The organism is Gordonia sihwensis (genome assembly GCF_029632925.1).
GTDB lineage: Bacteria > Actinomycetota > Actinomycetes > Mycobacteriales > Mycobacteriaceae > Gordonia > Gordonia sihwensis.
Genome location: NZ_CP121248.1, coordinates 3,131,944 through 3,189,614, shown reverse-complemented (window position 1 = coordinate 3,189,614; position 57,671 = coordinate 3,131,944). Strand labels below are relative to the sequence as shown.

The 57,671-nt window shown below is 69.7% G+C and carries 25 protein-coding genes (2 of these 25 only partly in view); 18 read left to right on the top strand and 7 right to left on the bottom strand.

The genetic code is table 11. The annotated features are described in order from the left end of the window. The 3 genes from mftF to P5P27_RS15245 form a co-directional block, all read left to right on the top strand. Positions 1–419: the end of a mycofactocin biosynthesis glycosyltransferase MftF gene (gene mftF / locus P5P27_RS15255; RefSeq protein ID WP_278124821.1), read on the top strand. The gene continues 997 nt to the left of window position 1, outside the view; 419 of the gene's 1,416 nt are visible here — the last part of the coding sequence; the start codon falls outside the window, past its left edge; its stop codon occupies positions 417–419. Between the two features lie 18 nt (positions 420–437). After that, entirely contained in the window at positions 438–1,748 is a 1,311-nt protein-coding gene (mftG, locus tag P5P27_RS15250) for a mycofactocin system GMC family oxidoreductase MftG (protein WP_062365902.1), read from the top strand. A 200-nt stretch (positions 1,749–1,948) separates the two neighbouring features. Further along, positions 1,949–2,788 (top strand): PIG-L deacetylase family protein, encoded by an 840-nt coding sequence (locus tag P5P27_RS15245; protein WP_006895660.1) that lies wholly within the window; start codon positions 1,949–1,951, stop codon positions 2,786–2,788. On the opposite strand, the gene P5P27_RS15240 is transcribed toward P5P27_RS15245, so the two are convergent. The 7 genes from P5P27_RS15240 to P5P27_RS15210 form a co-directional block, all read right to left on the bottom strand. Continuing rightward, on the bottom strand, positions 2,767–3,432 hold the full coding sequence (locus P5P27_RS15240) for a vitamin K epoxide reductase family protein (protein ID WP_006895659.1): 666 nt from the start codon (positions 3,430–3,432) through the stop codon (positions 2,767–2,769). The genes P5P27_RS15245 and P5P27_RS15240 overlap by 22 nt on opposite strands. 6 nt (positions 3,433–3,438) lie before the next feature. After that, entirely contained in the window at positions 3,439–4,188 is a 750-nt protein-coding gene (locus P5P27_RS15235; protein ID WP_006895658.1) for a DsbA family protein, read from the bottom strand. Between the two features lie 138 nt (positions 4,189–4,326). Continuing rightward, positions 4,327–4,818 carry a hotdog fold domain-containing protein gene (locus P5P27_RS15230; protein ID WP_278124815.1) on the bottom strand — a complete coding sequence of 164 codons (492 nt, stop codon included), beginning with the start codon at positions 4,816–4,818 and terminating at the stop codon, positions 4,327–4,329. Between the two features lie 11 nt (positions 4,819–4,829). Then, positions 4,830–6,263 carry a wax ester/triacylglycerol synthase domain-containing protein gene (locus P5P27_RS15225; protein ID WP_006895656.1) on the bottom strand — a complete coding sequence of 478 codons (1,434 nt, stop codon included), beginning with the start codon at positions 6,261–6,263 and terminating at the stop codon, positions 4,830–4,832. Between the two features lie 96 nt (positions 6,264–6,359). After that, positions 6,360–7,790, bottom strand: a complete 1,431-nt coding sequence (locus P5P27_RS15220; protein WP_278124812.1) for a wax ester/triacylglycerol synthase domain-containing protein — start codon at positions 7,788–7,790, stop codon at positions 6,360–6,362. Between the two features lie 14 nt (positions 7,791–7,804). Beyond that, positions 7,805–8,968 (bottom strand): lipid II:glycine glycyltransferase FemX, encoded by a 1,164-nt coding sequence (locus P5P27_RS15215; RefSeq protein ID WP_231875644.1) that lies wholly within the window; start codon positions 8,966–8,968, stop codon positions 7,805–7,807. 150 nt (positions 8,969–9,118) lie between these two features. After that, positions 9,119–10,486, bottom strand: a complete 1,368-nt coding sequence (locus P5P27_RS15210; RefSeq protein WP_278124808.1) for a wax ester/triacylglycerol synthase domain-containing protein — start codon at positions 10,484–10,486, stop codon at positions 9,119–9,121. Between the two features lie 452 nt (positions 10,487–10,938). Here P5P27_RS15210 and rpsJ point away from each other — a divergent pair, with 452 nt between their 5' ends. From rpsJ to P5P27_RS15135, 15 genes are all read left to right on the top strand, one after another. Continuing rightward, complete coding sequence (gene rpsJ / locus P5P27_RS15205) at positions 10,939–11,244, top strand: 30S ribosomal protein S10 (RefSeq protein WP_003938093.1); 306 nt, start codon at positions 10,939–10,941, stop codon at positions 11,242–11,244. A 16-nt stretch (positions 11,245–11,260) separates the two neighbouring features. Then, positions 11,261–11,917 carry a 50S ribosomal protein L3 gene (rplC, locus tag P5P27_RS15200; protein ID WP_006895652.1) on the top strand — a complete coding sequence of 219 codons (657 nt, stop codon included), beginning with the start codon at positions 11,261–11,263 and terminating at the stop codon, positions 11,915–11,917. Next, positions 11,914–12,573, top strand: a complete 660-nt coding sequence (gene rplD / locus P5P27_RS15195) for a 50S ribosomal protein L4 (RefSeq protein ID WP_006895650.1) — start codon at positions 11,914–11,916, stop codon at positions 12,571–12,573. The genes rplC and rplD overlap by 4 nt, the downstream gene beginning before the upstream one ends. A 2-nt stretch (positions 12,574–12,575) precedes the next feature. Beyond that, positions 12,576–12,881, top strand: coding sequence for a 50S ribosomal protein L23 (gene rplW, locus P5P27_RS15190; protein WP_006895649.1), 306 nt, complete (start codon positions 12,576–12,578; stop codon positions 12,879–12,881). A gap of 32 nt (positions 12,882–12,913) precedes the next feature. Next, on the top strand, positions 12,914–13,750 hold the full coding sequence (gene rplB, locus P5P27_RS15185; RefSeq protein WP_006895648.1) for a 50S ribosomal protein L2: 837 nt from the start codon (positions 12,914–12,916) through the stop codon (positions 13,748–13,750). A 17-nt stretch (positions 13,751–13,767) separates the two neighbouring features. Continuing rightward, a complete protein-coding gene (gene rpsS, locus P5P27_RS15180; protein WP_006895647.1) occupies positions 13,768–14,049 on the top strand; it encodes a 30S ribosomal protein S19 in 282 nt (93 codons plus the stop codon). A 2-nt stretch (positions 14,050–14,051) separates the two neighbouring features. Next, positions 14,052–14,459, top strand: a complete 408-nt coding sequence (rplV, locus tag P5P27_RS15175) for a 50S ribosomal protein L22 (protein WP_006895646.1) — start codon at positions 14,052–14,054, stop codon at positions 14,457–14,459. Between the two features lie 3 nt (positions 14,460–14,462). Further along, entirely contained in the window at positions 14,463–15,269 is an 807-nt protein-coding gene (gene rpsC, locus P5P27_RS15170; RefSeq protein WP_006895645.1) for a 30S ribosomal protein S3, read from the top strand. 4 nt (positions 15,270–15,273) lie between these two features. Then, entirely contained in the window at positions 15,274–15,690 is a 417-nt protein-coding gene (rplP, locus tag P5P27_RS15165) for a 50S ribosomal protein L16 (RefSeq protein ID WP_006895643.1), read from the top strand. Beyond that, a complete protein-coding gene (rpmC, locus tag P5P27_RS15160; protein WP_006895641.1) occupies positions 15,690–15,923 on the top strand; it encodes a 50S ribosomal protein L29 in 234 nt (77 codons plus the stop codon). The genes rplP and rpmC overlap by 1 nt, the downstream gene beginning before the upstream one ends. After that, positions 15,920–16,201 (top strand): 30S ribosomal protein S17, encoded by a 282-nt coding sequence (gene rpsQ / locus P5P27_RS15155; protein WP_006895639.1) that lies wholly within the window; start codon positions 15,920–15,922, stop codon positions 16,199–16,201. Before rpmC ends, rpsQ begins: the two co-directional genes overlap by 4 nt. Positions 16,202–16,409: 208 nt before the next feature. Beyond that, positions 16,410–17,900 (top strand): ATP-binding cassette domain-containing protein, encoded by a 1,491-nt coding sequence (locus tag P5P27_RS15150; RefSeq protein WP_045536400.1) that lies wholly within the window; start codon positions 16,410–16,412, stop codon positions 17,898–17,900. After that, the gene (locus tag P5P27_RS15145; RefSeq protein WP_006895637.1) at positions 17,900–18,718 is read left to right on the top strand and encodes an ABC transporter permease; all 819 of its coding nucleotides are present in this window, start codon (positions 17,900–17,902) and stop codon (positions 18,716–18,718) included. The genes P5P27_RS15150 and P5P27_RS15145 overlap by 1 nt, the downstream gene beginning before the upstream one ends. Next, entirely contained in the window at positions 18,715–19,575 is an 861-nt protein-coding gene (locus P5P27_RS15140; RefSeq protein ID WP_006895635.1) for an ABC transporter permease, read from the top strand. The genes P5P27_RS15145 and P5P27_RS15140 overlap by 4 nt, the downstream gene beginning before the upstream one ends. 202 nt (positions 19,576–19,777) lie before the next feature. Then, positions 19,778–57,671, top strand: partial view of a non-ribosomal peptide synthase/polyketide synthase gene (locus P5P27_RS15135; protein ID WP_278124798.1) — the 5' portion only. The gene runs 5,390 nt beyond the window's last position; the window shows 37,894 of its 43,284 coding nt (coding positions 1–37,894); it begins with the start codon at positions 19,778–19,780; the stop codon falls past the right edge of the window.

Below are 57,671 nucleotides of genomic sequence, written 5' to 3'. Positions count from 1 at the left end.
GGACCAGGATCGGCCTGGGAGTGGCGATGCTGGTCTCCGGCTGGATCTTCGGTCGCATCCGGAAGCCGCTCGCAGGCGTGCCGGCGCGTGACCTCATCGCAGCGCGCAACGTCGGCCGAGCGCTGGGCTACGGTGTCCTGCAGATCTGGTCGGCGGCCCTGCGTCACTACTGGCCGCTGTCGCTGCTCGGTCTGGTGGTCTCGTCGCGATTCCGACGGTGGTTCCTTGAGGCCGCGGTGGCCGAGGCTGCGGTGATGTGGTTGCGATCCCGGATCGCCGAGCCGTCGTCGCCGATGGTGGAACCGGTGGGGTACTCGGTGATCCGGCGGCTCGACGACTTCGCCTACGGACTCGGCCTGTGGCAGGGTGCGGTGACCAATCGCGACTGGTCGGCGCTGCGGCCTGTCGTCACCCGCTGACACGGACCGCGTGAGGCGATGAGCGGCCACCGGGCGCGTGCCGTCGAGACCGCCGACGTGGTCGTCGTGGGAGCGGGCAGCGCCGGGTGCGTGGTGGCCGATCGGCTGTCGCGCGATGCTGGCAGGAAGACCCTGCTTCTCGAGGCGGGGCATGCCCTACCTCCGCGTACGGCGGTGACCGCGATGAGCCGGCTGCCGATCGCGCCGGGAAGCGAGCGCGTGCGGCGAGTGCGGGAGCGGCGCGGACGCGATGTGGTGCGCGGCTATGGCGCCGGCGGGTCGTCCGCGGTCAACGGCGGCTATTTCCTGCGCGGACACCGCGACGACTATGCGGCGTGGCCGTGGCCGGCGAGCCGGATCGACGACGCCTTCGACGTGCTCGACGGCGGTGCCGCCGGGGGCGGGGTGATGCGCGTGCGGGAGGTTCTCGACGGCGAACTCGGTCCGGCGGGGTCGGCCTTCGAGACTTATTGGCGAACCCGCGTGGCCGCGGGACCCGAGGGCGCTTGGCCGGTGGTCGGCGTGAATCGGGTCCGCAGCAACAGCATCCGCGACGGGGGAGTGTTACGGCGGTGGACGGCGATGGATGCCTTCGCCCCCGCGGTCCGAGGCGGGAGCGAGGTGATATCGCTGGCCTCTGCGGGTGGACGGGTGACGGGAGTGCACACCGCCGCCGGGCGCATCGACGCCGCCACCGTGGTGCTCACCGCGGGCACGCTGGGCACGGCAGAGCTGGTGTTGCCGCTGCTGGGCGGGGAACTGTCGGTGTACGAGCATCCCGAATCGCTGGTGCGCTTCGCCGCTCGGCGCCCCCTCCGGACGCAGGTGCTGCTGCCGACCGTGGTGCACACCGCAGACGGCCTCGAAATCCGCTGCTACAGCGATGATTTCGCGTCGTTCATCGATGGGATTCCAGCCGGGGGCGTCCCGATCGGAGTCGCGGACATGACTCACGGCACCACCGGGCGCATCGGCATCGAGGGCGATGAGGTGGTGATCGATCTCGGTGTGCCCGACGCCGGCGGTCTCGAGCGGTTGTCGGAGGGAGTTGACGAGGTGCTGGAGATGCTGCACTCGCCGGCGTTCGACGGCCTCGTCGAGCCGGGATCGGTGACGGTGGATCCGGTGGTCGGGCTGTCGTCACATGCCTGGGGGACGCTCCCGCTGGGGGCGACCGTGGCACCGGACGGTTCCGTTCACGGCGTTCCCGGGCTCCACGTCGCCGACGGGTCGGTGCTGCCCGCGCCGCTGCGTTCGGGGCCGCACGCGAGTGTGATGGCGACGGCGGCGCTGATCGCCGAGGAACTGGTGGCGGGCGAGTCGGTCTGATCTGCCCGCGCCGAGTCGGGCGATCAGATGAAGTTCGTCGCGCCGCTTCCGGAAGGTCGGAGAAGGTCGGCACCGGATCGGCCGGAAACCGCAGTTCACGGGGGTTCTCTGCTGTAAAATCCGTTGGCCTGCCTGGTCAGCGCATTATCCGGCTGAACGACCGATTCTGATGGTCCACACCGGCCATTAGCGTCGGCGCGATGATGAGTGAGCGCGATTACCAAGAGCGGTCGCTGGCGGCGGTGATGAGCGGTGAGGCGAGGTGTGCCTTCCTCTTCGCACACTACGACGACAGCGTCTTCGACGCCTTTCACGCCATGGCGCATGCGAGCGGCGGAGCCATCGACATAGTCCTGTGCACCGAGTGCCCACGGGGTCGATGGGGCGAGTTCCGTCGACGATCGCTGCCGCCGGCGCTTCGCAACTCATTGCCGGTGAAGGTCGCGGCCAGATTCGTGGGCCGTCCGGTATTCGCCGAGTGGGACTACTACTGCGGACTCGCACTGACACCGGCCGAAGTGATCGACGTGCGCAGAGCCGAGCACGCCGCGGCGTGTGCAGCGGCGGGCGTACCGACGTTCGCCCTGGGCGATTACGAGGTGCAGTACTCGCGGTCGAGCCGCACGCGCTATCGACACGCGGTCGACGCGGCGACGGCACTGCTTCGGGATCACGATGTTCAGACGATCGTCACGCACCCCGCCTCCGCTCGTCATCCGGATCACCGACGCACGCATCGGTTGGCGCAGGAATGCCGCGAGCGCACCGGCGTCGATCTGGTGACGGTGTGCGAGCGGCCGTACACGGTGTGTTCGGAGGCCGACGGGTGCCGGGAGGTCGAGACCGACTCGGCGCTCGTCGCCTCACTGCTCCCGCTGGCGGATGAGGAGTGGGCGGGAAAGCTGGCCGCGACCAACGAGTACCGTACCCAGATCGGCGGACTCGAGAAGACCTTCGGATCGGCGTGGATGGACCGTGACCGACTCGGCGTCGAGTGCTATCACAGCCTCTGCGGCTCTCAGATCAGCGTGCGCCAGTAGTCCCAGAACTGGACGGTGATCATGGCGATCACGACCACGTAGTAGACGGGCAGCGCGATCCACAGCCACTCGCGGGCCGACCGGCCGCCGCGCGAGTCGGGCAGCACGCGCGAGATGCTGAGGATCAGCACCACCGGCATCAGCGTCCACACCACCATGCAGTACGGGCACAGCGCGTGAATGCGGTAGAGGCTCTGGAAGATCAAGTAGCCGACGAAGACCTGGCCGAGTGCCGAGACGACGGCCTGTCCGGCCCAGTACCAGCGTGGCAGTCGGACTCGTGCGATCGACAGCACGGCGGTCACCAGGATCACCGCGAAGGCGGGCAGGCCGAGCAGCGGATTCGGGAATCCGAAGAACTTGCCCTGATCGGTCACCATCACCGATCCGCACGAGATGATCGGATTGATGCTGCACGCGGGCGTGAACGACGGATCGATGAGCAGTTGGATGCGGTCGAGCGTCAGTGCGACCGCGGCAGCCATCCCGAGAACACCGCACACCAGCAGCACCCAGGCGGCCACCACGGGCACCGGGCGACGCTCTCGCCAGAAGCCCCGGGGGGCGGGCGGTGCGGTCTCAACGTCGCTCGCCGTGACTACGGGCGAACCGTCCTCGATCTCGGCCGGCGTCTCATCCGTCATGGCGGGCTACTTCGCGAGGGCCGCGTTGACGGCGTCGGTCAGGCCCTGCGGTCCCGCCTGCGGGTCGAACTGCTGTCCGTTGATGCGGATCCACGGAGTGCCCTGGAACTCGGGATTGCTTGTCGTGTCGGCGGTCTGCTTGGCCACCCACTGACCGAACTGGTTGTTCTCGATGCAGTCGGTGATGCCTTCCGCGCCGGCCTGCTTGGCGAGCGAGATCAGTTCGCTGTCCGGGAGTCCGGCGCCGCCCTCCTCGGGCTGGTTGGTGAAGAGGAGATTGTGGAACTTGAGCCAGATGCTCCAGTCGCCGTTCTTGGCGGTCGATTCGGCGACGCACGTGGACGCGTTCATGGCGCGGCTGGAGTAATTCGTGGTCGACATCCGGTCGAGGAATGCGATCGGGTGGTAGTCGACAGCGACCTGCGGGTTCTTCTCGAGTTCGGCGAGGGTGCCGCCGAAGCTCTGCTCGAAGGCACGGCACCCGGGGCACTGGAAGTCCTCGACGGTGGTGATGACGACCTTGGGCTCCGTGCCCGCCGGCGCACTGGTGATCCGGATGGAGCCGTCCGGCCGCATCACGGTGGGCGTGTCGGAACCGCCGGTGGTCGAGGCGCTGTCCTTGTTGTGGTTGATCGCCCAGAACGTGACGCCGACTGCGATGACGATCAGCACCACCGCCGCACCGATTTTGTAGATGAGGGAACGGCGGCGCTCGGCCTGCCGAGGATCGATGACGGTCCGGTTCTTCTGGGCCACGATTCTCTTCCTCCGCTATTGCTCAGCGAGTCTCCGGCCACCCTGTGTGTCCGGCGGTTACGAGTGCAACCCTACTGGCAGTCGACTGAGAAACTCATTACAGACCTGCGGAAAGGACCAAGGGCGTGCCTGATTCGGTCACTTCGGCGTCACCCAGGTGGTGATGTCGCAGTGGACCACCTCGGTTCCCGCAGTATCGAGGATCCGGATCGTGACCATCACTTCACGACCCTCGGTGATGGTCGAGAAGTCCACCGGTTCGGCCAACTCCGCGTGGGCGGTCAGTCGCGTGGTGGCCTTGGCGAGGTACTGCGTGCTCATCGCCTTGGGGATCCAGCGGTGCCCCGTCGGCACGGTGGCCTCCATCAACATCCCCATCGCGGTCTCGGCGAGATTGCAGGCCGCGATGGCGTGAAAGGTTCCGAGGTGGTTGTGAACGCCGAACCAGTTGGGCGCCGAGACACGGCAGTATCCGGGTTCCATCTCCTCGACGAGCGGGAGAATGGTGCCGAAGTACGGCACGCGCGCGACCATGCCGAGCGAGAACAGTGCGTTGCCGAGCCGACCACCGGGCAGACGCTTGCGGAGGGAGTACGTCGCACTGTTGGTGTTACCGGGAGTTGCAGTCATGAGTCCCGATGCTATCGGGCAGTCGCGCCGAGCGCGGCGTCGCGCAGTCCCTCATACGAGCTCCGCAACGCGGCTGCATACCGCTCGGGGTCGGGAATCAGATCGCGGTCGCAGAGAGCGGTGATCCCCATCCATTCACCTGCCACATTGTGGGCGTGTGAGAGGCCTGTGCCGTTGAGCGGACCGAAGACGACGCTGCACGCGCGGGAACGGCCGAAGAACTGCGGGTCGAAGGGCAGCCGAAAGCTGGTCATGACGGAGGTGTTGAACGGTTTGCCGTCGGGTTCCGTGCGCCTCGGATACCCGCGAGCGTCTTCCCTCAGTCTGCGCAACGCGCGGGCGACGAACCCCGGCGGCACATATCTCGCGGTGATGTCGTCGGCCGTGGCCTCGATCGGGTGACTCAGCCGCTCGCGTTCCCCGAGCACGGCGTCATGGACCGCTCGAAGCCGTTCGAGCGGGTCGACAACCGTGCTGTGCAGGTCCACCGTCATCATGACGAACCGGTTGTTGCCTTCGGTCGTGTCGTCTGACGCGAGCGAGCCGTCCGCGGTCTTCGGTCGCACGGTCATTGGAACCGAAGCGACCAGAGATCCCGCAGGTGTTGAACCGATCGCGTCGAGGTAGTCGTGCATCGCCCCACCGATCACGGTGAGGGCGATGTCATTGATCGTCGCCGAGCCGGCAGCACTGCGAATGTCGCGTACCTGCTGCCAGGGAAGGTGCGTGGCCACTACTGCCCGGCGCGGTCCGACGGGCCCATCGATCGGCGTAGGCGTCGGTTCCGAAGGAGGCAATGGATAGTCGGCGTCGCCGCGCGCCGACTCCAACTCGGCGAGAGTTCGGCGGTGTTCATCCGCCGCGCTGATGAAGTCGCCGACCGAGCGGCGGATCCGGCGGAGTATCGCGTGGCCGCGGTCGCCGGGGACGGAGATCGGGGCGAACGGTCCATTCGCGCCGGGGAGTTCGGAGCCGAACAGCGCGGCGTAGATGGTCTGCATCTCGATTCCGTCGGCCGCGGCGTGGTGCACGCGCAGCGTGATCGCGACGCCCGATCGCCTGACCGGGCCGAACCCGTCTGGGCAGGGAATGACGTGGACCTCCCACAGCGGTCGCGTCAGGTCCATCGGGGTCTCGGCCAATTCCCCGAGCAACCCGAGCACGCCGCTTTCAGAGACGGCAGGGTGAAGGAACACGTGGTGCTCGAATCGGAAGTCGTCGTCTTCGATCCACACGGGATAGTCGAGGTCGAGAAATGACCGCTTGAGACATCTGCGGAAGATCATCCCGGTGGTTCGAGCGCGGAACCAGTCCGTCACGGCCTCGGCGGGCAATTCCGTGGCAGGGTCGTCGACGACGAAGAATTGGGTGGCGACGTTCATTTGGCGCGACCGCGGTCCGTCCGTGTATACGAACAGGGCGTCTTTGGGTTGCAGACGTGCCATCGAGGACTCTTCCGATCGTGACGGTGGGGAGTCTGCGGACGTGGGCCCGGGGCGGAGAGCAGGCACGGCCGGTGGACTTGGGGCGATCGCCCGATGTTATCCGGCAGTGGTGCCGAGGATGGCGTTCCGGAGATCTGCGTATGCCGCATCGAGCGCTGACGCGTACTCGGACGGGTCCGGTACGAGATCGGTGTCGCACAGCGCCGTGACCCCGCACCAGTCGTCGCCGGCACCGTGCGCGTGGGAGATGCCCGTGCCGTTGATCGGCCCGAATCCCAGCCCGCAGGCCTGCCGACAGTCCAGGAGGCGGAGTTCGAACGGCAGCCGGTAAGCAGTCATCACCGACGTATTGAAAGGTCGGTCGTCGGGCTCGTCACGCCGTGGATAGCCGCGGGAGTCTTCTGTTCGTCGTCGCAGTGCCCGGATCAGGAAGCCGGGCGGTACGTAACTGACGGTCGCATCCGCGGATGCCTCGGCCCGGTGGCTGAGCCTGAGGCGCTCGCCCAGCACTGCGTCGTGGACCGCTCGCAGCCGGGCGATCGGGTCCGGTTGGGTGCTGTGGAGGTCGACCGTCATCATGACGAACCGGTTGTTGCCCTCACCATCGTCGTCGGTCACGGTGCCGTCGGCCTCCCGTGGCCGTACCGTCATGGGAACCGACGCCACCAGTGAGCCTTCCGGCGGGCTCCCGACAGCGCAGAGGTAGTCGTGCATCGCCCGGCCGATCACGGTGAGAACAAGGTCGTTGACGGTGGCCTCGCCGGCACTGCGGCGGATCTGTCTGACCTCCGTCCACGGCCAGTAGACGACGGCCACGCCACGCTTGGGGCCGACCGGACCGTCGATCGGGGTGACGGTCCGGTCTGTCGGCGGCACCGGGTAGTTTTCGGCGGCGCGCACCGTTGTTCTCTCATCGAGCGCGGCGCGATAGTCGCGAACGGCCCGACGGAAGTCAGTGATCGATCGAACCACCTGCGTGAGCGCTCCCGCCGCGGTGTGGCAGTCGGACCCCGGTAACAGCTCCCGTTCGGAGTTTCCGGCCGACGATTCCTGCCCGAAGAGACTGGCGAGGATCGCCTGGACGGCGATCCCGTCCGCAGCGGCGTGGTGGATGCGGACGGCCACGGCGAAGCCCTGGTCCGCTATCGGGCCGAATCCGTCGGGGCACCGGCTCACATGGATCTCCCACAGTGGACGGGACAAATCCATAGCGGATTCGGCCAGTTCTCCGAGGAACTCGAGGAAGCCGTCCGAGGTCATCGGGTCGTGCATGAACAAATGGCGATCGAGACGGAAGTCGTCGTCGTGCACCCAGACGGGGTACTCGAGGTCGAGCATCGACCGTCGGAGCCTGCGACGAAAGAGTGGCCCGCGCGTGCGTGCGGCGAACCACTCGTGCACGGCGGACTCCAGCGGCAGGTCGTGATCAGCGGCGCTCACGAAGAAACCACAGCACACGGTGATCTGACGAGATCGCGGTCCGTCGGTGTAGACGAACATCGCGTCCTTGGGCTGTAGGCGTTCCATCGTGGGACCTCGGTTCAGTGGCGCAGCAGTGCGCGGACGGAGTTCGCCGGAGCCCACCGAAACCAGTCCAGGTCGGGGTTGGCGATGACAGGACGGCGGCGCAATGCCGCTATGCCAGGCGACCGGGCCATCGTCATGAGGACGTGGTCGGCGGTGTCGAGCAGCACGGTGCGGAGCCTGCTGACGGGACGTTGGTAGCAGCCGACGTAGTCGACGACGTTCTTGCTGAAGCTGAGCTTGAATTGACCCACCCCGTGGAGTGGGTGCTCGGGTGTGTCGAGATGAGCGCGAGAGGGCGACCCGTACAAGTCGTACTCGGTGCAGCCGTTCTCGCGCGCCCACCTCATGATCTCCCATTGGACGGCGTGCCCGGCGCCGGTGGTCCCGAGGCCGCTCGAGGAACTGTCGTCCGATGCACTGCGCACGGAGGCGCCGGTCAGGTAGAGGGCGCGATGACCGAATCTGAGTGCGAAAGCCGTGGCGACCACCTCTCCTCGCCGGCGGGCGAAGAACAACTGACCGGCGCCGGACTTCTGCAGGTGCTGGTACGTCGTCGTCGCAGTGTGGAGATCGGGTATCCCGAATCGTCCGTTCGCGGTGGATCGGAGGAGATCGAAATTGATTCGGCAGTTCGCATCGGTCGCCTCGACCCGCTCCACCACCACATCCTCACGGGTCGCACGCTTGATCCATCGCCGGGCCCGCGTGCTGAATCTGGCCAGGACATCCTCGTCCGTGCCACTCAGATCGACCAGGATGGTGTGCTCGATGGTCCAGGTCATCGTCCGACTCAGACCGTGTGCGATCAGGGTAGCCTCAGCCTGCTCGGAGGCGGGAATATACGGATCGACGCGAATCGTCATCACGCCGAGTTCAGCAGCCAGCGGGGTGAGTGAATCGACGACGAGAACGAGGTCCTCGACCGAGGTGACACCCGGACCGGGGATCTGCCAGTAGTCGCCGAGCGTCGGGACAGTCGCGACCACAGCCAACACAGCCAGGTCGCCGACCATCAGATATTCGACGTGATGCCCTGCGAGCTGCTGGGTGTGTGCGAACGCGCGAGACCGGAAGACCGAACCTCCATCGGGGTTGGCGCGGATCAGGTCGTCCCATCGCTCGATCTCGCCGGCTGTCGCCTGTCTGGCCTCGCCGAGGGCGAACGTCGCGTTCTTCACATCTGTATCCGACTTACACATCCCGCGCTTCTCGGTGCTGCTCCTCTTTCTGAAAACGCATGAGAATGCAGCCTATCGCCGCCCTGGGTACGCGGTCAGTCGCACGTTCGGCCCAATTCCGTCCGCGGAGACGGGGCGGGCGCCCGGAGTTCAGTGGATGGTGTTCACGCAGGCGTCGGTGAGAACGGCAGCGTGATGACGGAGCTTGCCGAGGTAGTCGTCCAAGTCGCGCAACGCGCTGAGGTCTGCCGTCACGTTGATCGTCAGCCGGTCGCCGAGCGAGGTGACCACATGCTGCAACGTCATCCGATCGCCGATGTTGAGCCACATCAACTGGTCGATCACCGGATCACCGAGGAAGGTGGCGTCGACGAGATCGCTGCGGACGTTGGAGATCAGCGTGGCGGCGGTGCTCGCGGCCGGGGAATCGACGCCTGCTTCGGCGACGCCGGATCGCTGAGCCCGTTTCCTGGACAGACCGAGGACAGTCGGTGCGAGCCGAGTCTGCAAGGCGCGGAAGGCGATCGCATCCTCACTGCGGACCCGCGCCTTGGCAGCCGCGGTCGAGGCGTGTACTCGCCGGAGCCGCTCGATCGGGTCGGATTCGTCGCCGTGCAGTTCCACGATCTCCTCGGAGAACGAGTTGGCGTCAGCGGTCAGATCGTCGGCCTGGAAGGGCGACGCGGCGTACAGCGGCACCGCCGGCTCGCCGCCGTCGAGCTCCGTCAAGGTCTCGAACAGCGCCCGGCCGATGATCGCGGTGACCGCATCGTTGACGGTGGCTCCCGGAACAACGTCGCGGACCGCGCGGACCTCGCGCAGACTCAACGGCACCGAACCGATGTGAATCGGTCCGCGCAGGGCGTGGTTGAAGCGCGTTCCCCGGGGGAGTTCGACCGACTTCAGGTTGGCCGCGTGCCGTGACAGACCCGGCAGCGCCGCGAGATGACGCACCAGTGCGGCCGGGATCGACAGCGCCGATCTCAGGTTCCCGGGCGGTCGGTGGCCGGGGACGGCCGGAGCGGGCACCGGCTCGTCGCGCATCGCGCGGCGCATGACCGCGGCGATCTTGGTTCCGTCGCCGGCCGCGTGATGGGTGCGCAGCACCACCAACGTGACAGGTTCGGAGTAGTCGAGACCCATGCCGGTCACGCCGGTGATCACCGTCAGATCCCACGGCGGCCGCGACAGATCGACCGGCGAGGACACCAGTTCCGCCACGATCCGCTCCGCGCCCGCCGGCTCGCCGCCGTCGACGACCCGGATGTGCGCGGCGACGTCGACCGACGGATCCGTGACCCAGTGCGGCAGGGCGGCGTAGCCCCATGAGTGCCGCAACGTGCGGGTGAACATCGGCCAGCAGTCGAGTCGCTCTCTCATCCAGGCGGCGACACGGGAGACGTCGAGTGACTCCCCGGTGGTGGCGACGACGTCGCAGTGAATGACGGACGTGACGGCGGGGGTCAGAGCGACGGTGTCGCGGACGCTCAGCGGGACGGCATCATGAATGTCGGTCATGCAGACGACAATAGTGTCGTCTGTTCGGACTATGTCGAGAAGTGCGAGACGTCAGTCGCGAGTCACGCACGGGATCGGGCGCGTCGGCGGATTTGAGCTCATCGGCGGGGTGGTGCATACTATTCAGGTTGCCTCGCGTAGGGGCGAACAAACTTCCAGGACCGCAAAGCGCGGATCCGGGCGTGTAACGCGGGACCCACAGTGTGGGCTCGGATGAATTCTCATCCGGGGAACCGGACCGACACGCCCGACCGCGGGTGCCGGAGGCGAAGCCGACGAGAGTCGGCAGCCGGACGAGAGTCCGGCACCGTACAACGACAGTAGAACAGCGTCGATCCGCCAAATGTCAAGGCGTGGTCATGTGGCATCAGTTGCCGCCCGTGAGTGATCTCGGGTGTGGAGTCACGCGGTGTTGTGCTGTCGAGAGATGAACAGACGGAAGAGGACACAGCGTGGCGGGACAGAAGATCCGCATCAGGCTCAAGGCCTACGACCACGAGGCGATCGACGCTTCTGCGCGCAAGATCGTGGAGACCGTGACCCGCACGGGTGCGCGCGTGGTCGGCCCGGTGCCGTTGCCCACCGAAAAGAACGTGTACTGCGTCATCCGTTCGCCGCATAAGTACAAGGACAGCCGCGAACACTTCGAGATGCGCACGCACAAGCGACTCATCGACATCCTCGACCCGACGCCGAAGACGGTCGACGCGCTGATGCGCATCGATCTCCCGGCGAGTGTCGACGTCAACATTCAGTGACGGGGGATTGGATCAAATGAGCAATCAGAATGCAACCAAGGGCATCCTGGGCACCAAGCTCGGCATGACCCAGGTTTTCGACGAGAACAACCGGGTCGTCCCGGTGACCGTCATCGCGACCGGCTCCAACGTCGTCACCCAGCTGCGCACCGCAGACCGTGACGGCTACACCGCCGTTCAGCTCGCGTACGGCGCCGTCGACCCCCGCAAGGTGAGCAAGCCGGTCGCCGGCCAGTTCGCCAAGGCCGGCGTCACCCCGCGCCGCCACCTCACCGAGATCCGTGTCAACGACATCTCGGAGTTCGAGGTCGGCCAGGAGCTGGGTGCCGACATCTTCGCCGAAGGCGTGAAGGTGGACGTGACCGGTACTTCCAAGGGCAAGGGCTTCGCCGGTGTCATGAAGCGTCACGGCTTCGCCGGTCTGGGTGCCAGCCACGGTGCGCACCGCGTGCACCGTTCGCCGGGCTCCATCGGTGGCTGCGCCACGCCGGGTCGTGTCTTCAAGGGCACCCGCATGGCAGGCCGCATGGGCTCCGACAAGGTGACCACGCAGAACCTGACCGTCCACAAGGTGGACGCCGAAGCCGGTCTGCTGTTGATCAAGGGCGCGATCCCCGGCCGCAAGGGCGGCATCGTGGTGGTCCGCGACGCAGTGAAGGGTGGCGCCAAGTGAGCACCGAAACCGCAACCAAGCTGACGCTCGACGTCCGCAACGCCGACGGCACCACCAATGGCACCGTCGACCTGCCGGCCGAGCTCTTCGACCAGACCGCGAACATCGCGCTCATGCACCAGGTGGTCGTGGCCCAGCAGGCCGCCGCCCGCCAGGGCACGCATTCGACCAAGACGCGTGGCGAGGTCTCCGGCGGCGGCGCCAAGCCGTACCGCCAGAAGGGCACCGGCCGCGCTCGTCAGGGCTCGATTCGCGCTCCGCAGTTCACCGGCGGCGGCACCGTTCACGGTCCGCAGCCGCGTGACTACACGCAGAAGGTCAACAAGAAGGTCAAGGCCGCTGCGCTGCGCGGCGCCCTGTCGGACCGTGCTCGCAACGAGCGCATCCACGTGGTGACCGAGCTCGTCGCCGGCCAGACCCCGTCGACCAAGGCTGCTCGCGAGTTCCTGGCGAAGCTGAGCGAGCGTCGCAAGTTCCTGGTGGTGCTGTCCCGTGAGGACGTCACCGCGTGGAAGAGCGTCGCCAACCTGGGCAACGTCCTGCCGATCGCGCCGGATCAGCTCAACACCTACGACGTCCTCGACTCGGATGAGGTCGTGTTCAGCGTTGAGACCCTGAACGCCTTCATCGAGCAGAACCAGAAGAAGGAGGCCTAGGAATGGCTACGCAGGCAGACCCGCGTGACATCATCCTGGCGCCGGTGATCTCGGAGAAGGCTTACGGGCTGATCGAAGACAACGTGTACACGTTCCTGGTGCACCCGGATTCGAACAAGACTCAGATCAAGATCGCCATCGAGCAGATCTTCGATGTGAAGGTCTCCAGCGTCAACACCGCCAATCGTCAGGGCAAGCGCAAGCGCACCCGTTACGGCTACGGCAAGCGCAAGAACACCAAGCGCGCCATCGTGACGCTGTCCGCTGACAGCAAGCCCATCGAGATCTTCGGGGGAGCGGTCTCCTGACCGCCCGCGAAGAAGAGTAGGGACTAAGACTCATGGCAATTCGTAAGTACAAGCCGACGACGCCGGGCCGTCGCGGATCGAGCGGTGCCGACTTCTCCGAGGTCACCCGTTCGCATCCGGAGAAGTCGCTGGTTCGTCCGCTGCACAGCACCGGCGGCCGCAACGCTCACGGCCGGATCACCACCCGCCACAAGGGTGGCGGCCACAAGCGCGCCTACCGTCTGATCGACTTCCGTCGTAACGACAAGGACGGCATCAACGCCAAGGTCGCGCACATCGAGTACGACCCCAACCGCACCGCGCGCATCGCGCTGCTGCACTACGTGGACGGTGAGAAGCGCTACATCCTGGCGCCGAAGAACCTGAAGCAGGGCGACGTCGTCGAATCCGGCCCCAACGCCGACATCAAGCCGGGCAACAACCTGCCGCTGCGCAACATCCCGACCGGTACCCAGATCCACAACGTGGAGCTGCGTCCGGGCGGCGGCGCCAAGATGGCTCGTTCGGCCGGCGCCTCGATCCAGCTGCTGGGCAAGGAGGGTCCGTACGCGACCCTGCGCATGCCCTCCGGTGAGATCCGCCGCGTCGACGTGCGCTGCCGCGCCACCGTCGGCGAGGTCGGCAACGCCGAGCAGAGCAACATCAACTGGGGCAAGGCCGGCCGTATGCGCTGGAAGGGCAAGCGCCCGACCGTCCGCGGTGTCGTCATGAACCCGGTCGACCACCCGCACGGCGGTGGTGAGGGCAAGACCTCGGGTGGTCGCCACCCGGTGAGCCCGTGGGGACAGCCTGAGGGCCGCACCCGCAAGAACAAGGCCAGCGACAAGATGATCGTCCGTCGCCGTCGTACCGGCAAGAACAAGCGATAACTAGGAGGAGGTAAAAAATGCCACGCAGCCTGAAGAAGGGCCCGTTCGTCGACGACCACCTCCTGAAGAAGGTGGATGCACAGAACGAGAAGGGCACCAAGCAGGTCATCAAGACCTGGTCGCGCCGCTCGACCATCATCCCCGACTTCATCGGTCACACCTTTGCGGTCCACGACGGTCGCAAGCACGTGCCCGTGTTCGTGTCCGACTCGATGGTGGGTCACAAGCTGGGCGAGTTCGCTCCCACCCGTACCTTCAAGGGTCACATCAAGGATGACCGGAAAGCGAAGCGCCGGTAACCATGACTACTGAGACTGAAAACGCAGTGCAGAGTGCACGGGCGACCGCGAAGTTCGTTCGCGTGACCCCGATGAAGGCACGCCGCGTCATCGACCTGGTTCGCGGAAAGAACGTGGACGAGGCTCTCGACATCCTGCGGTTCGCGCCGCAGGCGGCCAGTGAGCCGGTCTACAAGGTGCTCGCCAGCGCGGTCGCGAACGCTGAGAACAACGTGGGCCTGGACCGCCGGACGCTCGTCGTCTCGGAGGCCTTCGCCGATGAGGGCCCGACCCTGAAGCGGTTCCAGCCGCGTGCACAGGGCCGCGCCTTCCGCATCCGCAAGCGCACCAGCCACATCACCGTGGTCGTCGCCGCTGCGGAGAACGGCGGACGTGCTCGTTCGCGCCAGCAGAAGAAGAAGGGAGCCTAAACAGTGGGCCAGAAGATCAACCCGCACGGCTTCCGGCTGGGCATCACCACGGACTGGAACTCACGTTGGTACGCCGACAAGCAGTACGCGGAGTACGTCAAGGAAGACGTCGCGATCCGCAAGCTGCTGAGCACCGGCCTCGAGCGCGCCGGCATCTCCAAGGTGGAGATCGAGCGCACCCGTGACCGCGTCCGCGTCGACATCCACACCGCTCGTCCGGGCATCGTCATCGGCCGCCGCGGCGCCGAGGCCGATCGCATCCGCGGCGACCTGGAGAAGCTGACCGGCAAGCAGGTGCAGCTGAACATCCTCGAGGTCAAGAACCCCGAGGCCGACGCACAGCTCGTCGCGCAGGGCGTCGCCGAGCAGCTCAGCAACCGTGTGGCGTTCCGCCGCGCGATGCGCAAGGCCATCCAGTCGGCCATGCGTCAGCCGGGCGTCAAGGGTATCCGAGTCCAGTGCTCGGGTCGTCTGGGCGGTGCCGAGATGAGCCGCAAGGAGTTCTACCGCGAGGGACGCGTGCCGCTGCACACGCTGCGCGCCGACATCGACTACGGGCTCTACGAGGCACGTACCACCTTCGGCCGCATCGGCGTGAAGGTGTGGATCTACAAGGGCGATATCGTCGGCGGCCGTCGTGAGCTGGCCGCAGCCGCGCCCGCCGAGGATCGTCGCGGACCGCGTCGTCCGAGCCGTCCGCGCCGCGACGCGCGTGGTGGCCAGGGCGGTCGCAGCAGCGACGCTGCGCAGGCTCCGGCCGCCGACGCCACCGCGTCCGCTCCGGCGTCTGCAGAGAACCAGGAGGGCTGAGGCCATGTTGATCCCTCGCAGGGTCAAGCACCGCAAGCAGCACCACCCCAGCCTGAAGGGCCGGGCCAAGGGCGGAACCAAGGTCACCTTCGGTGACTACGGCATCCAGGCTCTGGAAGGTGCGTACATCACCAACCGTCAGATCGAGTCTGCTCGTATCGCGATCAACCGCCACATCAAGCGTGGCGGCAAGGTCTGGATCAACATCTTCCCGGACCGCCCGATCACGAAGAAGCCCGCCGAGACCCGCATGGGTTCCGGTAAGGGCTCGCCCGAGTGGTGGGTGGCCCCGGTGAAGCCGGGCCGCGTGCTGTTCGAGATGAGCTACCCCAATGAGGAGACCGCTCGCGAGGCACTGCGCCGCGCACAGCACAAGCTCCCCATGAAGACCCGAATCGTGACCCGAGAGGAGCAGTTCTGATGGCACTCGGAGTCGCTGCTTCTGAGCTCCGTGAGCTCAGCGATACCGACCTGGTCGCGCGCCTGAAGGAGTCGAAGGAAGAGCTTTTCAACCTTCGCTTCCAGATGGCCACCGGTCAGCTCGACAACAACCGTCGTCTGCGCACCGTGCGCCGCGAGATCGCGCGTGTCTACACCGTGATGCGTGAGCGCGAGCTGGGCCTCGCGTCCGGACCGGAGGGTGAAGACGCATGAGTGAGGACCAGAAGGTGAACACCGAAGATCGCGCCAGCCGCAAGGAGCGGATCGGCTACGTCGTCAGTGACAAGATGACCAAGACCATCACGGTCGAGCTGGAGGATCGTACGCGTCACGCGCTGTACGGCAAGATCATCCGCACGACCAGCAAGGTCAAGGCGCACGACGAGGAGCAGATCGCCGGCGTCGGCGACCGCGTCCGGATCATGGAGACCCGACCGCTGTCGGCGACCAAGCGCTGGCGTCTGGTCGAGGTGCTCGAGAAGGCCAAGTAGGCCCGATCGGCGCTTCGCGTACGACGAACATACGACCGCCCGTCCCGGGATTCCGGGGCGGGCGGTCGTCGTCGGAGTGGATGATCGTTCGCGTCGATCTGGCGGCGCCGGCCGATACCGTGGTGCACTGTCGATATACTGCGCCGGGTACCGCTTAGCGGCACCGGGCATCGACAGCCGATTGCCGCAACCGACTAGTTAGGACACCATGCCGGACGCTGGCCACAGGCGTGACGACGAATCGAATGCTCTTCGAAGCGGCGCGGAGCCACTGACGTCTGGCTCGGATGAGCTGTCCGACGTGCCCGGATGGGGATCCGACGAAGACGATCCCGTCGCCGAACAGTTGCGGGCATGGCGCTCCGAACTCGGTACGGGGACGGCCGGACCCGCGCCGTCGGCTGAGCGGGCGACTCCGACCCCGGTCCCGCGCGACGAGCCGCAGGAGACGGTGCACGAGGCGCGTCACTCCACGCCGAAGGAGGAGTGGACGCAGAATCCGATGACGGCGCCGTGGCTGCTCAACGGACTCGGCTTCCGCAAGGAGGAGCCGGAACTGGTGGAGCAGCGGCCGCGCCGCGCGCCGCGGATGCCCGAGGGCCGCAGCGCCGCGTGGGACGTCATCTCCGCGCAACAGCCGGTGGTGAAGCCGGCCGAACCGGAGATCAGCCCGGAGGAGGCTGCGCTCTCCGCTGCCCGTACGGTCTCGTTTCCGGCGCTCGACATGGTGCCCATCGGGGAGAAGGCCGGTCCGGTCGAATACGCGATCGAGGTCGATGGCCTGCGCAAGGTCTTCAACGACATGGTCGCCGTCGACGATGTGAGCTTCAAAGTGCCCAAGGGCAAGATCGTGGCACTGCTCGGACCCAACGGCGCCGGGAAGACGACCACGGTGAGCATGCTGTGCACCCTGCTGCGACCCACCTCGGGTACGGCGACCGTCAACGGATACGACGTCCTCAAGGACGCGGCGCAGGTCCGGCGGTCGATCATGCTCACCGGGCAGTTCGCCGCGCTGGACGAGTCGCTGACCGGGCGTGAGAACCTCGTGCTGTTCGGCCGGCTGATGGGACTGCGGAAGCCCGCGGCTCGGGCCCGTGCCGACGAGCTGCTGGAGTTCTTCTCTCTCGTCGCGGCGGCCGACAAACGGGTGGGCCAGTACTCCGGTGGCATGCGGCGGCGCATCGACATCGCCTGCGGGCTCGTCACCGAACCGAAGGTGGTGTTCCTCGACGAACCGACCACGGGCCTGGATCCGCGCAGTCGGCAGGACGTGTGGGAACTGGTGGAACAGCTGCGCGATTCCGGCGTCACCATCTTGCTGACCACCCAGTATCTCGAGGAAGCCGACATGCTGTCGGACAACATCGTGGTCATCGACAAGGGCCGGGTGATCGCCGAAGGCACCTCGGACGAGCTCAAAGCAGCGACCGGTGCGGCCTACTGTGAGGTGACACCCGCGCACCCGGCGTACCTGCCGCGGCTGCGGGCCCGCCTGGCCGATCTGCTCGGCGCCAACGCCAAGGACGACGGAGAGACGATCTCCGTCCCGGCGCCCGACGGTCCGGACACGCTCGCCGAGGTGATCCGGCGGACCGAGGCGGCACGGATCCCGCTGGCCGACATCGCCTTGCGCCGGCCTTCGCTGGACGAGGTGTTCCTGGCGCTGACTGATCCGAACAAGGACCGGGGCGCCTGATGGCCCACGAGGCGACCGTCGCTCCGCGGTTGTTCGGTCCGGACGGCGCGACCGCGCAGATCAGTCCGGTCCAGCAGTGGTGGACGCTGACCGGACGCGGACTGCGCAAGGTGGTCCGCAACGGCGAGATCGTGCTCGCCTTCCTCTCGCCGGCGCTGCTGGCGCTGTGCTTCTATCTCCCGCTGCGCAAGATCATGAATGCGCAGATGGACATGAACTATGCGCAGTACCTGATGCCGATCATCTTTCTGCAGTCGCTGGAGTTCACTGCCTCGTCGGCGGCGATGCGCTCGTCCTTCGACGGCTCGGAGGGCGTCAACACCCGCTTCCGCGCGATGCCGATGCGACCCGCGGTGCCACTGCTGGCGCGCACGGCCACCAATGCCGTGCTTCTCACGGTCTCGCTCGTGTGCGCCACCGTCGCGACCCTCATCATGGGGTGGCGGCCCGGCGGGGGAGTCACCGGAACTCTCGCGCTCTACGGAATCGGGGCGTTGATCGGTCTGCTGCTGGCGACGGTGGCCGACGGCATCGGCCTGATCGCGGGCAGCCCGCAGGCCACCAGCCAGACGATGGGTCTGCCGACGCTGATCCTGGGCATGCTGTCGACGGGATTCGTTCCGGAGGAACGGTTCCCCGAGTGGATCCGGCCGTTCGCTCGAAACCAGCCGATCTCCCAGTTCGCGGGAGTGATGCGTTCGGCCGACGACGGCACGCTGACGTGGCACCAGTTGTTCCCGTCGGTGTGCTGGATGATCGGGCTCGCGGTGGTCGCGGCCATCCTCCTCGGGATCTACATGCGGAGGAACGCGCGATGACCGATCAGTCGAGCACGGCGCCGGGCGCCGGGGAGACACAGGAAGCGATGGAGTTCCCGCCGGTGCAGTCGCCCGCGGAGACATCGCTGCGCGCCTGGATCACGCAGTCGGCGATCCTGACCGGCAGGCAGGTGATGGTGCTGGCGCGAGACATTCCGACACTCACCCAGATCCTGCTGTTCCCCGCGCTGAGCATGATCATGTTCAAGGTGGTGCTGGGCGACGTGATCGGTCAGGCGACGGGACAGAACAGCGCGTACGGCACCGTGCCGCTGGTGGTCCTGGTGGCGGCGATGTTCGGTTCGGTGGCGTCGGCCACCCGGCTCAACGTGGAGCGGCGCAGCGGGTTGCTGAGCCGGTTGTACGTGATGCCGATCAACCGATCGGCGGATCTCGCATCGCGGGTGGCCGCCGATTCGGTGCGAGTCCTGATCACTTCGGCGATCCTGCTCGCGGCGGGCCATCTCATCGGATTCCGGTTCACGCAGGGTGTGGGACCGGCCGTGGGACTGTTCGTGGTCGCGATGGCCTACGGCGCCGCGTACGGGATGCTCGCGCTCGCCTTGGCGGTGAACGCCGCCCCCGGTGCGCCGCTGGTGCCCTATCTCGGACTGTTGTCGAGCCTGCTGATGTTCTTCAATTCCGGATTCTCGCCGGTGGAGGCGTACCCCGATTGGCTTCAGCCGGTGGTGCAGAACCAGCCGATGACGCCTGCGATCGAACTGATGCGTTCGCTCGCCGCGGGCGGGCCGCTGATGGACAACGCGATCAAGGTGGCGTGCTGGGTGATCGGCATCTTCGCGGTCACGATTTATCCCGCTTTGCGCGGGTATCGCAAGGCTGCGGTGGGACACTGAGCGGTGTCGTGAGACGCGAGGCGGCCGACTCCGGCCCGGGGGTGGAATCCAGGCGGTTTCCGTCTACGCCGTAGGCGGGCTTAGAATTGACCACTTTGGGTACGAATATTTACGAGGTGATGCGCTAGTGACGGGCGATGCTCATGAGACTGACGACACACGAACAACTGTTCGTGCGGGTCAGGATGATGCTGCGGCCGGCATGGGGGAGTCGGCGCCCGGGCAGCGGGGTGTGCCCGCCGGAGCGTTCCCACTCTCCGCAGCGCAGTTCGGGCTGTGGCTGTCGCAGCAGCTGCATCCCGAAGTGCCGATCAACATGGCGCAGTACGTGGAGCTGCGCGGTCAGCTCGATCTCGACCTGCTCGAAGAATGCCTGATCGCCACCGGCAAGGAGATCGGATCCGGCTACCTGCGGATCATCGACGTCGACGGCCGCCCGTACCAGCTCGTCGACCGCGACATCGAGCAGTCGCTGGTCCGCGTCGATCTCTCTGAACGCCCCGATCCGGAGGCCGCGGCGCACGAGTGGATGCGCGCCGAGTACACGGCGCCGATCGATCTCGAGACCGGTCCGCTCTTCTGCTGTGCGGTCATCACGATCGGCCCCGACCACCACTACTGGTATGCGCGAGTGCACCACGTGGCGCTCGACGGCGTGGGTGCCATCACGTTGATGACCCGCGTGGCGGAGCTGTACACGCAGGCGCTCGACGGCGCGCCGCTGCCGTCCGATCCGGCGGACCACCTGCGCGAGCTGTACGAGGTCGAGGACGCCTACCGGTCGTCGCGCCGATTCGAATCCGACCGCGAGTACTGGGCGCAGGTCGTCGACGACATGCCCGAACCCGAGTCGTTCGCTTCGCGTCACGCCGCGCCGCAGGCGCTGAGCACCGTCGCGAGCACTGCACTGCCGCGCGATCTGGCCGAGGCGATGACGACCGACGGAGCCTCCTTCGCACCGGTCACCATCGCCGCGTTCGCGGCGTACTTCGGCCGGCTGACCGGAACCGACGACGTCCTGCTGTCGCTTCCCGTCTCGGCGCGCACCACCGCGCTGATGCGCCGGGCGGGCGGCATGGTCTCGAATGTGGTGCCGCTCCGGATCGCCGTGCCCGCGGACGCCACTGTCGACGCCCTCGTCGAATCGGTGCAGGTCCAGCTGGTGGGCGCGCTCCGCCACCAGCGCTACCGCACGGAGGACATCCGTCGCGACGCCGGTTCGCTCGGCGCGGACCGCGCCTATTTCGGCCCGGTCGTCAACATCATGATGGGTCTGGGCGACCTGCGCCTGGGCGCCATCGAATCACGACTGCACGTCCTCTCGTCCGGTCCGGTCGACGACCTGATGCTCAACCTGTACGAGACGGGTACCGGCAGCACCCACATCGACTTCATCGCGAACCCGGCCCGATACACCGAGGCCGAGAACGAGCGTCACCACGCCCGCTTCGTGGACTTCCTCAAGCGTTTCGTGGCCGCCGGAGCCGACACCGCGATCGGCGACCTCGAGGTCCTCGGCGCCGGCGAGCGCGAATGGCTGCTCTCGCGCGAGGGCGGCACCGCCGCGGAGCCACGCGGTTTCGGCGACATCCTGGCCGCTTCGGCCGCGGTGTACCCCGACCGGGTGGCCGTCGAGTTCGGAGGCACCGTCTGGACCTACCGGGAACTCGACGAACGCTCGAACCGCCTGGCACGTGTCCTGATCCGGCGAGGGGTGGGACCGGAGAGCCTGGTGGCGCTGGCGGTCCCGCGCTCGCTCGAATCGGTGCTGGCGATCTGGTCGATCGCGAAGGCCGGAGGCGCCTACCTGCCGATCGATCCGGGCTATCCGTCCGACCGCATCGCCCACATGGTGACCGACTCCGGCGCGGAGCACGGTCTGACGACCATCGCGAACCGCGCCGCCCTCCCGGACGGCGTCGATTGGCTCGCGCTCGACTCGCTGGAGGCGACCACCCTCGCCGACGCGGAGTCGGCCGCGCCGATCACCGACGCCGAACGGCTCGCCCCGGTCCGGCCCGACAACCCCGCTTACGTCATCTACACGTCCGGTTCCACCGGACTGCCGAAGGGCGTCGTGGTGCCCAACCGCGGGTTGTCGACGCTCGCCGAGGACCTGCGAGTGGTGTACTCGGTCTCATCCGACGCCCGGGTTGCCCAGTTCGCCTCCCCGAGCTTCGATGCGGCATTCGGTGAGATGCTCGCCGCGTGGGCTCATGGCGGAGCTCTCATCGTCGTACCGCCGACCGTGACCGGCGGCGACGAACTCGCGGGACTGCTCGCGGCCGCACGCGTGACCACGCTGGTCTCGACCCCGCCCGCCGCGCAGACGCTCGACCCGACCGGCCTGGACTCGATGCGCCGGGTGGTGACCGGCGGCGACGTGCTGCCCGCCGAACTCGCGGCGCGGTGGGACGGCCGGTTGCGCAACGCCTACGGTCCCACCGAGACCACGGTGATCGTCACGATCACCGAGCCACTGGCCGCCGGGACGCCGATCACGATCGGCGCGCCGATGAGCGGGGTTCGAGCGCTGGTGCTCGACCACCGCCTGCGGCCGGCGCCGGTCGGTGTCGCGGGCGATCTGTACATCGCCAATCCCGGTACTGCGCGCGGCTACCACGCCCGCCCGTCGCTGACCTCCTCGCGCTTCGTCGCCGATCCGTACGGCCCACCCGGCAGCCGCATGTACGCCACCGGCGACGTGGTCCGGTGGACCGACGACGGCGAGCTCGACTACATCGGGCGCTCGGACTTCCAGGTCAAGATTCGCGGCTTCCGCATCGAACTCGGCGAGATCGACGCCGTGATGGAGAACTGCCCGGGCGTCGACTTCGCCACTACGCAGGTCCGTACCGGTTCAGCCGGTCAGCCACAGCTGGTCACCTACGTGCTGGCCGAGGACGGCGTGGATCTGGACCCGTCGGGTCTGCGGATCGCCGCCGGACAGGTGCTGCCCGAATACATGGTGCCCGCCGCGGTGGTCGTGCTCGACGAGGTGCCGCTCACGGTGAACGGCAAGCTCGATCGCGCCGCCCTGCCCGATCCCGACTTCAGCGCGAGCACGGCGGAGTACCGCGAGCCGTCGACCGAGCTGGAGAAGCGGATCGCCGAGGTCTTCGCCGACGTCCTCGGTCTCGACCGTGTCAGCGCCGACGCGAGCTTCTTCGAGCTCGGCGGCGACAGCATCATCTCCCTGCAGTTGGTGTCGCGGGCCAAGAACCTCGGCATCGTCTTCACCGCGCGCGAGGTCTTCGAACAGCAGACGGTGGCCGGTCTGGCCCAGGTGGCGCGGACCGCCGACTCGGCAGAGGCGGAGCTGACCGAACTTCCGGGCGAGGGCGTCGGGCCGATGCCGCTGACCCCGGTGATGCACCAGATGCTCGAACTCGGACGCTACGAGGCGTTCGCACAGGCGCTGACCCTCGTCCTCCCGGCGGGCGCGAGCGATGAGGGCGTCGCCGCCACCATCGCCGCCGTCGTGGATCATCACGACATGCTGCGCGCGGTGCTGCGCGCGGACGGCCCCGAACCCGTCATCGTCACGCGACCGGCGGGCAGCGTGGACGCGACATCGCTGATCTCGAACGTTCCCGCCCGGGGACGCGCCGGATCGGCCGAGCTCGCGGAGCAGATCGGCCGAGTCGCGGCCGAGTCGGCGCGCCGCCTGAGTCCGGACACCGGTGTCATGGCGCAGTTCGTCCGACTCACGGGATCGGGCGAGACCGACGGAGACCGACTGGTCGCCGTCGTGCACCACCTCGCCGTCGACGGTGTGTCGTGGCGCACGCTGGTCCCCGACTTCGCACTCGCGTGGGTGAGCGTCTCCGCCGGCGCGACCCCGTCCCTTCCGCCTGTCGGAACCTCGATGCGCCGATGGGCGCACGGACTCGCCGAGGCCGCCCGCCGCGCCGACCGTGAGGCCGAGCTCGAGCACTGGCGGCGGATCGTCGCGGACGGCGACCAGCCGGTGGGCCGGCGCCCGCTCGATCCGCGGGTCGATGTGGCCGCCACTGAACGGCGGCTCGAGGTCCGGCTCAGCCCGGAGACCACGAGAGCCGTGCTCGCGGTGATTCCGCGGCAGTACCGTGCGGGCGTCAACGACGGTCTGCTCGCGGCGCTGGCGCTGGCGGTCGCCGCATGGCGCGGCGCGGACGGGCGACGCAGCATGCTCGTCGATCTCGAGGGCCACGGCCGTGAGGAGTCGGCGGTGCCCGGTGCCGATCTGGCACGGACCGTCGGCTGGTTCACCAGCGTGTACCCGGCTCGGCTCGACGTCGGCGACGTGGATCTGGACGCCGCGTTCGAGGGCGGGCCGAGTACGGCGGCGCTGCTCAAGACGATCAAGGAACAGCTGCGGCGGATTCCGGGTGAGGGCGTCGGCTACGGCCTGCTGCGGCACCTGAATCCCGATTCGCGCGCCGAGATGATGCAATGGCACCGCCCCGAGATCGCGTTCAACTATCTGGGCCGGCTGTCGTCAGGTGAGATTCCCGCCGAACTGCGCGCCGTGGGCTGGCTGCCCGACGGCGAGATGCTCGGCGCGGGTGCCCAGCGTCACGAGGACATGCCGCTCTCGGCCGCGCTGACGATCGATGCGATCGCCGCCGAAGACGGAGACGGCGTCGCACTCACTGCGACCTTCAGCTACGCCTCGGAGCTGCTCAGCGAGACCGAGGTGGTCGAACTCGCCGATCTGTGGGCGCGCGCCCTCGACGCGATGGCATCGCTGTCGCAGTCGCAGACCACGGGCGGCTTCACGCCCGCGGACCTTCCCCTGGTGAACCTCTCGCAGGAACAGATCGATGCGTGGGAGCGCGACTTCGAGTCGCTGTCCGACATCTGGTCGCTCTCACCGCTGCAGGAGGGTCTGCTGTTCCACGCCGGCCTCGCCGAGCACTTCGTGGACGTCTACACCGCGCAGATCGTGCTCGACCTGAGCGGCGAGGTCGACGCCGAACGCATGCGCGCGGCGGGCCAGGCGCTCGTCGACCGGCATCCCAGCCTGCGTGCCGCCTTCGTCTACGACGACACCGGCGTCCCCGCTCAGATCATCGTCGACGACGCGCGGCTGCCCTTCGAGTCGACGGATCTGTCAGACCTCGACGAGCAGGAGGCGCAGCGGACGGCGCGCGATCTGGTCACGTCGGATCGGGAGACTCGCTTCCGTCTCGACCGGCCGCCGCTGATCCGGATGCGGCTGATCCGCTTCTCGGACGGCGCGTACCGTCTGGCGCTGACCAATCACCACCTCCTGCTGGACGGCTGGTCGCTGCCTCTGGTGCTGACCGACCTTCTGGCGCTGTACGGCGCCAACGGCAACGGCTCGGGCATGGCCGCCGCGCCGAGTTACCGCGCCTATCTCGACTGGCTGTCGGGCCAGGACCCGCAGGCCTCGCTGGACGCGTGGTCGCGGGCCCTCGCCGGCCTCGACGAGCCGACCGTCCTCGCCCCGCAGTCGAGCGAGCTCGCGATGCCGACGCCCGAGGAACTTCTTCTGGACCTCGACGAGGATGTCGAGGCGGCGCTCGCCGCCGCCGCCCGGACGCTCGGTGTCACGGTGAACACCGTGGTGCAGGCCGCGTGGGGTGTGCTCCTGGCCCGCCTGACCAGTCGCTCGGACGTCGTGTTCGGCGCCACGGTCTCCGGCCGGCCGCCGCAGCTGCCGGGCGTGGAATCCACCGTCGGTCTCTTCATCAACACCGTTCCGGTCCGGGTTCGGCTCGACCGCACCGAATCGATCCGCGATCTCCTGCGCCGGGTGCAGGTCGAGCAGGCCGACCTGCTCGACCACCACTACACCGGACTCACCGATATCCAGCGGGCGGCGGGTCTCGGCCCCCTCTTCGACACGTTGACCGTGTTCGAGTCCTACCCGATCGACCGCTCGGTGCTCGCCGACGTCGACGCGGTCGCGGGCATGAGAGTGGTGGACGTCGAAGTCAACGATGCCACCCACTACCCGTTGACACTGGTGGCGCTGCAGGACCCGCGACTGCGGTTCAAACTGAAGTTCCTGCCGACGGCGTTCAGCGCCGAGGCCGCCGACCGACTGCTGACGAGGCTGGTCCGGGTGCTGGCGACCGTCGCCGCGGACCTCGACCGACCGGTCGCGTCCATCGACGTCCTCGACGAGGGGGAACGCGCGGCCCTGGCACCGATGACCCGGATGCCGGCGTCCGTCTCGGACACCGGGTTCGACCTCTTCGACACGGTCCGCAACGAACACGCCGACCGCCCCGCGGTGCGGTTCGACGGCGAAGAACTGACCTACCGGGAACTGTCCGGCCGCGCGGCGCGACTGGCACGGGCACTGCTCGACCGCGGCGTCGGCCCGGAGAGCTTCGTCGCCCTCGCGCTGCCCCGTTCGCTCGACTCGGTGGTCGCGATGTGGGCGGTGCTCGAGTCCGGAGCGGCCTTCGTGCCGGTGGACCCGAGCTATCCGGCCGACCGCATCGAGCACATGCTGACCGACTCCGGTGCGAGTGTCGGCATCACCGTCGCCGCACACGCCGCCGATCTTCCCGATGAGAGCACCGACTGGCTCGTGCTCGACGACTCCGTGCTGCGGGTGGAACTGGTGGGCCGATCGGCCGAACCGGTCACCCCCGCCGAGCGCGGCGGGGCATGCCGCCCGGACCAGGCCGCGTACATGATCTACACCTCGGGCACCACGGGTCTGCCCAAGGGCGTCATCGTGCCGAGGCACGGTCTGGAGAGCTTCGCGCTCGAACAGCGCGAGCGCTACCGCGTCACGCCCGATTCGCGGGTGCTGCACGTCGCCTCACCGAGCTTCGACGCCTCCGTCCTGGAGTTCGTGATGGCCTTCGGTACCGGCGCGCTCCTGGTCGTCTCACCGCCGACCGTCTTCGGCGGCACCGAACTGAGCGACCTGATCACACGCGAATCACTGAGCCACGTCTTCCTCACACCGTCGGCGCTGGCCACCATGGACCCCGAGCGGTTGGGCGAGCGTCCCGAGATCCTGGTGCTCGGAGGCGAAGCCGTCTCCGACGACCTCGTCGCCCGCTGGGCTCCCGGCCGCCAGGTGTTCAACGCCTACGGTCCCACCGAGACCACCGTCGTGGCCGCCGGCACCGACGCGCTGGTCGCGGGACGCCCGGTGACCATCGGCGGACCGATCCGCGGCACCGGCCTGCTGGTGCTCGACGAGGATCTGCGTCCGGTGCCGGTGGGAGCGGTCGGCGAACTGTACGTGACCGGCGCCGGTCTGGCTCGCGGTTACCACGCGCAGGCGGCACTGACCGCCGCTCGTTTCGTGGCGAACCCGGTCGGTGCTCCCGGCGACCGGATGTACCGCACCGGCGATCTGGTGCGGCCGAACGCCGACCTCGAACTGGAGTACATCGGCCGTTCGGACTTCCAGGTCAAGGTGCGCGGCCTGCGCATCGAGCTCGGGGAGATCGACGCGGTCCTCGCCACTCATCCGGACGTCGACTTCGTCGCGACCCTCGGGGTGGACGACGAACGCGGACAGACACAGCTGGTGGCGTACGTGCGGCCGGTGGGCGGCCGCGACGTGGACACCGCCGAGCTGATCGACCATGCGGCCCGTTCCCTCACCGGATACATGGTGCCGTCGGCGATCGTGGTCCTCGACGAGGTGCCGCTGACTCCGGTGGGCAAACTGGACCGGCGTGCGCTCCCGAAGCCGGAGTTCGAGTTCGCGGTGTCCGAGTACGTGGCTCCGGTGACGCCGCCCGAGGAGATCGTGGCGGCGGCCTTCGCCGACGTGCTCGGCCTCGACCGCGTCGGCGCCACCGATGAGTTCTTCGACCTCGGCGGCAACTCGCTGATCGCCACGCGGGTCATCGCCCGGGTGAACGCCGAACTCGGCACCGACATCGGCGTCCGCGATCTGTTCGAGGCACCGACGGTGGCCGCACTCGCCCTACGCGCCGAACGGTCGGCCGCCGGGGCGGGCAGGCTCGCGCTCACGGCGATGGAGCGGCCCGCGCACATTCCGCTGTCGCTCGCGCAGCAGCGCATGTGGTTCCTCAACCGCTACGACCCGGCCTCGGGGAACTACAACGTTCCGCTCGCCATCCGTCTGACCGGAGAACTCGACGTCGACGCGCTGCGTGCCGCGGTGCGCGACGTGATCGAGCGCCACGAGTCGTTGCGGACGGTGTTCCCGGATTCCGACTCCGGCGCCTACCAACAGGTGCTCGACGCCTCGCAGGTCGCCTTCCGGCTCGATCCGATCGCGGTCTCGGAGGACGAACTCGCCTCGCGCGCACTGGAACTCGGTGCGACTGGCTTCGACGTGACCGCTCAGGTCCCGATCCGCACGGCGTTGTTCCGGATCAGCGACGACGTTCACGTCCTCGCTCTGGTGATGCACCACATCATCGCCGACGGTTTCTCGATGGCGCCGCTGGCGCGCGATCTGGTCATGGCGTACACCGCCCGGACCCGGTCGAGTTCACCCGGCTGGGCCCCGCTGGAGGTCCAGTACGCGGACTTCGCGATCTGGCAGCGCGCGATGCTCGGCGACGAGTCCGATCCGCACTCGGTCGCGGCCGCCCAGATCGGATTCTGGCGCGAGGAACTCGCCGGTGTCCCCGAACTCCTGGAACTTCCGGCCGACCGACCGCGGCCCGAGGTGGCCTCGGGATCGGGCGGGCGCACCCGCGTCCGGATCGACGGGGCCCTGCGCGCCCGAGTCGAAGACGCCGCACGGCGTCACGGCGCCACTCCGTTCATGACCCTGCACGCCGCGCTGGCCGTCCTGCTCGCACGCGTGTCGGGGGAGAGCGACATCAGCGTCGGCACCCCGGTCGCGGGCCGCGGTGAGCGGCTGCTCGACGACGTCGTCGGCATGTTCGTCAACACCCTCGTCCTGCGGACACGAGTCGACGGCGCCGATTCGTTCAGCGACCTGCTAGCGAAGGTCAAGCACACCGATCTGGAGGCCTTCGAGCACGCCGACGTGCCGTTCGAACGGCTCGTGGAGATCCTCAACCCGGCCCGATCCACCGCGCACGCCCCGCTGTACCAGGTGCAGTTCGCCCTGGAGAACTTCGAGACCCCGACAGTGGACCTTCCGGGCTTGACCGTGGAGGCCGAGGGCATCGAGACCACCGTCTCCAAGTTCGACCTCGAGGTCACCGTGACCGAGCGCGCCGCCGGCTACGACGTGACGTTCGTCTACGCGACCGATCTCTTCGACGAGGACACCGCCGCCGGGTACGCGGAGCGATTCGTCCGCGCCCTCGACGCGCTGATCGCGGCACCGGACCGGCCGGTCGGCGACGTGGACCTGTTGCGGCCTCGCGAGCACGAGTTGCTCGAATCGTGGACCGCTGGACCGCAGGCACCTGCGCGCGCGACGCTCGTCGAGCGGTTCGAGGAGCAGGCCGCCCGGACTCCGGACGCCGTCGCCCTGGTGACGGGCGATGAGGTCCTGACCTACGCGGAGTTCGCGGCACAGGTGCACCGCCTCGCGCGGGAACTCCTCGCGTCGGGCGTGCGACCGGGCGACCAGGTCGGTCTGGCGATGCGCCGGTCCCGTCACCTGGTGGTCGGCATGTACGCGATCCTGGCGGCGGGCGGCGCCTACGTCCCGCTCGACCCGGCCCACCCAGCCGAGCGCAACGCGCATGTGATCGACACCGCCGATCCGCGGCTGATTCTGACCACGTCCGCCGACTCGGCCGCGCTGCCCGTCGATCGCGAGCTGCTGCAGATCGACGGACTCGACCTGGGCGCACACCCGGACGGGCCGCTCACCGACGCCGAGCGCGGCGGTGTGCTGCGTCCCGAGTCGGCGGCGTACACGCTGTTCACCTCGGGTTCCACCGGGCTGCCGAAGGGCGTCACCGTGCCACATGCGGCGGCTGCCAATCAGCTCGACTCGATGCAGCGCGAATACCGTCTCACCGCAACCGATGTGGTGCTGCAGAAGACACCGATGACGTTCGACGCGTCCGTGTGGGAGTTCTTCTGGCCGCTTCAGGCGGGCGCACGACTGGTGCTGGCGGGGCCCGACGGTCATCGGGACCCGGCTCAGCAGGCGCAGTTGGCGGCCGAGCACTCGGTGACCGTGGTGCAGTTCGTGCCGTCGATGCTGCCGCTGGTGGTCGAGACCTTCGCCGAGCGCGCAGTGACCTCGTTGCGGCTGCTGTTCTCCGGCGGCGAGGTGCTGCCGGCATCGGTCGCAGAAGACGTCATGGAACGCCTGCGCACCGAGGTGCACAACCTGTACGGCCCCACCGAGTCGGCGATGCAGGTGACGCGCCGCGCGGCCGGTGCCGGAGCCGGTTCGGTGCCCATCGGTTCGCCCGTCGAGGGCGTGCGCGTGCACGTGCTCGACACCCGGCTGCGTCCGGTCCCGGTCGGCACGCCCGGCGAACTGTACCTCGCGGGCGCGCAGCTGGCTCGGGGCTACGCGGGCCGTCCCGACCTGACGGCCGAGCGATTCGTCGCCGCACCGTACGACGCGGCGGGCGAGCGGATGTACCGCACCGGCGACCTGGTCCGGTGGACCGCGGACGGCGAACTCGAGTTCCTCGGCCGCACCGACGACCAGGTGAAGCTGCGCGGCCTGCGCATCGAGCCGGGCGAGATCGAGGCGGCGCTGGCCGCCCATCCCGGAGTCGATCAGGCGGTGGTGACCCTGCACCACGGGGAGCACACCGGCGATGCGCTCGTCGCATACGTCTCGGCCGCTCCCGGTACCGAGCGGGTGACTCAGGAAGATCTGAAGTCTCATGTGTGCGCTCGGGTGCCCGGCTACATGGTGCCGTCGCTGTTCATCGTGCTCGACGAACTGCCCGTCGGTGCCAGCGGCAAGATCGACCGCCGTGCGCTCCCGGCACCGGAGCTGGTGCTCAGCGCCGGGGTGTACGTCCCTCCGCGCAACCCGGTCGAGGAGATCATCGCGACGATCTTCGCGGAGACGATCGGCGTCGAGCGCGTGGGTGCGACCGACGACTTCTTCGCCGTGGGCGGCAACTCGCTCGTCGCCACCCGGGTGATCGCGCGACTCAACGACGCGTTGGGCACCGACGTCGGAGTCCGCGAGATCTTCGAGGCCCCGACCGTCGCCGAACTCGCCGTGGTGGCCGAGCAGCGGACGGGTGCGGTACGGCCCAAGCTGGTGGCGCGCGAGCGCACCGAACCGGCACCGTTGTCGCTGGCTCAGCAGCGCATGTGGTTCCTGAACCGATTCGATCGGGATTCCGCGGCCTACAACATGCCCTTCGCCATCCGGTTGACCGGTGCGCTGGACGTGTCCGCGATGCGCGCGGCGATGCTCGACGTCTGCGAGCGTCACGAGGCCCTGCGCACCGTGTACCCCGATTCCGCCGACGGACCCCGACAGGTGGTGCTGCCGGTGCGAGATGTGGCGGCGACCGCCGACCTCGTCGAGGTGGCGGTCGCGGAGGCCGACCTCGAAGCGGAAGTCGTCGCGCTCGCGACGGCACCCTTCGACGTCACCGCCGCACCGCCGGTCCGCGTGCACCTGTTGGCCGTGGGCCCCGACGAACACGTCTTGGTCTTCGTCCTGCACCACATCGCCTTCGACGGGTGGTCGTCGGCTCCGCTGGCCCGCGATCTGATGATCGCGTACGTCGCACGGACCGCCGGACAGCCGCCGGAGTGGTCGCCGCTGCCCGTGCAGTACAGCGACTTCGCCGTCTGGCAGCGGGAACTGCTCGGCGACGAGAACGATCCGGCATCGCTGGCCGCGCAGCAGCTGGCCTACTGGCGCGCCGAACTCGCCGATCTTCCCGACGTGCTGGAGCTGCCGACCGATCGGCCGCGGCCGGCACAGCAGTCGTTCCGAGGCGGAGACGTCGCCTTCACCTTGAGCCCCGAACTGCATGCGGCGCTGCTCGAGGTGGCTCGCTCCACCGACACGACGCTCTTCATGGTGGTCCATGCGGCACTGTCGGCGCTGCTCGGACGACTCTCGGGCAGTGACGACATCGCGATCGGCACGCCGATCGCCGGCCGCGGTGAAGCCGCGCTCGACGATGTGGTCGGCATGTTCGTCGGCACCCTGGTGCTGCGCACGGAGATCGACGAGAACGCGGCCTTCACCGATCTGCTGGCGCAGGTGCGCGAGCGAGACCTGGGTGCCTTCACCAACACCGAGATCCCGTTCGAGCGTCTCGTGGACGCGCTCAACCCGACCCGGTCCGCGGCGTACCACCCGCTGTTCCAGGTCTCACTGTGGTTCCAGAACATCGCGCGCGCCGAGCTGGAGCTTCCCGGGCTCACCGTCTCCCCCGCCGAGTTCGAGACCGGTCTGTCGCGGTTCGACCTGCAACTCACCGTGACCGACCGGACCGACGCCGAAGGCGCGCCGGGGGAGATCGACGTGGTGCTCACCTACGCCGAGGATCTGTTCGACAGGTCGACGGCGGAGCGTTTCGGCGACCGATTCACGTCGGTGCTGACACAGGTGGCGGCCGATCCCGCGGTGGTGGTCGGCGACATCCCGATCATCGGCGACCAGGAGCGGACCCGGGTCCTGGAGACCTGGAACGCCACCGATCACCGGATCGAATCCATCGATGCGGACAGCGACACGCTCGTGTCCCTCTTCGACGCGCAGGTGGCGCGATCGCCCGAAGCCACCGCCCTCGTATACGAGGGCGAGCAGATCACGTACGCGGAGTTCGACGCGCGAGCCAACCGTCTGGCACGGCATCTCATCTCGATGGGTGTCGGTCCGGAGTCGTTGGTCGGCCTGTCGATCCGCCGTTCGATCGATCTGCTCGTCGGCATGTACGGCATCCTCAAGGCCGGCGGCGCCTACGTGCCGCTCGATCCGGACCACCCCGCGGAGCGCAACGGATACGTTCTGGAGAGCGCCTGCCCGGTGACGGTCGTGACCACGACCGCCGACTCCGGAGCGGTCCCCGCGGACGTGCCGACGCTCGAGATCGACGTCCTCGACCTGTCCGGCGTCGCGGGCACCCCGGTGACCGACGCGGACCGCCGTTCGCCGCTGCGCCCGCAGAATCCGGCGAACCTGATCTACACCTCCGGCTCCACCGGCCGTCCCAAGGGCATCGCGGTGCCGCATGCCGGTCTGGTCAATCAGCTGTGCTGGATGCAGGGCGAATACCAGCTGACCGCCGACGACGCGGTGATGCTCAAGACCCCGATGACCTTCGACGTCTCCGTGTGGGAGTTCTTCTGGACCCTGCAGACCGGTGCCCGCCTCGTCATCGCCCGTCCGGACGGCCACCGGGACCCCGAGTACCTGTCGACGCTGATGCGCGAGCAGAACGTCACCGTGGTCCAGTACGTCCCGTCGATGCTGGCGATGTTCGTGTCGAGCTCGTCCGCGCGGATCCCCGACACCGTCCGCGCCGTGATCGCGATCGGCGAGGCGCTGCCGATCGAGACCGCCGAGGCCTTCCGCGAACTCTCCGCCGCGCCGCTGGACAACCTGTACGGACCCGCGGAGGCGTCGCTGGCCGTCACCTACTGGCGTCACACCGAAGCCGACCAGGGCGTGGTCCCGATCGGCGTCCCGATGTGGAACACCCGCCTGTACGTGCTCGACTCGCGCCTGCAGCCGGTGCCTCCGGGCGTCGCGGGAGAGCTGTACCTGTCGGGCGTCCAGCTGGCGCGCGGCTATCACGGTCGTCCCGACCTGTCGGCGGACCGGTTCGTCGCCGATCCGTTCGGCGCCCCGGGCGAGCGGATGTACCGCACCGGCGACCTGGTCCGGCACCGCGCCACCCCGGACGCCGACGACGCGGGGGTCCTCGAGTACATCGGCCGCACCGACTTCCAGGTCAAGGTGCGCGGAAACCGCATCGAGCTCGGCGAGATCGAGGCGGCCCTGCTGTCCGCGCCCGGCGTCACGCAGGCGGTGGTGCTGGTGCGCCACGACCCGCACACCGGCGACCAGCTGGTCGGCTACGTGGTGGCGCCCGCGGACGTGACCGGCGAGTCGGTCGCGGCGCATGCGGCGGGATCGCTGCCCTCGTACATGGTCCCGGCGGCCGTGGTGGTGATGGACGAGTTCCCCCGGAACAGCAGCGACAAGCTGGACCGGAAGGCGCTGCCCGAGCCGTCCTTCGACCTGCTCGCCGCCGAGTACGTGTCTCCGCGCGACCCGGTCGAGGAGATCATCGCGGGCGTTTTCGCCGGCGTCCTCGGTCTGCCGCGGATCAGCGTCGAGGAGAGCTTCTTCGACGCCGGCGGCAACTCTCTGATCGCGACCCGAGTGATCTCGCAGGTCAGCGACGCACTCGGCGTCGACCTCGGGGTACGCGACCTGTTCGACGCGCCGACGGTCGCCCAACTGGCCGCCCGCGTGGAGCAGAGCGGGGGCGCTTCGCGGCCCGCACTGACCCGGGCCGACCGCGGCGACACCGCACCGCTGTCGCTGGCACAGCAGCGGATGTGGTTCCTCAACCGGTTCGATCCGGCCTCGCCGGCCTACAACCTCCCCCTGCCGGTCCGGATGACCGGTCCGCTCGATGAGCCCGCTCTGCAGGCCGCAGTCCGCGACCTCCTCGACCGGCACGAGTCGCTGCGGACCCGGTTCCCCGACTCCGACAGCGGTCCGTACCAGCAGATCCTGCCGGTCGGCGACGCGGTGCCCGACCTGCGCCCGATCGAGGTCACCCGGGACGGCGTGCAGCAGGCGGTCGCGAAGGCCGTCATGACCGGATTCGACGTCACCGCCGAGGTGCCGCTGCGGGTTCGGCTGCTCCGGGTCACCGACGGTGACCCGCGCGGCGAGCACGTGCTCGTCCTGGTGCTTCACCACATCTCCGGCGACGGTCTGTCGATGGCGCCGCTGGTGCAGGACGTGATGGTGGCCTACGGCGCGCGGGCGGCCGGCGAGCAGCCGGCCTGGGCGCCGCTGGAAGTGCAGTACGCCGATTACGCGATCTGGCAGCGCGACGTGCTCGGCGATCCCGCGGACTCCTCGTCAGTGGCCGCCGCCCAGATCGATTACTGGCGCGAGACCCTCGCCGGGCTGCCCGACCGCCTCGAACTGCCCACCGATCACGAACGCCCGCAGGTGCAGTCGATGCGCGGCGCCATCCATCGCACCCCGATCGGCGCCGAGCTCTACTCCGCGATCGGCGCGTACGCCCGCGCCCGGGGCGTCACGCCGTTCATGGTCCTGCACGCCGCCTATGCGACCGTCTTGGCCGGGTTGACGGGTACCGCGGACATCGCTGTCGGCACCCCCGTCGGCGGTCGTGGCACGCGTGCGCTCGACGACCTGATCGGCATGTTCGTCAACACGCTCGTGCTGCGCACCCGGGTGCGTCCGGACGAGAGCTTCGATGCGCTCGTGGCTCAGGTCCGCGCCGCGGACCTCGCGGCCTTCGAGCACGCCGAGGTCCCGTTCGAGCAGCTGGTCGAGGTTCTCGACGTCACGCGCTCCACCGCGCATTCGCCGCTGTTCCAGGTGGCGCTCGCACTGCAGTCCGAGGCCCCGACGAGCTTCGAGATGGCGGGGCTGGACGTCGAGGCCGTCGACGTCTCGACCGACACGGCCAACATCGATCTCCAGCTCACGGTGCGCGAGAACACCGAGGTCGGCGCCGAAGCCGTCTTCACCTACGCCGCCGATCTCTTCGACGAGCCGACCGTCGAGTCGTTCGGCGACCGCCTGGTCCGCATCCTGCGGGCAGCGGTCGAGGCTCCCGAGACCGCCGTCGGCGATCTTCCTCTCCTCGGCGACGCCGAGCGCGCCGACCTCGTGGACCGGCGCGGCGGGGACGCGGCGGAGCCGCGGACCCTCGCCGATCTGTTCGGCGCCACCGCCGGGCGGCACGCCGACCGCGTCGCTGTCGAGTTCGACGGGCAGAGCCTGACCTACGCCGAGCTCGCCGAGCGCTCCAACCGGCTGGCGCGACGGCTGATCGACCACGGTGCCGGCCCCGACACGGTGGTCGCCCTCGCCATGACCCGATCGATCGACGCGATGGTCTCGATCTGGGCCGTGGCGGCCGCCGGAGCGGCCTACCTGCCGATCGATCCGAAGCTGCCCGCCGACCGCATCACGCACATGGTCTCCGACTCCGGCTCGGTGATCGGTCTGACGCATTCGGCCACCGCCGACACCCTGCCGTCGCAGGCGCGGCCGGTCGACGGCTGGACCCTTCTCGACGACGCAGCGCTGGCGGAGGATCTGGCGGGCCGCTCGGGCGCACCGCTCACCGATGCGGACCGGCGTGCGCCGCTGACCGTCGACGACCTCGCCTACGTGATCTACACGTCCGGCACCACCGGTCTGCCCAAGGGCGTCGCGGTGCCGCACCGCGGGCTGTCGACGCTGGCCGACGACGTCGTCGGGTACTACGAGACCTATCCGGGCGCGCGGATGCTGCAGTTCGCGGCGATCAGCTTCGACGCCGCCGTCGGCGAGATCCTCGCGACCTTCTGCGCGGGTGCGACGATGGTCATCGCCCCGACCGACCTCTACGGCGGTGCCGAACTGGCGGGCTTCATCCGCGATCAGCGGATCACGTCCTTCGTCGGCGCGCCGAACGCGGTGCAGACGGTCGACGCGAGCGAACTCGACCTGGTGACCCGCGTGGTGGTGGGCGGCGACGTGTGTCCGCCGGAACTGGTCGCCCGCTGGGGCGGGAGGCTGCGCAACGCGTACGGGCCCACCGAGACCACCGTGATCGTCACGATGACCGATCCGCTCGCCGCGGGCGAGCCGATCACGATCGGCTCGGCGATGAGCGGCGTGCACACCCTGGTTCTCGACGACCGGCTGCGGCCGGTCCCGGTCGGGACGCCGGGCGAGCTGTACATCACCAACGCCGGCCTCGCGCGCGGCTACCTCGGCCGGCGCGGTCTCACCGCCGAGCGGTTCGTCGCGAACCCGTACGCGGTGGGGAAGCGGATGTACCGCACCGGCGACGTGGTGCGCTGGACCGCAGACGGCGAACTCGCCTACATCGGCCGATCCGACTTCCAGCTGCAGATCCGCGGCTTCCGCGTCGAACTCGGCGAGATCGACGCCGCGCTCACCTCGCACCCCGACGTGGCCTTCGCCGTCACGTTGGGTGTCCCCGGACCGGCCGGCGACACCGTGCTGGTCGGCTACGTCCAGCCGGTGGCCGGAGCTGTCGTCGACACCGATGCGCTGGCGGCGCACGCCGCGCACCGGCTGCCGCCGTACATGGTCCCCGCGGTCATCATGGTGATCGACGAGGTGCCGTTGACCCCGATCGGCAAGGTCGACCGCAAGGCGCTGCCCGCACCGGAGTTCACCCGCGCGGCGGTTCACGTCGCGCCGGTGGGCGAGGTGGAGGTCGGCGTGGCCGAGGTGGTCGGCCGGGTGCTCGGTGCCGAGCGCGTCGGCGCCACCGACGACTTCTTCGACCTCGGCGGCAACTCGCTGATCGCGACGCGCGTCGTCGCGCAGATCAACGCCGAGTTCGGCTCCGACCTGGGAGTGCGGGATCTTTTCGAGGCACGGACCGTCGCCGAACTCGCCACCCGCGTGTCTCGAGGCTCGGCCGACGGCCGCCCGGCGCTGACGCCGCGTGAGCGGGCGGCGCGGGCACCGCTGTCTCTGGCGCAACAGCGAATGTGGTTCCTCAACCGGCTCGACCCCTCGTCGGCGGCGTACAACATCCCGCTGGCGGTCCGGCTCACCGGTGAGCTCGACGCCGATGCCTTCGGCGCCGCGCTGGGCGACGTGGTCGCGCGGCACGAGACGCTGCGCACCGTCTACCCCGATGCGGGGGACGGCGGGCACCAGCAGATCCTCGACGCGGAATCGGCGGGACTGGACCTGATCCGTGACCGGGTCGGCCCGGACGAGGTGGCGGGCCGCGTCGCGGCGCTGGCCACCGAAGGCTTCGACGTGACCGCCGAGGTCCCCATCCGCGCCGCTCTGCTGCGGGTGGCGGAACCGGGCGAGGACGTGACCGATCACGTCTTCGTGCTGGTCCTGCACCACATCGCGTCCGACGCGTCGTCGCTGGCACCGCTGGTCCGCGACGTCATCACCGCCTACACCGCCCGCGCAGCGGGTCACGCCCCGGACTGGGCGCCGTTGCCGGTGCAGTACGCCGACTACGCGATCTGGCAGCGTGAGCTCCTCGGAGACCTGGACGACCCGCACTCGCGCGGTGCACGCCAGCTGGCCTACTGGACCAAGGCGCTCGCCGGGCTCCCCGATCAGCTCGACCTGCCCACCGACCGGTCGCGCCCGGCGCGTCCGTCGATGCGCGGTGGCCGTGTGGAGTTCACCATCGACGGTGAAGTGCATCGCGCGGTCACCGAGATCGGTCGCGCGCACGGCGCGTCGACGTTCATGGTGATGCATGCGGCGCTCTCGGTGCTGCTGGCCCGACTGTCGGCCACCACCGACATCGCGATAGGCACCGCGGTCGCCGGCCGCGGGGAACCCGAACTCGACGGGCTCGTCGGCATGTTCGTCAACACCCTGGTCCTGCGCACCGTGGTGGAGCCCGAAGTCGACTTCGCCGGTGTCCTCGCTCAGACGCGCGCCACCGACCTGGCCGCGTTCGGGCACACCGAACTGCCCTTCGAGCGTCTGGTCGAGGCGATCAGCCCCACCCGCTCGCAGTCGCACCATCCGCTGTTCCAGGTGGCGCTCGACTTCCAGAATGCGGGCGAGGTCGCGGTGGAGCTGCCGGGCCTGGCCATCGCGCCGGAGCAGATCAGCGCCGACGTCGCGAAGTTCGACCTGCAGCTGACGGTCGCCGAGACCGTCGACGAATCGGGTACTCCGGCCGGGATGCGGGCCTCGTTCGACTACGCCACCGACCTCTTCGACGCGTCGACCGTCCAGGTCTTCGCGGAGCGGCTCGTGCGCATCCTGTCGACCGTGGTCGTGGACCCGACGGTGCCGATCGGCGACGTCCCGATCCTGTCGCCGACCGAGAGCGACGAGTTGAGCGCGGTCGCCGGCCCGGCGTCCGTGGCGCCCCGCACCTTCCCGCAGATCCTGGCCGACGCCGTCGCCGACGATCCGAACCGGATCGCGGTGGAGGAGGGCTCCGCGGCGCTCACCTATCGTCAGCTCGACGAGCGGTCGAACCAGCTGGCCCGGCTGCTGGCCGAGCGCGGCATCGGCACCGGCGATTACGTCGCGGTCGCCATGCCGCGATCGATCCGCACCGCGACTGCCGTCTGGGCGATCGTCAAGACCGGCGCGGCGTTCCTGCCGATCGATCCGAGCTATCCGGCCGACCGCATCGCGCACATGCTGACCGATTCGGGTGTACGGATCGGTCTCACGACGTCGACCGAGCGTCCCGAGCTCTCCGGTGAGGTCGACTGGATCGTCTTCGACGAGATCGATGCGCTGCTGGCGGCCGAGTCGGTCGCCGAGGTGACCCCGGTGCGCCGCATGCGCGTGGACTCGCCGGCCTACGTCATCTACACCTCCGGGTCCACCGGTCTGCCCAAGGGCGTCGTGGTGACCCATCGGGGACTGGCGAACCTGGTCGCGGAGCAGCGCGCGCACATGCAGCTGGTCCCCGGCTCGCGGTCGCTGCAGTTCGCGTCACCGAGTTTCGACGCCTCGGTGTTCGAGATGATGATGGCCTTCGGCAGCGCGTCGACGATGGTCGTCGCGCCCGCGGGGCTGCTGGGCGGCGTGGAACTGTCGGACTTCCTGCGCGCGAACCGGGTGACCCACGCCTGCATCACGCCGGCCGCGCTGGCCGCGGCCGATCCGCAGGGACTGGACGACCTGCGCGTGCTGGCCGTGGCGGGCGACGCCTGCCCGCCCGAACTCGTGGCCCGCTGGGCACCCGAGCGCACCATGCTGAACCTGTACGGACCCACCGAGACCACCGTCTGGTGCACGGTGTCCGAGCCCCTGCGTGCGGGTGCGCCGATCACGATCGGCGCACCGACGCGCGGCTTCCGGCTGACCGTGCTCGACGGCCGCCTCCGGCCGGCTCCGGTGGGAGTGGCCGGTGAGCTCTACCTCGCCGGACCGGCCTTGGCCGCCGGCTACCACGATCGCGCCGGGCTGACCGCCGAGCGATTCGTCGCGAACCCGTTCAGCGAGGGCGAGCGGATGTACCGCACCGGCGACGTGGTCCGGTGGACGCGCGACGGGCGGCTCGAGTACGTCGGCCGCTCGGACTTCCAGGTCAAGGTCCGCGGCTTCCGCATCGAACTCGGCGAGATCAGCGGCGCGCTCTCGTGCCACGACAGCGTCGGATTCGTCACCACGGAGGGCGTCACCGCACCCGACGGCGGCACCGCGCTGGTGTCGTACGTGCTGCCCGCTCCCGGACACGTGGTCGACGAGGTCGCGCTGAAATCGTTCGCGGCGGAGTTCCTGCCCGCGTACATGGTTCCCGCTCAGGTCGTCGCACTCGACGAGGTCCCGCTCACGCCTGCGGGCAAGCTGGACCGCCGGGCACTGCCCGCGCCGTCGTTCACCATCGAGGAGGGCGACTACCAGGCGCCCCGCAGCCTCACCGAGGAGATCGTCGCAGGCGTCTTCGCCGAGGTCCTCGGCCTCGAGCGCGTCAGCGTCAGCAGCGGGTTCTTCGACCTCGGCGGCAACTCGCTGTCGGCGACGAAGGTCACCGCGCGCGTCGGCGCGGCGCTCGGCGTGCGCGTCGGGGTCCGCGACCTGTTCGACGCCCCGACGGTGGCCGAGTTCGCCGCCCATCTGGAGACGGCGACCGCCGACGAGCGGCCTCCGCTCACGGCCCGCCCGCGTCCGGATCGGATTCCGCTGTCGCTGGCCCAGCGCCGGATGTGGTTCCTCAATCAGTTCGACACGGAGTCGGCCGCGTACAACGTGCCCCTGGCCGTGCGGTTGAGCGGCGAACTCGACGTCGCCGCCCTCGAACAGGCAGTGGAGGACGTGCTCGCGCGTCACGAGGTGCTCCGCACCGTGTACCCGGACTCCGCCGACGGTCCCTACCAGGAGATTCTCCCGGCCTCTCGCGTGGACATCACGCCGATCCCGGTGACCGAGGCCGAGGTCGTCGCGCGCGCGGTCGACCTGATCTCCGAGGGCTTCGACGTGACCGCGCGGCCGCCGGTGCGGATCGCGCTGCTGGAGCAGAGCCCCCGCGAGCACGTGCTCGTGGTCACCATGCACCACATCACGGCCGACGGTGCGTCGGTCGCGCCCCTCGCCCGCGACATCATGGTCGCGTACACCGCGCGTGCCGCCGGTGCGGCGCCGCAGTGGTCGCCGTTGCCGGTCCAGTACGCCGACTACGCGCTCTGGCAGGGCGAGACGCTCGGCGACGTGGACGATCCGGAGTCACTGCTGGGGCGCCAGCGCGATTACTGGACCGATCGCCTCGCCGGTCTGCCCGAGGTGCTGGACCTGCCGATGGACCGGCCGCGTCCGGCGGTCCAGTCGACGGCCGGTGCGGGCAGCCCGTTCACGATCGACGCCCGCCTGCACAGGCGGCTCCTCGAGGTCGCGGAGGCGCACGACGCGACCCTGTTCATGGTGCTGCACGCGGCCTTCGCCGCGCTGCTGTCCCGGTTGGGCCGCGAATCCGACATCGCGATCGGCACGCCCGTGGCCGGGCGCGGCGAGCAGTCACTCGACGAGTTGGTCGGCGTGTTCGTCAACACCCTGGTGCTGCGTACCCGCGTCGACGGCGGTGCGAGCTTCGCCGACCTGCTGGCGCAGGTCCGGCAGAACGATCTCGCCGCGTTCACCCACGCCGACATGCCCTTCGAGCAACTCGTCGACGTGCTGGCGCCGTCGCGGTCGACGGCGGTCTCGCCGCTGTTCCAGGTGATGTTCACCATGCAGAACAACGCCCCGGCGAGCTTCGACCTGCCGGGTCTGTCGGTGAGCGGACTCACCTCCGACTTCGATGTCGCCAAGTTCGATCTGCAGCTGACCGTGACCGACCGGCGGGACGCCGACGGGTCGCCCGCCGATCTGCCCGCGACGTTCAGCTACGCCACGGCGCTGTTCGACCGGACGACCGTCGAACGCTTCGCCGAGGCCTACCTCGCGGTCCTGCACGGGATCTGCGACGACGCCGACCGCATCGTCGGCGACGTGCCCGTCACCTCCGCGCAGGACCGAGCCGACCTGGCCGCGGTCAACACGACCGCTGCTCCGGTGGAACCGGGCACGCTCGCGGGAGTGTTCGCCGCGCAGGCCGCGCGCACTCCGGACGCCACGGCGCTGGTGTTCGGCTCCGGCGCCTCCCGGCAGAGCCTCACCTACGCGGAGTTCGACGCCCGGACCAACGCGCTCGCACGGATGCTGATCGACGCGGGCGTGGGACCGGACGTCCCGGTGGCACTCGGCCTTCCGCGGTCGCTGGAACTGCTCACCGCGATGTACGCGATCGTCAAGGCCGGCGGCGCCTACGTCCCGGTCGATCCCGACCATCCCGCCGAGCGCACCCTGTACGTGCTCGACTCCGCCTCGCCCGCCGTGCTGCTGACGGCGTCGGACACCGACCTTCCCGCGCCCGACGGGTTGCCGGTGTGGACCGTCGACACGGTGGACCTCGACGGATGGTCGACAGCGCCGATCACCGATGCCGAGCGGTCGGCGCCGCTGCGCGGGACGAACACCGCGTACGTCATCTACACCTCCGGTTCCACCGGCCGCCCCAAGGGCGTCGCGGTGCCGCATTCGGCGATCGTGAATCGCCTCGCCTGGATGCAGCACGAGTACGCGCTCACCCCGGACGACGTTGTGGCGCAGAAGACCCCCGCGACCTTCGACGTGTCGGTGTGGGAGTTCTTCTGGCCGCTGCAGGTGGGCGCGTCGCTCGTCATCGCGCAGCCGGACGGGCACCGCGACCCGCTGTACCTCGCCGAGCTGTTCGAGGCGGAGTCGGTCACCACCGCGCACTTCGTCCCGTCGATGCTGTCGGCGTTCACCGGGGCGGTGGCTCCGGGATCGGTCGGCTCGCTGCGCCAGGTGTTCTGCTCGGGCGAGGCACTGACGCCGCGGGCCGCGCAGGCCTTCGCGGCGTTGAGCGATGCGCGTCTGCACAACCTCTACGGCCCCACCGAGGCGGCCGTCGACGTCACCTACCACGAGGTCACCCCGGCCGACACGGCCGCCGTGCCGATCGGCGCCCCGGTGTGGAACACCGGAGTCCACGTCCTCGACGACCGTCTGCATCCGGTGCCGGTCGGCGTGGCAGGCGAACTGTATCTCGCCGGCGTGCAGCTGGCGCGCGGTTACGTGGGACGCGCGGACCTCACCGCCGACCGCTTCGTGGCGAACCCGGCGGCCGACGGGGAGCGGATGTACCGCACCGGCGACCTGGTCCGATGGGTCCGGACCGACGGCGGGCTGGAACTGGACTACATCGGCCGCACCGACTTCCAGGTCAAGCTTCGCGGTCTGCGCATCGAGCTCGGCGAGATCGAGGCGGCGCTGCTCGATCAGCCGACGGTCGCGCAAGCCGTCGTGGTGGTGCGCGAAGACGTTCCGGGCGCACAGCAGCTCGTCGGCTACGTCGTCGGCGACGTCGCGTCCGGTGAACTCGATGTCGACGCTCTCACCGAGGCGATCTCGGCTCGCCTGCCGGAGTACATGGTGCCCACGGTGCTGATGCCGCTCGACGAGTTCCCGTTGAACGCCTCGGGCAAGCTCGACCGCAAGGCGCTGCCCGCGCCCGACCGGACCGAGTCGGTCACGCAGTACCGCGCACCGGCCGACCGTGTCGAGACCGTGCTCTGCGATCTGGTCGCCGAACTGCTCGGTCTCGACCGCGTGGGTGTGGACGACTCCTTCTTCGCGCTGGGCGGCGACTCGATCATGGCCATTCAGCTGGTCTCGCGCGCCAAGCGCGAGGGCATCGTCCTGCGTCCGGCCCAGGTCTTCGAGCACCGCACCGTCGCCGCGCTGGCGCGGGTGGCCGCCGCCGAGGCCGCAGCCGGCCTGGACGAGCTGCCGGGAGGCGGGGTCGGCGAGGCACCGCTGACGCCGATCATGCACTGGATGATCGAAGACCTCCGTGCGTACGACGAGTTCTCCCAGGCCGTGCTCCTGACGCTCCCCGAGTCCGTCGAGGAGTCGGATCTGGCGGCCGCGATCGCCATGCTGCTCGACCACCACGACGTCCTGCGCGCCCGCCTCGTCACGAGTACCGGAACCGCTGCCGACGCCACCGGTCTGTCCATCGGCCCGGTGGGCTCGGTTCCGGCGGCCGGACTGCTGACCCGCGTCGACGTCGACGCCGCTCCCGGAACCGAGGCCTTCGCCGCGGCCGCGGAGGAACAGATGCGCCGCGCCGGTGCCCGGCTCGATCCGCGGTCCGGCGTGACGACCCAGTTCGTCTGGCTGCACCGCACCGACGGCGGGCGCGACCGTCTGCTGGTCCTGGCCCACCACCTCGTGGTGGACGGTGTCTCGTGGCGGTCGCTGGTTCCCGACCTCGCGCTGGCCTGGTACCGCGTCACCGAGGGGGCCACGGCGGAACTGTCGCCGGTGGCGACGTCGTTCCGCCGCTGGGCCCACGCCCTCGCCGAGGCCGCACCGTCGCGGGCCGGGGAACTCGAGTTCTGGCGTTCCACTCTGACCGGCGACGATCCCGCGCTGGGTGCGCGGTACGCCGACCCCGAGATCGACACCGTCGAGACCGTCGATGACCTGCGGATCGAGTTGCCGCCGCAGATCGCCGAGGCCGTCCTCGGCCGGGTACCGGGAACGGTCCACGGCTCGGCGACCGACTCCCTGATGACCGCGCTGGCACTGGCCGTCGCGGCGTGGCGAGCGGCGCGGGGAGTCCACGCCCCGAGCGCACTCGTCACGCTGGAGGGGCACGGCCGCGAAGAGCAGGCCGTCCCCGGCGCCGACCTGTCCGGCACGGTCGGCTGGTTCACCAGCTCGTACCCGGTGCGCGTCGACCTCTCGGGACTCGACGTCGACGACGCGCTGGCCGGTGGTCCGGCGGCCGGCGCCGCGCTCAAGCGGGTCAAGGAGCAGTTGCGCGCGGTGCCCGACAACGGCATCGGCTACGGCATGCTGCGCTATCTGACCGAGGAGGGGCGCTCGGCGCTCGCCGGACTGCGCACGCCGCAGATCGGCTTCAACTACCTCGGCCGCGTCTCCGCGGGCACCGGGACAGTCGACGACGCCCCGTGGCAGCTCGACGGCGACTCCGGAAGCCTGGGCGGCACGCGTGATGCCGCGATGGCCCTCCCGGCCGCGCTCGACATCAACGCCTCGGCGGTCGACTCCGCCGACGGCACGCGCCTGGGCGCCACTTTCTCCTACGCCACCGGTGTCTTCACCGCCGAACAGGTCCGCGAGATCGCAGATCTGTGGGTGGAGGCGCTCACGGCTCTGACCCGGTACGCGGACGCGCCCGGTGCCGGCGGTCTCACCCCGTCGGATCTGCCGCTGGTGCGGCTCGACCAGCGAGCCGTCGAGGCCGTCGAGGAGCGTCACGGCGACGTGGCCGACATCTGGTCGCTCTCGCCGCTGCAGGAGGGACTGCTCTTCCACGCGCAGTTCGCGGGTGACGAACTCGACGCCTACATGGTGCAGACCGTCCTCACGCTGGAGGGCGTGGTCGATCCCGCCCGCCTCCGCGCGGCGGGCGAGGCACTGCTGCGCAGGCATGCGAACCTCCGGGTCGCTTTCGACTCGATCGACGGACTGCCCGTCCAGGTGGTGCCCGCGGCCGTGAGGCTGCCGTGGGCCGAGGTGGACCTCCGGGCCGCCGCGGACCCGCAAGCGGCCTTCGACGATCTGCTGGCCGCCGACCGCCGGCGCGGCTTCGACATGGCGACGCCGCCGCTGCTGCGGTTCACCCTCGCCCGACTGGGCGAGTCCGACTACCGGATGCTCTCGACCAACCACCACGTCCTGTTGGACGGCTGGTCCACACCGCTGCTGCTCAAGGACCTGCTGTTCCTGTACGCGGCCTCCGGTGACGGCTCGGCGCTGCCCGTCGTCGGCGAGTACCGCGAGTTCCTCGTGTGGCTCTCGCACCGCGACCACCGGTCGTCGCTGACCGCCTGGGCCGCCGCGTTCGACGGACTCGACGAGCCGACACTCGTCGCCGGCGAGGCGACGGCGGCATCGGCCGACTCCGCCGACACCGAACGGCTGCTGCCCGCCGGGTTGACGTCCACCCTCGGCGCACTGGCGCGGGCTCACGGCATCACCCTCAACACCCTCGTCCAGGCGGCGTGGGGTCTGGTGCTGTCGGCGCAGACCGGTCGCAACGACGTCACCTTCGGTACCACCGTCTCCGGCAGGCCCGCGGACCTTCCGGGCGTGGAATCGATGATCGGCCTGTTCATCAACACCCTGCCCGTGCGTGTCACGGTGCGTCCGGGGGAGTCGGCGCAGGAGTTCCTGCGGCGCCTGCAGGCCGAACAGGCGGCACTGCTCGACCACCACTACCTGGGTCTCTCGGAGATCCAGCGCGCGGTGGGCGCGGGCGCGGGATTCGACACGCTGAGCGTCTTCGAGTCGTACCCGGTCGATTCCGAGGCCCTCGCGCAGGCCGCCGACATCGACGGCATGCGGGTCACCGGACTGCGCGGCATGGACTCCACCCACTACCCGCTGACGCTGGTGGCGAGTTCAGCCGACCGTCTCCACCTGCAGCTCAAGTACCTGACCGATCTGTACGACGCCGCCGCGGCGGAGACCGTGCTCGACCGCGTGGAGAGGGTGCTCACCGCATTCGCCGAAACGCCGGAGGCACCGATCGCGTCGATCGGCGTGCTGAGCGACGCCGAGCGTTCCGACGTGCTGGGACTGGGCTTCGTGCCCGGTGTCGCGCCCACGGCCGACACGCTGGCCGATGCGTTCGCCGCGCAGGCGGCGGCCCACGCCGACCGGACCGCCGTGGTCGCGGGCGGCGAGCGGCTGACCTATGCGGAACTGGCCGGACGGGTCGACCGTCTGGCCCGGGTGCTCATCGCCGAGGGCGTCGGGCCCGAGTCGCTGGTCGCGGTCGCCATGCCGCGGACGGCCGACCTGGCCGTGGCGTTGCTCGCGGTGGTCACCGCGGGCGGCGCATACGTGCCCGTCGACGTCACGTACCCGCAGGACCGGCTGTCGTACATGCTCGCCGACGCCCGTCCGACGGTGGTCGTGTCCACCGCCGCCGACGCGGAGTCCCTGCCCGCGCACGAACTGCCCGTCCTGCTGCTCGATTCGCCGGACCTCGCCGAGCGGATGGCGGCGCAGCCGGAGGGCCCGGTGACCGACGCCGACCGACTGGCACCGCTGCGCCCGCAGCATCCCGCGTACGTCATCTACACGTCGGGGTCCACCGGGCGACCCAAGGGCGTGGTGATTCCCCACGTCGACGTGCTGACGCTGATGGCCGACACCCAGCTCGACTTCGGCTTCGACGAGACCGACGTGTGGACCATGTTCCACAGCTACGCCTTCGACTTCTCCGTGTGGGAGCTGTGGGGCCCGCTGCTGCACGGCGGCGCCCTGGTGATCGTCGACTACCTGACCTCGCGTTCGCCGGACGAGTTCCTCGAACTGCTGCGTCGCGAGCGCGTCACGGTCCTCAACCAGACGCCGTCGGCCTTCTATCAGCTGGCCGAAGCCGACCGCGTAGCGGGCGCGGGGGAGGAGTCCGTTCCCGATCTGGCGCTGCGCTACGTCGTCTTCGGCGGCGAGGCGCTCGACCTCGCGCAGTTGGAGCGCTGGTACGAGCGGCACGACGACCAGGAGGTCGCGCTGGTCAACATGTACGGCATCACCGAGACCACGGTGCACGTCAGCTATCTGCCGCTCGACCGCGAGTTCGCCCGCGCGTCCAAGGCCAGCGTCATCGGGCGCGGACTGCCGGGCATGGGCGTCTACGTCCTCGACTCCCGGCTGCAGCCCGCACCGGTGGGCGTCGTCGGCGAGATGTACGTCCACGGCGGCCAGCTGGCGCGCGGCTATCTCGGCCGTCCCGACCTGTCGGCCGAGCGATTCGTGGCGGATCCGTTCGGTGCGCCCGGCGAACGCATGTACCGCTCCGGCGACCTGGCCCGCTGGAACGCCGACGGACAGCTGGAGTATCTGGGCCGCAGCGACTTCCAGGTGCAGTTGCGCGGATTCCGGATCGAACTCGGTGAGATCGAGTCCGCGCTGATGCGGTATCGCGGTGTGGCCGCCTCCGCGGTGGTCGTGCACACCGACGAGCACACCGGCGACCGCCTCGTCGGCTACGTGGTGCCCGAGGCCGGCGCCCACGTGGAGCCCGGCGCGGTGCTGGACCACGTCAGCGGATTCCTGGCCGCGTACATGGTCCCGTCGACGATCGTCGTGCTCGACGAGTTCCCGCTGACGGCCAACGGCAAGCTCGACCGCCGAGCGCTGCCCGCCCCCGACACGGCAGGTGCCGCGACGGAGTTCGTCGCCCCGCGCGATGCGGTCGAGCAGGCGATCGTCGACGTCTTCGCCGAGGTGCTCGGAGTCGACCGCGTCGGCGTTCACGACGGCTTCTTCGATCTGGGCGGCAACTCGCTGGTCGCGACCCGGGTGGTGGCGCGCGTCAACGCGGCGCTCGACGCCGAGTTCGGCGTGCGGGACCTGTTCGACGCGCCGTCGGCCGCCGAGTTGGCCCAGTGCTACGAGCGGACCGGCCGGACCGCCGAGCGCCCGGCGCTGGTCGCCGGGCCGCGACCGGACCGGGTGCCGCTCTCGCTGGCTCAGCAGCGGATGTGGTTCCTCGCGCAGTTCGACCCGTCGTCGCCCGCATACAACATTCCGATGGCGATTCGCCTCACCGGCGATCTCGACGTGGATGCCCTCGCCGCCGCGATCACCGACGTGCTGGAGCGGCACGAGTCGCTGCGCACCCGCTTCCCGGACTCGGCCGACGGGCCCTACCAGGATGTGCTGCCGACCGCGGCGGTCCCGGTGGACCTGACACCGGTCGCCGTCGACGCGGCGGATCTGCTTCCCGCGGTCGCGGACGTCCTCGGCTCCGGCTTCGATGTGACGGCCGCTCCGCCGGTGCGGGTGCGGCTGCTCCAGGTGGCCGACACCGACGTCGCCGAGCACGTGCTGGTGATGGTGGTCCATCACATCAGCGCCGACGGCATGTCGATGGCACCGCTGGCGCGGGACGTGATGGTGGCCTACACGGCGCGCGCCGCGGGCGAGGCGCCCGGCTGGTCGCCGCTGGAGGTGCAGTACGCCGACTACGCCGTCTGGCAGCGGGCGGTCCTCGGCGACGAGAACGATCCGGAGTCGGTGGCCGCGCGGCAGATCGGCTTCTGGCGGAGCGAACTCGCCGGCCTGCCCGACGCACTCGACCTGCCCACCGACCGTCCGCGTCCGGTGGAGCAGTCGATGGCCGGAGCCCGGCACGTGTTCGAGATCGGCGAGGACGTGCGCCGAGCGGTGGCCGACCTGGCGGCCGCGCATCGTGCGACGCCGTTCATGGTCGTGCACGCGGCGCTGGCGGTGCTGCTCTCGCGGCTGGCTCGGGAGACCGACATCGCCGTCGGCACTCCGATCGGCGGCCGCGGCGAGGCCGCGCTCGACGATCTCGTCGGCATGTTCGTCAACACCGTCGTGCTGCGTTCGCAGATCGACGGCGACGAGACCTTCGCCGGATTGCTCGATCGCGTGCGCCAGTCCGACCTCGCGGCGTTCGGGCACGTCGACGTGCCCTTCGAGCAGCTCGTCGAGGCGCTCAATCCGGTGCGCTCGACGTCGCATCACCCGTTGTTCCAGGTCTCGCTGTCACTGCAGAATCAGCAGCGGGCCGAGCTCGAACTGCCCGGGCTCACGGTCGGTGCGCTCGACCCGGGCGTCGAGGTGACTCAGTTCGACCTCGACCTGACACTCGGCGACGCCGTCACCGAGGACGGCGAGCCGAATGGGATGTACGCCTACTTCGTCTACGCCACCGAACTGTTCGACGCCTCGACCGTCGCGACGATCGCCGAGAGGTTCGTCCGGCTGCTGACGTCGCTGACCGCCGATCCCGAACAGCGGGTGGGCGACGCGGCCTGGCTGTCGGAGGCAGAGCGCGCCGCGGTGCTCGCCGACGGCGCGGGCCCGGCCGTCGAGGTCGCCGAGCGGACTCTGCTGGCGCGCTACGAACGTCAGGTGGCCGCCACCCCGGATGCGGTCGCGGTCGTCTACGAGGGCCGCGAGATCAGCTACCGGGACTTCGACGCGCAGGCCAACCGCTGGGCGCGCCGGCTCATCGGCGCCGGCGTGGGACCGGACACGGTGGTCGCGATCGCCGTGTCGCGGTCGGTGGAGATGCTGACCGCGATGTACGCGGTCGCCAAGGCCGGCGGCGCCTACGTCGCGATCGACCCGGAACAGCCGCGCGAGCGTTCGGCCTACGTGCTCGACTCGGCCGAGCCGGCCGTCGTGATCTCCACCGAGGCCGACCGCGGGGCACTGCCCGACGGCGTCGAGCCGATCCTCCTCGAGGACGAAGCGGTCGCGGGTCTGTCGCCGGAACCGGTGACCGACGCCGACCGGATCGTTCCGCTGCGCGGCGACCACCTCGCGTACCTGATCTACACCTCCGGCTCCACCGGCCTCCCCAAGGGCGTGGCACTCACCCAGCAGGCGATCGCGAACTACCTCGCGTGGATCGTCGACCGGTACTCGCTGGACGAGTCGTCCCGAGTGGTGCAGAAGGCTCCCGCGACCTTCGACGTCTCGGTCTGGGAGACGTTCGCGGTCACCCAGGTGGGCGGTCGCGTCGTCGTGGCCGCTCCGGGCGGACACCGCGACCCGGACTATCTGGCCCGACTCATCGCCGAGCAGCGGGTCACCGTCGCGGAGTTCGTTCCGTCGCTGCTCAGCGCGTTCCTCACCGCGGGCCACGCATCCGCACTCGACTCGCTCGAGTACGTCGTGGCGGGCGGCGAGGAACTGTCGGCCGGACTCCTGAAGGAGTTCACCGCGGCCACCGGCACCGTCATCGACAACACCTACGGTCCGACGGAGACCACCGTCGGCATCCTGTTCGAGCCAGCGGTCCAAGCGCTCGGCGAGGTCGCGACGGTGCCGATCGGGCGTCCGTCGTGGAACGCCGGCGCTCTGGTGCTCGACGACCGTCTGCACCCGGTTCCCGTGGGCTCGGCGGGCGAGCTGTACCTGACCGGCGTCCAGTTGGCCCGCGGGTACCTCGGCCGCCCCGATCTGACGGCCGAACGGTTCGTGGCCGATCCGTTCGCGGCCGACGGCACCCGGATGTACCGCACCGGCGATCTGGTGCGATGGAACCACGCCGGACGGCTGGAGTTCCTGGGGCGCACCGACTTCCAGGTGAAGCTGCGCGGCCTGCGCATCGAGCTGGGCGAGATCGAGGCGGCGCTGGCGAGCCACCCCGAGGTGGACCAGACGGCCGTGATCCTCCATCACGATGACCACGTCGGCGATCAGCTGGTCGCGTACGTGGTCGCAGCCGGCGTCGAGGCTCTCGACGCGGGCGAACTGAAGACGTACCTCGGGACGCGACTGCCCGCGTACATGGTGCCCGCCGCATTCGTCGCGCTCGACGAGATGCCGCTGGGCGCCAGCGGCAAACTCGATCGACGCGCTCTCCCGGCGCCGCACCTCGAGGCGGACGCGGGCGAGTACGTGGCTCCGCGGTCGCCGGTCGAGGAGGTCGTCGCGGGAGTGGTGGCCGAGGTGCTCGGCCTCGATCGGGTCGGCGTCACCGACGACTTCTTCGCGCTCGGCGGCAACTCGCTGGTCGCCACCCGGGTGATCGCTCGGGTCAACGAGGCTCTCGGCTCCGACCTCGGCGTGCGCGCCCTGTTCGACGCACCGACCGTCGGCGGGCTCGCCGAGACGGCCGAGCGGACCGGCACCGGCCGGACCCGCCCCGCACTGGCGCCGCAGCCGCGCCCGGAGCGGATCCCGCTCTCGCTCGCGCAGCAGCGCATGTGGTTCCTGAACCGGTACGACCCGGAGTCGGCGGCGTACAACGTCCCGCTGGCCGTGCGATTGTCGGGCGAACTCGACACCTCGGCGATGGCTCAGGCCGTCCGGGACGTGGTGATCCGGCACGAGTCGATCCGCACGGTCTTCCCGGCCGGAGACGACGGCCCCTACCAGTCGATCCGGCCCGCCGACGAGGTCCTCGGCGACCTCGCACCGGTCGACGTGGCCGCCGGCGAGATCGCCGGTGTCGTCCGAGACTTCGCGCTGGCGCCCTTCGACGTGACGGCTCAGGCCCCGCTGCGCGTGGCCCTGTACCGGATCGCCCCCGACGAGCACGTGCTGGCGTTCGTGGTCCACCACATCGTCGGCGACGGCTCGTCGACGGCGCCGCTGGCACGTGACGTCATGGTGGCGTACCTGGCGCGCTCGGCGGGCTCGGAGCCCGGCTGGGCGCCGCTGCAGGTCCAGTACGCCGACTTCGCGATCTGGCAGCGGTCGCTGCTGGGGGCGGAGGACGACCCGGCGTCGCTGGCGGCACAGCAGGTGCAGTACTGGCAGAGCACGCTCGCGGGCCTTCCCGAGGTTCTCGACCTGCCGACCGACCGGCCGCGTCCGGCGGACCGGTCGCAGCAGGGCGCGAGCGTCGGCTTCGAACTCGACGCGCGGGTCCACGACGGCCTGCGGAACATCGCGTCCGAGGGCGGCGCCACCATGTTCATGGTGGTCCACGCGGCGCTGGCGACACTGCTCGCGCGACTGTCGAGCAGCTCCGACATCGCGATCGGCACGCCGATCGCGGGCCGCGGTGAGCGCGCCCTCGACGATCTGATCGGCATGTTCGTCAACACCCTGGTGCTGCGCACCCAGGTGGAACCGGACGCCGGCTTCGCCGATCTGCTGTCGCAGACCCGGGGTGCCGACCTCGGTGCCTTCGCCAACGCCGACCTGCCGTTCGAGAGGCTGGTCGACATCCTCGATCCGGTGCGCTCCAGCGCGCATTCGCCGCTGTTCCAGGTGGTGCTGTCCACCGAGGACATCGGCGAGGAGCGGTTCGAGCTCCCGGGGCTCACGGTCACCGGGCTGGCCGACGACACCCACGTGGAGAAGTTCGACCTCGAACTGTCGTACCGTGAGCGCTTCGACGACGACGGTCGTCCGGCCGGGCTCGCGCTGACCTTCGGCTACGCCACCGACATCTTCGACGAGAGCTCCGTCCGGGCGTTCAGCGACCGCCTCACGCGCATCCTGGCCGCGGTGGCTGCGGACGCCCGGGTGCGGATCGGCGACATCGAACTCCTCGAGGACGCCGAGATCGAGGCGCTCGCACCGGTCCGCGGCGCCGCACCGGCCGGACCGGCGACCCTCGCCGAGATGCTCACGTCCACGGCCTCGGCGAACTCCGCGTCCACCGCACTGGTGCTCGGCGACGAGGCCATCGGCTACGCCGAACTCGACGAACGCTCCAACCGGCTGGCGCGGGTGCTGATCGCCCGCGGCGCGGGCCCGGAGACCGTGGTCGCGCTCGGCATGGCGCGCTCGATCGACTCCGTCGTGGCCATGTGGGCCATCGCCAAGTCCGGCGCGGCCTTCCTGCCGGTGGACCCGGGATACCCGGCCGACCGCATCGCACACATGCTGACCGATTCCGGTGCGGTCCTGGGCGTGACGACATCGGCCTGGCGCGACGCCTTCGGCTCCGTCGGCCGATGGCTCACACTCGACGACGCGGACACCGCGAGCGCGGTGGACGCGGCCTCGGCCGCGGCGATCACCGATGCCGAGCGCACAGCCGCGCTGCACGTCGCGCAGACCGCCTACCTCATCTACACCTCCGGCTCCACCGGTCTGCCCAAGGGCGTCGCGGTGACCCACGAGGGCCTGATGAACTTCGCGACCGAACTGCGGGAGCGCTGCGGAACCAGGCCGGGTTCGCGGGTCCTGCACTTCGCATCGCCGAGCTTCGACGCGTCGGTGCTGGAGTACCTGCTGGCCTTCGGGGCCGGTGCCACCTTCGTGATCGCACCGACCTCGGTGTACGGCGGCGACGACCTGGCCGAGCTGCTGCGGCGTCACGATGTCACGCACGCCTTCATCACCCCGGCCGCGCTCGCCTCCGTCCACGAGACGGGCATGGACCAGCTGGAGATGATCGGCGTCGGCGGCGACGTCTGCCCGCCCGAACTGGTCGCCCGCTGGGCGCCGGGGCGCCGCATGTTCAACATGTACGGTCCCACCGAGGCGACCATCTCGGTCACGATCGACGGGCCGCTGCAGCCCGCCGAACCCGTCACCATCGGGTCGCCGAACCGCGGTGTGGAAGCACTCGTGCTCGACGCCCGGCTGCGGCCGGTGGCCGTCGGCGTGCCCGGTGAGCTGTACGTGGCGGGGCCGGCTCTGGCGCGCGGCTACCACGATCGGCTCGGTCTGAGCGCCGAGCGATTCGTCGCGAACCCGTACGGCGGGAACGGGGCGCGCATGTACCGCACCGGCGACCTCGTTCGCTGGGTCGAGGCTGAGCGCGGACTGTCCCTGGAGTACCTCGGCCGCTCCGACCAGCAGGTCAAGGTCCGCGGCTTCCGCATCGAACTCGGCGAGATCAACGCCGTGCTGGCCGCCCACACGGCGGTGGAGTTCGTGCACACCAGCGGTCACGTCACCGACGGCGGCGACACCCTGCTCGTGTCGTACGTGCTGCCCTCGAACGGCGAGGAGCTCGCAGTGCGTGAACTTCTGGCGTTCGCCGGCGAGCGGCTGCCGGGCTACATGGTGCCCGCCGCGATCGTGATCCTGGACGAGATTCCGCTGACCCCCGCGGGCAAGCTCGACGTCCGGGCGCTGCCCGCCCCCGAGATCACCGAGACGGCCGGAACCTATGTGCCGCCGCGCACCCCGACCGAGGAGATCCTCGCGGGCGTCTTCGCCGAGGTGCTCGGCGTGTCCCGCGCCGGATCGACCGACGGGTTCTTCGATCTCGGCGGCAACTCGCTGTCGGCCACGCGCGTCACGGCGCGCGTCAACGCGGTGCTCGGCGCCGACCTCGCGGTTCGCGACGTGTTCGACGCACCGACGGTGGCCGGTCTGGCCGCGCTGATCGACGCCCGGCGCGGCTCGGGAGCGGACCGCCCCGCGCTGGTCCCGGTCCATCGCCCGCACCGGATCCCGTTGTCGCCGGCGCAGCGACGGATGTGGTTCCTGAACCAGTTCGATCCCGAGTCGGCCGCGTACAACATCCCGCTCGCGGTGCGTCTGACGGGCGAACTCGACGTGGACGCGCTGCGTGCCGCGATCGCCGACGTGGTCGCGCGGCATGAGACGCTGCGCACGGTGTACCCGGCCGTCGGCCGCGAACCGCATCAGGTGATCCTGCCCGCCGACACCGTTCCCGATCTGCCGGTGATCGAGGTGTCCGCCGACCGGATCGTCGACGAGGTGACCGCGTTCGCGGCCCGCGGCTTCGACGTCACAGCGGCGCCGCCCCTGCGGATGGAACTGCTGGAGGCGGCACCCGACGAGCGCGTGCTCGTGGTCGTGATCCATCACATCTCCGGCGACGGCTCGTCGACCGCACCGTTGGTGCGCGACGTGATGGTCGCGTACGCCTCCCGTGCCGCGGGCATGGCGCCGCAGTGGACGCCGCTTCCGGTGCAGTACGCGGACTTCGCCGTCTGGCAGCGGGAACTCCTCGGCGATGAGCGCGACCCGCAGTCGCGTGCGGCACGTCAGCTGGCCTTCTGGACCGAGGCACTCGCCGATCTGCCCGCGCAGATCGAGCTGCCCGCGGATCGGCCGCGCCCGCGCGTGCAGTCGCTCGACGGCGGCGCGGTGGCGGTCACCGTCGACGCGGACACCCACCGCGGCCTGATCGAGGTGGCGCGGGATCGCGGGGCGAGCGTCTTCATGGTCGTCCACGCCGCGCTGTCGGCGCTGCTCGCGGGGCTGTCGGGGTCGTCGGACATCGCCGTCGGCACCCCCACCGCGGGCCGTGGAGACGCCGCGCTCGACGATCTCGTCGGCATGTTCGTCGGCACCCTGGTGCTGCGTGCCCAGGTGGAGCCCGGCATCACGTACGCCGAGTTGATCGACCAGGTTCGCGAGTTCGACCTGGCGGCGTTCGGCAACGCCGACATCCCGTTCGAACGTCTGGTGGAGGTTCTCGATCCCGAACGGTCGACCGCGCACTCGCCGCTGTTCCAGGTGATGCTCTCGTTCCAGAACCTCGAGCGCGAAGACCTGGAACTGCCGGGCCTGACGGTCTCGGCGGTCGGCTCGGGACCGGAACCGGCGAGGTTCGATCTGTCGATCGGCGTCGAGGAGGGATACGCCGACGACGGCAGCCCGGCGGAGATCGCGGTCTCGTTCGGCTACGCGACGGCGTTGTTCGACGAGTCCACCGTGCGCGGTTTCGGCGACGCCTTCGTCCGGGTGCTGCGGGCACTGGTCGCCGATCCGGACGCGGCGGTCGGCGATGCGCCGCTCGCCGGCGAGGACGACCGTTCGGCACTCGCCGCGGTCAACGCCACCGGGCACGATCTCGTCCCCGCGACGCTCGCGGACCTGTTCGACGCGCAGGTCGCGCGGACGCCGGACGCCGAGGCACTGGTCTTCGAGGGCCGACGACTGTCGTACGCGGACTTCGACGCTCAGGCCAATGCCCTGGCGCGGAAGCTGATCGACGCCGGTGTGGGACCGGACGTGCACGTCGCCCTGGCGGCGCGCCGCTCGCTCGACCTGCTGGTCGGCATGTACGCGGTGATCAAGGCGGGCGGTGCGTACGTGCCGGTCGACCCGGACCACCCCGCCGAGCGGACCCAGTACGTCCTCGAATCGGCGGCACCGCGGGTGGTGCTCGCCGACACAGGCGTGGACCTCGAGGTGCCCGACGGTGTCCCGGTGTGGACGCTGGGTGCGATCGACGTCGACGACTACCCCGACGGTCCGGTGACCGATTCCGAACGGCTCGCACCGTTGCGCGGAACGAACATCGCGTACGTGATCTACACCTCCGGGTCCACGGGGCGCCCGAAGGGCGTCGCGGTCCCGCACTCCGGTGTGGTCAACCGGCTCGCGTGGATGCAGTCGGCCTACCCGCTGACCTCGGACGATGCGGTGGTGCAGAAGACGCCGTCGACCTTCGACGTGTCGGTGTGGGAGTTCTTCTGGCCCTTGCAGGTCGGTGCGTCCCTGGTGATCGCCCGGCCGGACGGCCATCGCGACCCGCAGTACCTCGCCGATCTCATCGAGGCCGAGTCGGTGACGACTGCGCACTTCGTGCCGTCGATGCTCTCCGCGTTCACCTCGCTCGTGGAGCCCGGTCGGGTTCCGTCGCTGCGGCAGGTGTTCTGCTCGGGTGAGGCGCTGACCCCGCAGGCCGCACAGGCCTTCGCCGCGCTGAGCCCGGCGCGACTGCACAACCTGTACGGTCCCACCGAGGCGTCGGTGGATGTGACGTTCCACGAGTACACCGCCGCAGACACCGTGACCGTGCCGATCGGCCGGCCGGTGTGGAACACCCGACTGCACGTGCTCGACGCACGCCTGAACCCGGTGCCGATCGGGGTGGCCGGTGAGCTGTATCTGGCGGGCGTGCAGTTGGCCCGCGGTTACGTCGGACGCCCGGATCTGTCGGCGGACCGCTTCGTGGCGGACCCGCATGCGCCGGGCGAGCGGATGTACCGCACCGGTGACCTCGTCAAATGGGTGCGGACCGCGGACGGTGAGGGCATCGAGCTGGTCTACATCGGGCGCACCGACTTCCAGGTGAAGCTGCGCGGACTGCGGATCGAGCTCGGCGAGATCGAGTCGGTCCTGCTGGAGCAGCCGGGTGTGGCACAGGCCGTGGTGCTGGTGCGCGAAGACATCCCCGGCGCTGCGCAATTGGTCGGCTACGTGACGGCCGCTGCGGGGGAGAACGTCGACGTCGACGCGCTCACCGCGGCACTGTCGGTGCGGTTGCCGGAGTACATGGTTCCCGCGGTGCTCATGGTGCTGCCGGCGTTTCCGCTGAACGCCTCGGGCAAACTCGACCGGAAGGCGCTGCCTGCACCCGACACGCAGTCGCGGTCGCAGACCTACCGTGCGCCCTCCACCCACACCGAGGCGGTCCTGGCGCAGCTGATCGCCGAACTCCTCGGCGCCGAGCGAGTCGGTGTGGACGATTCGTTCTTCACCCTCGGCGGCGACTCGATCATGGCGATCCAGCTCGTGTCGCGGGCCAAGAGCGCGGGGATCCTGCTCACGCCGAGGATGGTCTTCGAGCACCGCACGGTGGCCGCGCTGGCGGTGGCCGCCG

Coding starts and splice junctions, on each gene's coding strand:
- mftG (WP_062365902.1), top strand. CDS start 438: ATGAGCGGCCACCGGGCGCGTGCCGTCGAGACCGCCGACGTGGTCGTC.
- P5P27_RS15245 (WP_006895660.1), top strand. CDS start 1,949: ATGATGAGTGAGCGCGATTACCAAGAGCGGTCGCTGGCGGCGGTGATG.
- P5P27_RS15240 (WP_006895659.1), bottom strand. CDS start 3,432: ATGACGGATGAGACGCCGGCCGAGATCGAGGACGGTTCGCCCGTAGTC.
- P5P27_RS15230 (WP_278124815.1), bottom strand. CDS start 4,818: ATGACTGCAACTCCCGGTAACACCAACAGTGCGACGTACTCCCTCCGC.
- P5P27_RS15225 (WP_006895656.1), bottom strand. CDS start 6,263: ATGGCACGTCTGCAACCCAAAGACGCCCTGTTCGTATACACGGACGGA.
- P5P27_RS15220 (WP_278124812.1), bottom strand. CDS start 7,790: ATGGAACGCCTACAGCCCAAGGACGCGATGTTCGTCTACACCGACGGA.
- P5P27_RS15210 (WP_278124808.1), bottom strand. CDS start 10,486: ATGACCGACATTCATGATGCCGTCCCGCTGAGCGTCCGCGACACCGTC.
- rplC (WP_006895652.1), top strand. CDS start 11,261: ATGAGCAATCAGAATGCAACCAAGGGCATCCTGGGCACCAAGCTCGGC.
- rplW (WP_006895649.1), top strand. CDS start 12,576: ATGGCTACGCAGGCAGACCCGCGTGACATCATCCTGGCGCCGGTGATC.
- rplB (WP_006895648.1), top strand. CDS start 12,914: ATGGCAATTCGTAAGTACAAGCCGACGACGCCGGGCCGTCGCGGATCG.
- rpsS (WP_006895647.1), top strand. CDS start 13,768: ATGCCACGCAGCCTGAAGAAGGGCCCGTTCGTCGACGACCACCTCCTG.
- rplV (WP_006895646.1), top strand. CDS start 14,052: ATGACTACTGAGACTGAAAACGCAGTGCAGAGTGCACGGGCGACCGCG.
- rplP (WP_006895643.1), top strand. CDS start 15,274: ATGTTGATCCCTCGCAGGGTCAAGCACCGCAAGCAGCACCACCCCAGC.
- rpmC (WP_006895641.1), top strand. CDS start 15,690: ATGGCACTCGGAGTCGCTGCTTCTGAGCTCCGTGAGCTCAGCGATACC.
- rpsQ (WP_006895639.1), top strand. CDS start 15,920: ATGAGTGAGGACCAGAAGGTGAACACCGAAGATCGCGCCAGCCGCAAG.
- P5P27_RS15150 (WP_045536400.1), top strand. CDS start 16,410: ATGCCGGACGCTGGCCACAGGCGTGACGACGAATCGAATGCTCTTCGA.
- P5P27_RS15145 (WP_006895637.1), top strand. CDS start 17,900: ATGGCCCACGAGGCGACCGTCGCTCCGCGGTTGTTCGGTCCGGACGGC.
- P5P27_RS15140 (WP_006895635.1), top strand. CDS start 18,715: ATGACCGATCAGTCGAGCACGGCGCCGGGCGCCGGGGAGACACAGGAA.